General features: G+C 62.3%; 50 protein-coding genes (2 of these 50 running past the window's edge). 29 read left to right on the top strand and 21 right to left on the bottom strand.

The annotated features are described in order from the left end of the window. On the top strand, positions 1 to 70 hold the 3' portion of the coding sequence (locus J3A71_RS16145) for an HWE histidine kinase domain-containing protein (RefSeq protein ID WP_016486796.1). The gene continues 2,471 nt to the left of window position 1, outside the view; only the last 70 of its 2,541 coding nucleotides appear in the window; its start codon lies beyond the left edge, outside the window; its stop codon occupies positions 68 to 70. Positions 71 to 195: 125 nt separating this feature from the next. Here the strand turns inward: J3A71_RS16145 and J3A71_RS16150 are convergent, their stop codons facing one another. Continuing rightward, a complete protein-coding gene (locus J3A71_RS16150) occupies positions 196 to 1,839 on the bottom strand; it encodes an acetolactate synthase large subunit (protein WP_095117292.1) in 1,644 nt (547 codons plus the stop codon). A 170-nt stretch (positions 1,840 to 2,009) separates the two neighbouring features. Between J3A71_RS16150 and J3A71_RS16155 the strand changes: the two genes are divergently transcribed. Continuing rightward, complete coding sequence (locus J3A71_RS16155; protein WP_016486794.1) at positions 2,010 to 2,891, top strand: LysR family transcriptional regulator; 882 nt, start codon at positions 2,010 to 2,012, stop codon at positions 2,889 to 2,891. 138 nt (positions 2,892 to 3,029) lie between these two features. Here the strand turns inward: J3A71_RS16155 and J3A71_RS16160 are convergent, their stop codons facing one another. Together J3A71_RS16160 and J3A71_RS16165 are read right to left on the bottom strand one after the other, a co-directional pair. Beyond that, entirely contained in the window at positions 3,030 to 3,680 is a 651-nt protein-coding gene (locus J3A71_RS16160) for an alpha/beta fold hydrolase (protein ID WP_095117295.1), read from the bottom strand. A 37-nt stretch (positions 3,681 to 3,717) separates the two neighbouring features. Beyond that, on the bottom strand, positions 3,718 to 4,842 hold the full coding sequence (locus J3A71_RS16165) for an MFS transporter (RefSeq protein WP_060519948.1): 1,125 nt from the start codon (positions 4,840 to 4,842) through the stop codon (positions 3,718 to 3,720). Positions 4,843 to 5,222: 380 nt separating this feature from the next. On the opposite strand from J3A71_RS16165, the gene J3A71_RS16170 reads away from it, so the two are divergent. From J3A71_RS16170 to J3A71_RS16205, 8 genes are all read left to right on the top strand, one after another. Then, positions 5,223 to 6,188, top strand: coding sequence for an amino acid ABC transporter permease (locus J3A71_RS16170; protein WP_096426058.1), 966 nt, complete (start codon positions 5,223 to 5,225; stop codon positions 6,186 to 6,188). Positions 6,189 to 6,203: 15 nt separating this feature from the next. Then, entirely contained in the window at positions 6,204 to 6,968 is a 765-nt protein-coding gene (locus J3A71_RS16175) for an amino acid ABC transporter ATP-binding protein (protein ID WP_096426057.1), read from the top strand. Positions 6,969 to 7,028: 60 nt separating this feature from the next. After that, on the top strand, positions 7,029 to 7,868 hold the full coding sequence (locus tag J3A71_RS16180; protein ID WP_016486789.1) for an ABC transporter substrate-binding protein: 840 nt from the start codon (positions 7,029 to 7,031) through the stop codon (positions 7,866 to 7,868). A gap of 97 nt (positions 7,869 to 7,965) precedes the next feature. Beyond that, complete coding sequence (locus J3A71_RS16185) at positions 7,966 to 9,261, top strand: FAD-binding oxidoreductase (protein WP_016486788.1); 1,296 nt, start codon at positions 7,966 to 7,968, stop codon at positions 9,259 to 9,261. 20 nt (positions 9,262 to 9,281) lie between these two features. Further along, positions 9,282 to 9,752, top strand: a complete 471-nt coding sequence (locus J3A71_RS16190) for an Lrp/AsnC family transcriptional regulator (protein WP_016486787.1) — start codon at positions 9,282 to 9,284, stop codon at positions 9,750 to 9,752. A 118-nt stretch (positions 9,753 to 9,870) separates the two neighbouring features. Beyond that, positions 9,871 to 11,055, top strand: a complete 1,185-nt coding sequence (locus J3A71_RS16195; RefSeq protein ID WP_173857514.1) for an MFS transporter — start codon at positions 9,871 to 9,873, stop codon at positions 11,053 to 11,055. A 114-nt stretch (positions 11,056 to 11,169) separates the two neighbouring features. Continuing rightward, the gene (locus J3A71_RS16200) at positions 11,170 to 12,027 is read left to right on the top strand and encodes a LysR family transcriptional regulator (RefSeq protein WP_096426055.1); all 858 of its coding nucleotides are present in this window, start codon (positions 11,170 to 11,172) and stop codon (positions 12,025 to 12,027) included. A 97-nt stretch (positions 12,028 to 12,124) separates the two neighbouring features. Then, on the top strand, positions 12,125 to 13,120 hold the full coding sequence (locus tag J3A71_RS16205; RefSeq protein ID WP_096426054.1) for an aldo/keto reductase: 996 nt from the start codon (positions 12,125 to 12,127) through the stop codon (positions 13,118 to 13,120). On the opposite strand, the gene J3A71_RS16210 is transcribed toward J3A71_RS16205, so the two are convergent. Both J3A71_RS16210 and J3A71_RS16215 read right to left on the bottom strand, forming a co-directional pair. After that, positions 13,113 to 14,378, bottom strand: a complete 1,266-nt coding sequence (locus J3A71_RS16210) for an ATP-binding protein (protein ID WP_016486783.1) — start codon at positions 14,376 to 14,378, stop codon at positions 13,113 to 13,115. The genes J3A71_RS16205 and J3A71_RS16210 overlap by 8 nt on opposite strands. Next, positions 14,375 to 15,067 carry a response regulator transcription factor gene (locus tag J3A71_RS16215; RefSeq protein WP_096426053.1) on the bottom strand — a complete coding sequence of 231 codons (693 nt, stop codon included), beginning with the start codon at positions 15,065 to 15,067 and terminating at the stop codon, positions 14,375 to 14,377. Before J3A71_RS16215 ends, J3A71_RS16210 begins: the two co-directional genes overlap by 4 nt. A gap of 197 nt (positions 15,068 to 15,264) precedes the next feature. Between J3A71_RS16215 and bamA the strand changes: the two genes are divergently transcribed. From bamA to J3A71_RS16230, 3 genes are all read left to right on the top strand, one after another. After that, on the top strand, positions 15,265 to 17,628 hold the full coding sequence (gene bamA / locus J3A71_RS16220; protein WP_096426052.1) for an outer membrane protein assembly factor BamA: 2,364 nt from the start codon (positions 15,265 to 15,267) through the stop codon (positions 17,626 to 17,628). A 258-nt stretch (positions 17,629 to 17,886) separates the two neighbouring features. Further along, on the top strand, positions 17,887 to 18,270 hold the full coding sequence (locus tag J3A71_RS16225; protein WP_016486780.1) for a hypothetical protein: 384 nt from the start codon (positions 17,887 to 17,889) through the stop codon (positions 18,268 to 18,270). Between the two features lie 14 nt (positions 18,271 to 18,284). Then, positions 18,285 to 19,250, top strand: coding sequence for an endonuclease (locus J3A71_RS16230; protein ID WP_016486779.1), 966 nt, complete (start codon positions 18,285 to 18,287; stop codon positions 19,248 to 19,250). A gap of 39 nt (positions 19,251 to 19,289) precedes the next feature. On the opposite strand, the gene J3A71_RS16235 is transcribed toward J3A71_RS16230, so the two are convergent. From J3A71_RS16235 to J3A71_RS16270, 8 genes are all read right to left on the bottom strand, one after another. Further along, the gene (locus tag J3A71_RS16235; protein WP_016486778.1) at positions 19,290 to 20,264 is read right to left on the bottom strand and encodes a D-glycerate dehydrogenase; all 975 of its coding nucleotides are present in this window, start codon (positions 20,262 to 20,264) and stop codon (positions 19,290 to 19,292) included. Between the two features lies 1 nt (position 20,265). Then, entirely contained in the window at positions 20,266 to 21,567 is a 1,302-nt protein-coding gene (locus tag J3A71_RS16240) for an MFS transporter (RefSeq protein ID WP_016486777.1), read from the bottom strand. 55 nt (positions 21,568 to 21,622) lie between these two features. Further along, a complete protein-coding gene (locus tag J3A71_RS16245) occupies positions 21,623 to 22,573 on the bottom strand; it encodes a sugar kinase (protein WP_096426051.1) in 951 nt (316 codons plus the stop codon). Next, on the bottom strand, positions 22,566 to 23,345 hold the full coding sequence (locus J3A71_RS16250) for a TIM barrel protein (RefSeq protein WP_102667983.1): 780 nt from the start codon (positions 23,343 to 23,345) through the stop codon (positions 22,566 to 22,568). The genes J3A71_RS16245 and J3A71_RS16250 overlap by 8 nt, the downstream gene beginning before the upstream one ends. A 66-nt stretch (positions 23,346 to 23,411) precedes the next feature. Then, complete coding sequence (ptxS, locus tag J3A71_RS16255) at positions 23,412 to 24,431, bottom strand: transcriptional regulator PtxS (RefSeq protein ID WP_016486774.1); 1,020 nt, start codon at positions 24,429 to 24,431, stop codon at positions 23,412 to 23,414. 347 nt (positions 24,432 to 24,778) lie between these two features. Continuing rightward, positions 24,779 to 26,026, bottom strand: coding sequence for a cytochrome c (locus J3A71_RS16260; protein WP_060516313.1), 1,248 nt, complete (start codon positions 26,024 to 26,026; stop codon positions 24,779 to 24,781). A 12-nt stretch (positions 26,027 to 26,038) separates the two neighbouring features. Further along, a complete protein-coding gene (locus J3A71_RS16265) occupies positions 26,039 to 27,823 on the bottom strand; it encodes a GMC family oxidoreductase (RefSeq protein WP_016486772.1) in 1,785 nt (594 codons plus the stop codon). 3 nt (positions 27,824 to 27,826) lie between these two features. Then, positions 27,827 to 28,573: a gluconate 2-dehydrogenase subunit 3 family protein gene (locus J3A71_RS16270; protein WP_016486771.1), complete on the bottom strand. Its 747-nt coding sequence runs from the start codon at positions 28,571 to 28,573 to the stop codon at positions 27,827 to 27,829. A gap of 273 nt (positions 28,574 to 28,846) precedes the next feature. Here J3A71_RS16270 and J3A71_RS16275 point away from each other — a divergent pair, with 273 nt between their 5' ends. The 9 genes from J3A71_RS16275 (at position 28,847) to J3A71_RS16315 (ending at position 42,200) form a co-directional block, all read left to right on the top strand. Continuing rightward, positions 28,847 to 29,536, top strand: a complete 690-nt coding sequence (locus tag J3A71_RS16275) for a histidine phosphatase family protein (RefSeq protein WP_016486770.1) — start codon at positions 28,847 to 28,849, stop codon at positions 29,534 to 29,536. A 2-nt stretch (positions 29,537 to 29,538) separates the two neighbouring features. Continuing rightward, a complete protein-coding gene (locus tag J3A71_RS16280; protein WP_016486769.1) occupies positions 29,539 to 30,360 on the top strand; it encodes a phosphatase PAP2 family protein in 822 nt (273 codons plus the stop codon). Between the two features lie 241 nt (positions 30,361 to 30,601). Continuing rightward, positions 30,602 to 31,450 carry a type IVB secretion system protein IcmH/DotU gene (gene icmH, locus J3A71_RS16285; protein WP_096426049.1) on the top strand — a complete coding sequence of 283 codons (849 nt, stop codon included), beginning with the start codon at positions 30,602 to 30,604 and terminating at the stop codon, positions 31,448 to 31,450. A 13-nt stretch (positions 31,451 to 31,463) separates the two neighbouring features. Next, positions 31,464 to 33,650 carry a type VI secretion system tip protein TssI/VgrG gene (tssI, locus tag J3A71_RS16290; RefSeq protein ID WP_209953008.1) on the top strand — a complete coding sequence of 729 codons (2,187 nt, stop codon included), beginning with the start codon at positions 31,464 to 31,466 and terminating at the stop codon, positions 33,648 to 33,650. Then, positions 33,650 to 34,528, top strand: a complete 879-nt coding sequence (locus J3A71_RS16295) for a DUF4123 domain-containing protein (RefSeq protein WP_016486765.1) — start codon at positions 33,650 to 33,652, stop codon at positions 34,526 to 34,528. The genes tssI and J3A71_RS16295 overlap by 1 nt, the downstream gene beginning before the upstream one ends. Positions 34,529 to 34,539: 11 nt before the next feature. Continuing rightward, positions 34,540 to 37,209 carry a T6SS effector BTH_I2691 family protein gene (locus tag J3A71_RS16300; protein ID WP_096426047.1) on the top strand — a complete coding sequence of 890 codons (2,670 nt, stop codon included), beginning with the start codon at positions 34,540 to 34,542 and terminating at the stop codon, positions 37,207 to 37,209. Continuing rightward, complete coding sequence (locus tag J3A71_RS16305; RefSeq protein WP_096426046.1) at positions 37,209 to 38,345, top strand: DUF6708 domain-containing protein; 1,137 nt, start codon at positions 37,209 to 37,211, stop codon at positions 38,343 to 38,345. Before J3A71_RS16300 ends, J3A71_RS16305 begins: the two co-directional genes overlap by 1 nt. A gap of 34 nt (positions 38,346 to 38,379) precedes the next feature. Beyond that, a complete protein-coding gene (locus J3A71_RS16310) occupies positions 38,380 to 41,058 on the top strand; it encodes a T6SS effector BTH_I2691 family protein (protein ID WP_096426045.1) in 2,679 nt (892 codons plus the stop codon). After that, a complete protein-coding gene (locus tag J3A71_RS16315) occupies positions 41,058 to 42,200 on the top strand; it encodes a DUF6708 domain-containing protein (protein WP_096426044.1) in 1,143 nt (380 codons plus the stop codon). The genes J3A71_RS16310 and J3A71_RS16315 overlap by 1 nt, the downstream gene beginning before the upstream one ends. A 5-nt stretch (positions 42,201 to 42,205) precedes the next feature. Here the strand turns inward: J3A71_RS16315 and J3A71_RS16320 are convergent, their stop codons facing one another. The 6 genes from J3A71_RS16320 to J3A71_RS16345 form a co-directional block, all read right to left on the bottom strand. Beyond that, a complete protein-coding gene (locus tag J3A71_RS16320; protein WP_095117106.1) occupies positions 42,206 to 43,486 on the bottom strand; it encodes an OprD family porin in 1,281 nt (426 codons plus the stop codon). 43 nt (positions 43,487 to 43,529) lie between these two features. Beyond that, positions 43,530 to 44,846: an MFS transporter gene (locus J3A71_RS16325; RefSeq protein WP_016486761.1), complete on the bottom strand. Its 1,317-nt coding sequence runs from the start codon at positions 44,844 to 44,846 to the stop codon at positions 43,530 to 43,532. A 67-nt stretch (positions 44,847 to 44,913) separates the two neighbouring features. Further along, positions 44,914 to 45,438, bottom strand: a complete 525-nt coding sequence (locus J3A71_RS16330; protein WP_016486760.1) for a gamma carbonic anhydrase family protein — start codon at positions 45,436 to 45,438, stop codon at positions 44,914 to 44,916. Positions 45,439 to 45,450: 12 nt separating this feature from the next. Beyond that, positions 45,451 to 46,641, bottom strand: coding sequence for a CaiB/BaiF CoA-transferase family protein (locus J3A71_RS16335; protein ID WP_096426042.1), 1,191 nt, complete (start codon positions 46,639 to 46,641; stop codon positions 45,451 to 45,453). A 24-nt stretch (positions 46,642 to 46,665) separates the two neighbouring features. Further along, the gene (locus tag J3A71_RS16340) at positions 46,666 to 47,595 is read right to left on the bottom strand and encodes a hydroxymethylglutaryl-CoA lyase (protein ID WP_016486758.1); all 930 of its coding nucleotides are present in this window, start codon (positions 47,593 to 47,595) and stop codon (positions 46,666 to 46,668) included. A gap of 98 nt (positions 47,596 to 47,693) precedes the next feature. Next, positions 47,694 to 48,605 (bottom strand): LysR family transcriptional regulator, encoded by a 912-nt coding sequence (locus J3A71_RS16345; protein WP_096426041.1) that lies wholly within the window; start codon positions 48,603 to 48,605, stop codon positions 47,694 to 47,696. Between the two features lie 267 nt (positions 48,606 to 48,872). Here J3A71_RS16345 and J3A71_RS16350 point away from each other — a divergent pair, with 267 nt between their 5' ends. The 7 genes from J3A71_RS16350 (at position 48,873) to J3A71_RS16380 (ending at position 56,453) form a co-directional block, all read left to right on the top strand. Then, on the top strand, positions 48,873 to 50,201 hold the full coding sequence (locus J3A71_RS16350; RefSeq protein WP_096426040.1) for a hypothetical protein: 1,329 nt from the start codon (positions 48,873 to 48,875) through the stop codon (positions 50,199 to 50,201). 32 nt (positions 50,202 to 50,233) lie between these two features. Beyond that, positions 50,234 to 52,465 carry an Ig-like domain-containing protein gene (locus tag J3A71_RS16355; protein WP_096426039.1) on the top strand — a complete coding sequence of 744 codons (2,232 nt, stop codon included), beginning with the start codon at positions 50,234 to 50,236 and terminating at the stop codon, positions 52,463 to 52,465. 15 nt (positions 52,466 to 52,480) lie between these two features. Continuing rightward, positions 52,481 to 52,954 (top strand): curlin, encoded by a 474-nt coding sequence (locus J3A71_RS16360; protein WP_016486754.1) that lies wholly within the window; start codon positions 52,481 to 52,483, stop codon positions 52,952 to 52,954. Positions 52,955 to 52,970: 16 nt separating this feature from the next. After that, the gene (locus J3A71_RS16365) at positions 52,971 to 54,416 is read left to right on the top strand and encodes a curlin (protein ID WP_096426038.1); all 1,446 of its coding nucleotides are present in this window, start codon (positions 52,971 to 52,973) and stop codon (positions 54,414 to 54,416) included. 234 nt (positions 54,417 to 54,650) lie between these two features. Next, entirely contained in the window at positions 54,651 to 55,298 is a 648-nt protein-coding gene (alkB, locus tag J3A71_RS16370) for a DNA oxidative demethylase AlkB (RefSeq protein ID WP_096426037.1), read from the top strand. A 166-nt stretch (positions 55,299 to 55,464) separates the two neighbouring features. Beyond that, complete coding sequence (locus J3A71_RS16375; protein WP_016486751.1) at positions 55,465 to 55,752, top strand: hypothetical protein; 288 nt, start codon at positions 55,465 to 55,467, stop codon at positions 55,750 to 55,752. 86 nt (positions 55,753 to 55,838) lie between these two features. After that, entirely contained in the window at positions 55,839 to 56,453 is a 615-nt protein-coding gene (locus J3A71_RS16380) for a Yip1 family protein (RefSeq protein ID WP_016486750.1), read from the top strand. Positions 56,454 to 56,473: 20 nt separating this feature from the next. On the opposite strand, the gene J3A71_RS16385 is transcribed toward J3A71_RS16380, so the two are convergent. Beyond that, positions 56,474 to 56,734 carry a DUF1652 domain-containing protein gene (locus J3A71_RS16385; RefSeq protein ID WP_023047905.1) on the bottom strand — a complete coding sequence of 87 codons (261 nt, stop codon included), beginning with the start codon at positions 56,732 to 56,734 and terminating at the stop codon, positions 56,474 to 56,476. A 222-nt stretch (positions 56,735 to 56,956) separates the two neighbouring features. Then, positions 56,957 to 57,671 carry the 3' portion of a pirin family protein gene (locus J3A71_RS16390; RefSeq protein WP_060516393.1) on the bottom strand. Its footprint extends 173 nt past the window's final position, so only the last 715 of its 888 coding nucleotides appear in the window; its start codon lies beyond the right edge, outside the window; it ends in the stop codon at positions 56,957 to 56,959.

The following is a 57,671-nucleotide window of genomic DNA, read 5'->3' on the forward strand; positions in this document are numbered from 1 at the left end:
CCCCGTAGCGCGCAAGCCTTACGACGCCAACAGCATCCTGGCCAGCCTGCAGGGCCTGTTGGATCGTTGACGGAAGCGACGGAGATTGCGTGGCCAGCGAGGCCTGGAGATAACACCGGCCTTGCCGGTGCGCGGCTGAAACCGCTCTTGCAGGAGGGCAGCGCCAGCCTTGAAGCTGGCGCCGTACCTTAAGGCTTATACCGCCAGCGCACGCTCACGCAGCTCGCTGTTGAGGATGCGGTCGTTCTCGCTGTAATCGACCGGGCAGTCGATCACGTGCACGCCCGGGGTCTTGATGCAGTGTTCCAGCAGTGGCAGCAGGCCTTCGGCACTTTCCACGCGGTGACCGTTGGCACCGTAGGCTTCGGCGTATTTGACGAAGTCCGGGTTGCCGTAGTCCAGGCCAAAATCGGTGAAGCCCATGTTGGCCTGCTTCCAGCGGATCATGCCGTAGCCATCGTCACGCAGGATCACCACGGTGATGTGCATGCCCAGGCGGACTGCGGTTTCCAGCTCCTGGCTGTTCATCATGAAGCCGCCGTCACCGCACACCGAGATCACCGGGCGGTCAGGGTGCACCAGGTGTGCCGCCATGGCCGATGGCAGGCCGGCGCCCATGGTCGCCAGGGCGTTGTCCAGCAGCACGGTGTTCGGTTTGTGCGCCTTGTAGTTACGGGCGAACCAGATCTTGTAGATGCCGTTGTCCAGGGCAACGATGCCTTCGGACGGCAGTACGCGACGGATGTCGGCTACCAGGCGCTGCGGGTAGACCGGGAAGCGGTTGTCGTCAGCCCCTTCGGCGATCTGCGCTTCGTTGGCTTCACGGATGGCCAGCAGGCGGGTGAAGTCCCAGTGCGACGTGTCGTTCAGCGCTTCGCTGATCTGCCACACGGCGTTGGCGATGTCACCAATCACTTCGACCTGCGGGAAGTACACGGCATCGACTTCGGCGGAGCGGAAGTTGATGTGGATGACTTCGGTACCACCACGGACCATGAAGAACGGCGGCTTTTCGATCACGTCGTGGCCGATGTTGATGATCAGGTCGGCGGCTTCGACGGCGCGGTGAACAAAGTCACCCGACGACAGCGCAGCGTTGCCCAGGAAGCGCGGGTGGCGCTCGTCGACCACGCCTTTACCCATCTGGGTGGTGATGAACGGGATACCGGTCTTGTCGATCAGCTGCTTGAGGACCTTGGCGGTCATCTTGCGGTTGGCACCGGCGCCGATCACCAGGATCGGGTTACGGGCGTTCTGCAATTTCTCGACGGCAGCTTCGATCGCTACGTGTTCGGCCAGCGGGCGGCGGTGCAGGCTACGCGGGATCGGCAGTGCATCGGTCTGCTCGGCGGCGATGTCTTCCGGCAGTTCCAGGTGTACCGCACCCGGCTTTTCTTCTTCGGCCAGGCGGAAGGCTTCACGCATGCGGGCCGGGATGTTGTCGGCCGAGGCAAACTGGTGGGTGTACTTGGTGATGGGGTCCATCATGCCGCACACGTCAATGATCTGGAAGCGGCCCTGCTTGGACTTCTTGATCGGCTTCTGGCCGGTGATCATCATCATCGGCATGCCGCCCAGGTAGGCGTAGGCGCTGGCGGTGACCAGGTTGGTGGCGCCGGGGCCGAGGGTGGACAGGCTGACGCCGGTCTTGCCGGTCAGGCGGCCGTAGGTGGCAGCCATGAAGCCTGCAGACTGCTCATGGCGGGTCAGTACCAGCTTGATCTTCGACTTGCGCAGGGATTCGAGCAGGTCGAGGTTTTCCTCACCGGGAATGCCGAACACATACTCGACACCTTCGTTTTCCAGGCATTGCACAACGACATCGGCGGCCTTGGCCATTTGGGGTACTACCTCAAAATCTTTGTGGGATTGCAGCTTTATTTCGCTGCGTGACTGAGATGTTGCAGGATGTCTCAGTGGCGCGCATCGTAGGCCCTCTGGTTAATAATAATAAATATATTGTTATGATGCTTAGCATCACAGTTCGTTATGAATGGTAGAGCCCCTCAATGAACCTCAAGGCATTGCGCTGCTGCGTCGAGATCGTACGCCAGGGCAGCTTCACCAAGGCTGCGCAGCATTTGCACATTGCCCAGCCGGCGCTGAGCATGGCCGTCACCCGTCTGGAAGAAGAGCTGGGCGTGACCCTGTTCAACCGCACCACGCGCAAAGTCATCCTTACCGCCGAGGGCGAACAGTTCCTGCCACGCATTGCGTCGGCGTTGCGCGAGATGGATGTCGCCCGGCAAGAACTGCGCGACATGGCCGACCTGAAACGCGGCGAAGTGCGCCTGGGCATCCCGCCCATGTTCGGCCTGCACTATGTACCCGGGTTGATGAACGCCTTCCGCCAGCTGTATCCAGGCATTGCCATGACCGTATTCGAAGGCAGTGCCGAGGACATTGGCCATCGTCTGGAGCAACGGGAAATCGACCTGGCACTGCTGGAGTCCAGGCGAGTGCCGCCCGACAAGGAATCGATTCTGCTGGGCAGTGACGAGATGCTGGCGTGTATGCACCCCGACCACCCTTATGCCGGCAAAGCCTTCCTCACGGCGCAAGACCTGCGCAATACCGACATGGTCGTGTTCGACCGCACGTTCGTTCAACGTCACCTACTGGACGCCTTCTTCGCCGAACACGGGATTACTTACCAAGTGGCGTTGCAGAGCAACTTCGTCTCACTGGTGGTGCAGGCCGCGCTGGACAACATGGGCGTGGCAACCCTGCTGCGCTCGGTCCAGCAGCGCACGCCGGGTATCGTCGGGGTGCCGTTCCGGCCGGCGCAGCTGATGAGCTTCAGATTGTGTTGGCGCTCGGGGGAATACCTGTCGCTGGCCAGCAAGCGGTTCATCGACTTTGCTGCGCAGATGAATTACCTGGAGCGGTGAGGCTCGCCTGTTCCGGCCCTTTCGCGGCTAAAGCCGCTCCCACAGGTACAGCGTAAATGTTGGGCACCCGCAGTCCCTGTGGGAGCGGCTTTAGCCGCGAACACCGGCAAAGCCGGTGCCAGACCGACGCGCCAGTGCCTATGGGAGCGCAGTTTTCAACGCCAGATGGGCGATCACCTGCTCAGCCGCCCGCCCCAGGCAGCCCTTGAAAAAGTGGTTGGCACCTGCATAAACCGACACCGCCCGTTGCCCCGGGCCAGCCCATTGCAACAGGTTGGCCAGCGGCGCCATTTCATCCTGTTCGCCATGCAGCAGCAGGCAATCCGCAGGCACCGGCAATGGCTCGTAATATCGCCCGCCCGGTACATCACCCACCGGCAGCCCCAGCAACGCCACTGCCTGCAACTGCCCTTCAAGCGCACAGGCCACACGGGCGAACACATAAGCACCAAAAGAAAACCCGACCAGGGCTACCGGTAGCGCAGGCAACTCCCGTCTGAAGTGACGGATGACCGCGATGCAGTCTTGCGCTTCGCCGATACCCTCGTCGTGCGCACCTTGGGTCTGCCCTACCCCACGGAAACTCGGCCGCACCACCTGCCAACCGGCTGCGCACAGCTGCCGCGCCAGGGTCAGCGGCACGATATGGCGCGGGCTACCGCCCAGCAGCGGTTGTGGGTGACTGACCAGCACCACCCCCTTGGGCGGCCCGGCAGAGTAGTCGATCAGCAGCTCGATCTGGCCGGCCGGCCCATCGATAAGCAACGGGTTACGTGGTGCATCCGACATCGTTTTCGTCCTTGCTAGCCAAATGAGTGGCGCCTGATCACGCCGTTTGCCGCGGGAGGCCATGCACCACCAGCAACACCAGCACGACACTGGTCAATGCCAGGGCCGAGAGCGTTGCCAGTACCCCCGTCGCGCCGAAGTGCTGGAACAGATAACCGCCCACCAAGGGCGTCAGTGCCTGGCCAATCAATGATGGGCGCGACATCTTGCCCATCAGCGCAACATACTGGGCAGGCGGCATCAGGGCCAGCGGCAGCAGCCCCCTGACAATGGCGCGCAGACCATTGCCACAGCCATACAGCAGCAGGCCCAGCGCGGTCATCCCCGGCGCCACGGCCACCAGCGTCAGACCTACAGCAACCAGCACCGATGATACCAGCGCAGTCCATATCGGGTGGCGCTTGCCGGCGATGATCTGCAGCACCCGCGAGGCCACCTGGCTTGGCCCAAGCAAGGCACTCAGGCCAATGGCAGCCGCCAGCGAATGGCCCTGGCCCTGCAGGACCGCCACCAGTTGCACTGAAACGGCAGTCATGATGATCGCGCCAATGGCGAAGATTGCGGTCAGCAGCCAGTAAAGGCGGCGGTGCACGGGCTGATCTGCCACCGCCGTCATGCTCTGGGCCTTCTGCCGGGGCTGGCCTGCCGGCAACACCCAGAGGTACAGCGGCGCCACGGCAACGATCAGCACCAACGCATAAGCCATGCAGGCCGTGCGCCAGCCCAGTTGCTCGATGGCGAGGGCGAGTACCGGCCAGGTCACGGTAGTGGCAAACCCTGAAATCAGGGTGATGCCCGTAATCGCCCGTCCCGCCCGTTCGGCATACAGGGCACCGAGGGTGGCAAATAGTGCTTCGTAAAGCCCCATTGCCATCCCCGCGCCAATGATCACCCAGGCCAGCAGGAATACCTGCAGGCTGTGGCAGTTGGCAACCACCAGCAAGCCCAGCCCCACTACCGCGCCGCTGGCGGCCAGTTGCCAGCGCCCGCCATAGCGCGCCACCAGGCGGCTGCACAGCGGCGCCAACAACGCCGACACCATCAGGGCCAGCGACAGCGCCCCATACACCCAGCCGCTGTCCCAGCCGGTCTCGTGCAGGATTGGCTTGCCCATCACCGCCAGGAGGAAGAACGAACCACCCCACACCAGGATTTGCAGCAGGCCCAGCCAGAAAATACCCAAGGGCCCGGGAAAACGTACGCCAGCATTCACGACAGCAGCCTTATCCACCAAGCGGGCCGGATGTCGGCGCACGCAGGTGGCAGTCTAAAAGAGCAGGCGTATGGCTTGCCACAACATCCCGGCATTTCAGTTATGCGCGCAGTAGACAGCTTAAAAAACGGATGGAGTACATTTGTACGCACGCTTGTGGCCCGGTAGCAATCTGGTGGGCATTCACTGGCAGATGTCAGGGTGCAACCTCCGTAATTGCCAAAACAAATTTGATATTTGTTGCGATTCCACAGGTTCTTGCCTGCGCTTCGCCTCCCTACAATGACCCCACAACAACAAACGAGCCCAGCTCCGTGAGGCACGACCCCATGTACAGAGACCACATCGTCAAACCGCGTGCGACCGATAAACCGGCATTCATGGGTTTGGTCGCCGCTGTGATATTCGCCACCGCCCTGCTCTGTGGCGTGGGTGACGGTAGCCTCGCCCGGCTGATGGGCCCGATCGTACTCGACCTGCAGGCACCGCTGCTGCGTAACGCCGCAGTGGCCGGCACCTTGGCGGTGACCCTGGTACTGAACCTGTTCATCCTTGGCCGTTTTCCGTTACGGGCCCAGGTGATAACGGTCTGGTGTGAGCTGTTGCTGCTGTTCCTGCTGTTCTTCGACACCTTCGACCTGTCTTACAGTTTCATCGCCAGCAAGGTCGGCTTCATGATCACCCAAGGGGTGTTCACCACCGTCTACGTGTCCACCCTCTCCATCGCCATCGCCTTTGTTCTGGCGCTGCTGGGGGCTACTGCCCGGCTGTCGTCCAACGGTTTCGCCATCGCCATTGCCAGCTTCTACACCTCGTTCTTCCGCGGTGTGCCGCTACTGATCCAGATCTACCTGATCTACCTCGGCATCCCCCAGCTCGGCTATGTGGTGGGCGCCGTGCCGGCAGGCATCCTGGCGTTGTCGCTGTGCTACGGCGCTTACATGACGGAAATCTTCCGCGCCGGTATCAGCAGCATCCCGCGCGGGCAATGGGAAGCGTCGCGGGCGATCGGCCTGACGCCCTTCCAGGCCATGACCCGGGTGATCCTGCCGCAGTCGATGCGGCTGATCATTCCACCTACCGGCAACCAGTTCATCTCCATGCTCAAAGACAGCTCGCTGGTGTCAGTGATCGGTGTATGGGAGCTGATGTTCCTCGCCCGCACCCAGGGCCGTGCGGAGTTCCGCCACTTGGAAATGCTGATCACCGCTGCCGTCTTGTACTGGGTGCTGTCGATCCTGCTCGAAAGCGTGCAATCGCGCCTGGAAAAACGTTTCGACCGCGCCCACCGTTGATCGAGGAACCCCCTGATGAACCAGCCTTTTACCCCCGCTGCCGGCCAGGCCGCCGTGTCAATTCGCGGCTTGCAGAAATGGTACGGCGAGTTTCATGTGCTCAAGGGCATTGACCTGGAGATCGCCAGCGGCGAAATCGTGGTGGTCTGTGGGCCTTCCGGCTCGGGCAAATCCACGTTGATCCGGTGCCTGAACCTGCTGGAAGACTTCCAGAAAGGTCAGGTGCAAATCGCCGGCAACCCACTGAACCGTGATGCGGCAAGCGTCGCCGCCATCCGTCGCCAGGTGGGCATGGTGTTCCAGCAGTTCAACCTGTTCCCGCACCTGACCGTGCTGGAAAACCTGATGCTCGGCCCGCGCCTGGTCAGCAAGCTCAGCGCGCCAGAGGCCCGCGCCCTGGCGCTGGAGTATCTGGACCGGGTGCGTATCGCCAGCCAGGCCGACAAGTTCCCCGGGCAGCTTTCCGGGGGCCAGCAACAACGTGTGGCCATTGCTCGTGCGCTGTGCATGAAGCCGCGCATCATGCTGTTCGACGAACCGACCTCGGCGTTGGACCCGGAAATGGTCAAAGAGGTGCTCGACGTAATGGGCGAGCTGGCCAAGGACGGCATCACCATGCTTTGCGTTACCCACGAAATGGGCTTCGCCCGCCGGGTGGCCGACCGCATCATCTTCATGGACCAAGGCCAGGTAATCGAACAAGGCCGGCCCGACGCGTTCTTCGACAACCCTGGCCATGCGCGCGCCAGGGAGTTTCTCTCGCAAATCCTCAGCCACTGAGCCTGTGTCTACCGCTGTGCCAATACCACAACAACAATTGCATGCCCGGAGACTTTCCGTATGAACCCAGTCGCTCGCTTGTTTGCCCTTACCGCCGTTGCCGGCTGCCTGACCTTGATGACAGGCGCCGCGTGGGCCGGCGCCACGCTCGATCGTATCCACCAGAGCAAGGTCATGAAAGTGGCCACAGCCGCCAACTGGCCACCGCAGTCATTTCTTGGCGAGGACAACACCCTCAAGGGCTTCGACATTGATGTGGCCAACGAGATTGGCAAGCGCCTGGGCGCCAAGGTGGCGTTTGTCACCCCGGAATACGGCATCATCACCGCGGGGCGCTGGGCAAGCCGCTGGGACCTGTCAGTCGGCTCGATGACCCCCACCACCGAGCGGGGGCGGGTGCTCGACTTTCCGGCCATTTACTACTACACCCCGTATGTGTTCGCGGTGCACAAGGACGCCGCCGGCGCCAGCGCGGCCGACCTCAATGGCAAGACCATCGGCGTTGAAGCTGGCACCACGTCCGAGGACTATATCAACCGTCGGCTGAAAATCGACGCCGCGGACGTGCCCGCGTTCAGCTACAGCGTGGAGCCGGGCAACGTGCAAACCTACGGCGACAGCATGGGCCCGCTGGACGACCTGCGCATAGGCAACGGCACCCGCCTGGATGCCACCCTGTCTGCACTGCCAACCATCATGGGCGCGATCAAGGCCGGTTACCCGGTTGCCCCGGTGCAGGGCAAGCCCGCCTACTACGAGCCCCTGGCCATCGCCACCGACAAGGGCGACGACGCCTTCAACGCTGAACTGGCCAAGGCCATCGACGACATGAAGGCCGACGGCACGCTGAAACAGCTGTCGGAAAAATGGTACGGCGCCGACCTTACACAAGTGCAGTAACGCCATTACCCGCAAGCCTGCGCCCTTGACTTGAAGGGCGTACGGCCCCCCCATGCCCGCAAAACCTGCAGCGCCCCGTAAAAGGATGACCCAGCCGATGGCCAGCTACAGCAACAACTACTATACCGGGACCATGCGCCCTGCCCCCCAGCGAGCCGGGTTGACCGGTGAGACCCGGGCAGATGCATGCGTGATTGGCGGCGGCCTGGCAGGCCTGAGCGTGGCCCGCGAGCTGCTGGCGCGTGGGCGCTCGGTGGTGTTGCTGGAGGCGGCACGGGTGGCCTGGGGCGCCTCTGGGCGCAATGGCGGCTTTGTGTTGCAGGGGTGGTCCGAGGGGCTGTCGGCGATCGAGCGGCGTTGCGGCAAGCAGACCGCCGCCGCCTTGTTCCGGCTATCGCTGGAGGGCGTCGATATCGTCCGCGACACCATCGCCCGCCACCAGTTGCCAGGCTGCGCCGCCACCACCGGCAAGCTGAGCGTGGTGCGCTACGACGACGCCGACAACCTGCAGCGCACCCGCGACCGTATGGCCCGCGACTTCGATTTCAACCTGGAATACCTGGATACACAGGCACTGCGCAGCCGTCTGAACACCGACCGCTACTTCCAGGGGTTGCGGGACAGCCATGGTTTTCACTTCCACCCACTGAACTACTGCCTGGGCCTGGCCGAGCTGGTCGAGCTGGCCGGTGGTCGCATCCACGAACAGTCGCCGATGCTGCGGGTAGAGCGCAGAGCCGGCAGTCATCGCGTGATCACCGCCGACGGCGCGGTGACCTGTGCCGATGTGGTGTACTGCTGCGGTGGCTACGGCGGCCCGGAGTTCGGCCAGCTGCGCCGGGCGTTCCTGCCGATTGCCACTTATGTGGTGCTGACCGAACACCTGGGTGAGCGCCTGCGTGACGTAGTACGTACCACGGACGCAGTCGGCGACAACCGCCGCGCCTCCGACTACTACCGCATCGTCGAGGGTGACCGCCTGCTGTGGGGCGGCCATATCACCACGCGCAACCTGCAGGACGAACAGCGCCTGGGTCAGTTGCTGACCCGTGACATCCTCAGCGTGTATCCACAGTTGCAGGGTTTGAAAATCGCCAAGGCCTGGTCCGGGCTGATGGGTTACGCCCGCCACAAAATGCCGCACATCGGCCCCCTCGGTCCAGGGCTGTGGGCTTGTACTTCATTTGGGGGCCATGGTATGAACACCGCACCTGTGGGCGCCCGGGTTGTCAGCGAAGCAATCTGTGGCGAAACCGACCGCTACCGCCTGTTCGACGCCTATGGCCTGGAATGGAATGGCGGGCCGTTCGGACCTGCTGCGGCGCAAACGGTGTATGCCGGGCTGAAGCTGATGGACAGGTTCCAGGAAGCCCGCGCGCAGTACCACAACTAGAACAAACACCAGGAACCACCATGGACGCCCTCCCACCCGGCGCGCTGTTCAAACTGACTGAGAAGGACCGGCAATTGCTCGGGCTGCTGCAGGCCAACGCCCGTGAGCCCACCGCCTCGCTGGCGCGCAAGCTGGGCGTGTCTCGCTCGGCGGTACAGGAGCGCATCAACCGCCTGGAAAACGCCGGGGTGATCACCGGCTACAGTGTGCGCATCGACCAAGACAAGCTGCAGCAGGTGATCAACTGCTTCACCATGACCTCGTGCAGCAACAAGAGCTACACCGATGTGATGACCACCCTGCGCAAAATGGACGCGGTGCAGGCGGTGTATGCGGTGTCGGGCGAGATGGACTTCATTATCCACCTGACCACCCATACGCTGGGCGAGCTCAATGCCGAGCTGACCCGCATCAACATGATCAAGGGGGTTACGCACACGGCTTCGCACATTGTCATGGAAACCAAGTTCAGCAAGAAGCTGACCGTTTAAACGCTCCCCAGCCAGGCCGCCGATGCCCCCACAAGCTGCTCAGGTTCCTCGACGTTGCCGGCAAATATTGACTATGATCCCGCCTTGAACGTTTCAGCATGTTTCAAAAGGGATACAGATGTCAGTTCCGCAAATACCCCCTCTCCCCGGTAAAGGCACCGTCGCGAAGATGGAAGCCGCCATGGCGCTGGGCAGCTTTGCCATCGGCACCGGCGAATTCGCCATCATGGGCCTGATGCCCGACATTGCCAACAACCTGCAATTGAGTGAGCCCCAGGTGGGGCATGCCATCAGTGCCTACGCACTGGGGGTGATGGTTGGCGCCCCGACACTCGCGATTCTGGGTGCGCGGCTGCTGCGCAAGCACATGTTGCTGCTGCTGATGGCACTGTACGCCCTTGGCAACCTGGCTACCGCTTTCGCCCCTTCGTTCAGCAGCCTGGTTGCCTTCCGCTTTATCAGCGGCCTGCCCCACGGCGCCTACTTCGGCATTGCCGCAGTGGTGGCATCCAGCATGGTGGCCAAGGACCACCGAGCGGGTGCCGTTGCACGGGTGATGATGGGCCTGACCTTGGCCATGCTGCTGGGCAACCCGCTAGCCACGTATCTGGGCCAGTACTTTGGCTGGCGTTCAGCGTTCGTGCTGGTTGGCGCCATCGCGCTGTGCACCATCGCCCTGGTATGGCGCTTTGTGCCCCAGCGCCACGACGAAGTGCGCAGCGACCCACGCAAGGAACTGCAAGCCTTCACCCTCCCGCAGGTGTGGATGGCGCTGGCCATCGCGTCGATCGGCTTTGCCGGCATGTTTACGGTATTCAGCTACCTGGCGCCGACCATGCTGCAGGTGACCCAGGTATCGCCACAGTGGATTCCGTTCGGCCTTGCGGCGTTCGGGGTGGGCGGCATCGTCGGCAACATTGCCGGCGGCAAACTGTTCGACCGCCTGCAGTTCCGCGCCGTGGGGCTGGTGCTGGTGTGGTCGATCGCCGTGCTGCTGTTCTTCACCATTGCCGCCCAGGCACTGTGGAGCCTGCTGTTGGGCATCGGCCTGGTGGGTACCATGATCGCACTGGCAGCGCCATTGCAGATCCGCCTGATGGACATTGCCCATGAAGCGCCTAGCCTGGCAGCTGCGTCGAACCATGCAGCGTTCAACCTGGCCAATGCGCTGGGGCCATGGCTGGGTGGCATGGCGATTACTGCGGGCCTGGGCTGGACCAGCACTGGCTATATCGGCGCGGCAACTGCGCTGGTTGGGCTGGGCATCTATCTGGTGGCACGACGCATGAAAGGCGGCCACTGAGGCCAGCCACGTGGGGCTGCAAAGCAGCCCCAAAATCTCCAACCCGCCGCAATCTACAGTGCCCCCCGAAACCGCTACCCTACCCCCTTCACACAAGCCACTGCCGAGCCCTTCATGTTCGATTGGGAAGACCTGCGTCATTTCTCTGCCTTCACCTCGGCCGGTTCGCTGTCCGCCGCCGCCAAGGCCTTGGGCGTCGACCACGCCACCGTGGCCCGGCGCATCGCTTCGCTCGAAGCCTCGCTCAAGCTCAAGCTGGTTGACCGGCGCCCCCGCGCCTATGTGCTCACCGACGAAGGCCGACGCGTTGCCGAACTTGCCGAGCAAATGACCCTGTCCTCCTTCGCCCTAGAACATTTCGCCAGCGCCGGCCAACAGGCGGTGGAAGGCGAGGTGGTGCTGTCGGCACCACCGGCACTGCTCGGCAGCATCGTCGCCCGACGCCTGGGCGAGCTGTACCAGCGCTACCCACGGTTGCGCCTGAAGCTGGTGGGCAGCAAATCAAAGGCATCCCTGGCCCGCCGCGAAGCTGACATCAGCATCACCCTGGCCAGGCCGACAGAACCGACCCTGGTGGCCAGCCTTCTGGGCCACCTGGACTACCGGTTGTACGCCTCGCCCGGCTACTTGGCCAGTGCAGCGGCACGACGCTACATCGGTTACGACGAATCCCAGGCCAACTCACCGCAACAGCAATGGCTGAACCGCCAGGCCGGCCAGCAGCCGTTCGCACTGCACAGCAATGACCTGCGCATCCAGGCGCAGGCCTGTGCCGGCGGCATCGGCATCGGCATCGCCTGCCTGCCGGCGTTCATGGCGCAGGAGCACGGCCTGAAGGACGCCGGCAGCGCCGAGCAGACCATGAGCATCGAAATCTGGCAGGCAGTCCATGAAGACGTGCGCGCCACCCCACGGATCAAGGCCGTTACCGACTTCCTTCAGCAACAGGTGCGGCCACTGCTACGCTTGTGAATTTTTGCGTAATGCACGTGCACTAATGCGGAATTTTCGCGCAGGCGGGCCAGCGTTAGTCTCCCCCCATCACTAACGCCCCCCGAAGGAGAAAACGATGCAATACGTAAAGCTGGGTAACACCGGGCTGGACATTTCCAGGCTGTGTCTGGGCTGCATGACCTTCGGCGAACCCGACGCCGGCACGCATCCCTGGACCTTGGGCGAAGCCGCCAGCCGCACCATCATTCGCCATGCCGTAGAGCAAGGCATCAACTTCTTCGACACTGCCAACAGCTATTCTGCCGGCACCTCGGAAATCATCGTCGGGAAACTGTTGAAGGCATTCACCCGCCGGGAAGAAACCGTGATTGCCACCAAGGTGTTCTTCCCTGCCAACATGTGGGAAGGCGCCAGCCGGCCCAATGAGCAAGGCTTGTCGCGCAAGGCGATCATGGCCAGCATCGACGCCAGCCTCACCCGCCTGGGTACCGACTACGTCGACCTGTACCAGATCCACCGCTGGGACTACCACACCCCCATCGAGGAGACCATGGAAGCCCTGCATGACGTGGTCAAGGCCGGCAAGGCACGCTACATCGGTGCTTCATCGATGTACGCCTGGCAGTTCGCCAAGGCACAGCAGGTGGCGGCCAGCAACGGCTGGAGCCGTTTTGTGTCGATGCAGAACTACCTCAACCTGATCTACCGCGAGGAAGAGCGCGAGATGATCCCGCTGTGCCTGGACCAAGGGGTGGGGCTGATGCCCTGGAGCCCGATGGCCCGCGGGCGCCTGACCCGGCCGCACGGGCAGCAGACAGCACGCACCCGCACCGATGTATCCGGCCAGTCGTTCTATGAAAAGACCGAGGTGGAAGACGGCCGAGTGATCGATGTCGTCGAACAGATCGCTGGCGAACGGGGTGTGCCGATGGCCCAGGTTGCGCTGGCCTGGGTACTGGGCAAGACCGGCGTTAGCGCCCCTATCGTCGGGGCCTCGAAGCCCGCCCATCTGGACGATGCACTGGGCGCGTTGTCACTGCAGCTGAGCGAGACCGAGGTGGCGCGCTTGCAGGCCCCTTACGTTCCCCACGCCGTGACCGGCTTCAAGTAGGGCGGTTTTGCGGCAGCTCGATGCGCACGCGCAGGCCGCCGCTGGTTGCGGCCAGCGCGGTAATGCTGCCGCCATGCAGGACAATGGCCCGCTGGGCAATCGCCAGGCCCAGGCCAAAGCCATCGTCGCTACTGTCGGTGCCGCGGTCGAACGGCTCGAAGATACGCTTCAGACGGGCCGGGTCTACCCCCGGACCGTGGTCGCTGACACTGACCTGAAGCCATTGCCCGCCCGGCGCCAACACAGCGCTCACCAACACTTCTGTGCCGGCGGCGGTATAGCGAACAGCGTTGCGGATGATGTTCTCGAACGCCCGGTACAGCAGCTCTTCATGCCCCAGGATGAGAAACGCCCCTTGGGCTTGCAACGTTACCTGGCACCGCTTCATGCCCGCTTCAAAACGGGCGTCTTCAACGATCTGCGCCAGCAACTCTGTCACATCTACACTGGCAAAGGCGCCGTCGCCCTGCCGAGCCTGGGCGCGGGCCAGGGTCAGCAGTTGCTCGATCAGGTCGTCCATGCGCCGTGATTCGCGCTCCACCCGCTGCAGCATGTCGTGTCGGTCAGGCTGCTGACGCATCAGGCCGATGGCGGCATGCATGCGGGTCAGCGGAGAACGCAGTTCGTGGGAAATATCGTGCAGCAGGTTCTGCTGCGCCTGTACCAGGGCCTTGAGCTGGCCGGCCATGCGGTCGCAGTCCCCGGCCAGTTCGACGATCTCGTCGCGCCGTTTGCCCAACCTGGGTTTTACACGCACATCGAACCTGCCTTGGGCCACCTGCCCCATGGCTTCACGCAACCAGGCCAATGGGCGAGTCAGGTAAAGGCTGCACAGAAAGGCAAACAACGCACTCATCAGCGTGCCGGTCACCAACGGGCCCATGCCACGCGGGCGCGGCGGCTCGCCAAGCGCCGTAGCCACCGACGCACGCAACACCAACGGGCGGCCTTCTCGGTCGCTCAACGCCTGCTCGAAACGCGACACCGGCACCGCCCTGCCCGCCAGCAGCTGGCCTTGGCTGTCATATAGGCCCACTTGCACATCCGGCGGCTGCGGTAACACCTCCAGCAGTTGTCGACCGGCCTGCTCGCCGTAACGCTGCAGTAACTGCAGTTCTGTGGCCAGCAGCGAACGCAGCGCCGGGGTATCACCGCGCCAGTCATTGAGCATGAAGGCCCCCGCCCCCACCAGGAAGGTCAGGCAGTTGGCCAGCCAGAACGCCAGGAACAGCTTCCAGAACAGACGCCGACGCATCATTCGACAATCAGCATGTAGCCCATGCCACGCACGCTCTGGATCCAGCTGCTGCCATCGGCCCGCGGGCCGAGCTTTTGCCGAATGCTGCTGACGTGCACGTCGATGCGCCGGTCATATCGGGTCAACGGCCGCCCCAGGGCATTGAGGGACAGGTCCTGCTTGCTGACCAACTGACCAGCCTGGCGAGCCAACGCTTCGAGCAGGCTGAATTCCGAGCCCGTCAGCTCCAGCGTGGCTTGGCCCCAATGCGCTTCACGACGTCCTGGCCACAGCTTCAATGCGCCCGTGCGCACCTGTTCGGGCGCACTGCCCTCGCCTGTCGGTTGCGGCTGCACCCGGCGCAGTATCGCCCGCAGGCGTGCAACCAGTTCACCCGGGGAGCTGGGCTTGGGAACATAGTCATCAGCCCCAAGCTCAAGGCCGGTAATACGGTCGATATTGTCGCCACGCGCGGTCAGCAGCAGCACCGGCACCTGACTGCGCGCACGCACGCGCCGCAGCACTTCGATGCCAGAAATACCCGGCAGCATCACGTCCAGCACCACCACCTGGAAGTGACCGGACAATGCCTGGGTCTCGCCCTCTTCACCCGTGGCCACCGCCGTGGCCTGGAAGCCTTCGCGTGCCAGGTACAAAGAGAGCATTTCAGTCAGTTCGCGGTCGTCGTCGACCAGCAGCACAGGGATCATCGGGGCCAGACATCGCAATTTCAGGGGCTGTAATGATCGCCCCGCCGGCCAGTACTGTCACCGCCGGCTGGTCGGACTTTACACATCTTTACCCTTGGCTAACCGCGCCGTACACAGCCCGCCCGTATCCTCGTCGCCCGCTGCCAGCGGGTTGCCCGCGCTTGCTCCCCTTCGAATCCGCTTGTCTGGAACCCCTGATGAACTACCCGCGCCTGTTGCTCTCCATCCTGTTGCTGAAAGCCTCGCTGGCCCATGCCTCCGCTTTCAGGATCGCCGACATCCGCGTCAACGGCCTGCAGCGGGTGTCCGCTGGCAGTGTTTTCGGTGCCTTGCCGCTGAACGTCGGCGACCAGGCCGATGATCGCCGCCTGGTGGACTCGACCCGTTCCCTGTTCAAGACCGGCTTCTTTCAGGACATCCAGCTGAACCGCGATGGCAATGTGCTGATCATCAACGTGGTGGAGCGCCCGTCGGTGTCGAGCATCGAGATCGAAGGCAACAAGGCCATCAGCACCGACGACCTGATGAAGGGCCTGAAGCAATCGGGCCTGGCCGAAGGCGAGATCTTCCAGCGCGCCACCCTCGAAGGTGTGCGTAACGAGCTGCAGCGCCAGTACGTGGCCCAAGGCCGCTACTCGGCCGAGGTTGACGCCGAAGTGGTGCCGCAGCCGCGCAACCGTGTGGCACTGAAGATCAAGATCAACGAAGGCACCGTTGCTGCCATCCAGCACATCAACATCGTTGGCAACAACGTGTTCGATGATGAAACCCTGGGCCAGCTGTTCGAGCTGAAGACCACCAACTGGCTGTCGTTCTTCAAGAACGACGACAAGTATGCCCGCGAAAAACTGTCCGGTGACCTGGAGCGCCTGCGTTCCTACTACCTGGACCGCGGCTACATCAACATGGACATCGCCTCCACCCAGGTGTCCATCACGCCGGACAAGAAACACGTCTACATCACCGTCAACATCAACGAAGGCGAGAAATACACCGTTCGCGACGTGAAGCTGTCCGGTGACCTGAAAGTGCCAGAAGACCAGGTCAAGTCGCTGTTGCTGGTGCAGCCGGGCCAGGTGTTCTCGCGCAAGGTGATGACCACCACGTCCGAGCTGATCACCCGCCGCCTGGGTAACGAAGGCTACACCTTCGCCAACGTCAACGGCGTGCCGCAGCCCAACGACCAGGACCACACGGTCGACATCATGTTCGTGGTCGACCCGGGCAAGCGTGCCTACGTCAACCGCATCAACTACCGCGGCAACACCAAGACCGAAGACGAAGTGCTGCGCCGCGAAATGCGCCAGATGGAAGGTGGCTGGGCTTCGACCTACCTGATCGACCAGTCCAAGACCCGTCTGGAGCGCCTGGGCTTCTTCAAGGAAGTCAACGTCGAGACCCCGCCAGTACCAGGTACTGACGACCAGGTCGACGTCAACTACAGCGTCGAAGAGCAAGCCTCCGGCTCGATCACCGCCAGCGTCGGTTTCGCCCAGAGCGCCGGCCTGATCCTCGGGGGTTCGATCAGCCAGAGCAACTTCCTCGGTACCGGTAACAAGGTGTCCATCGGTCTGACCCGCTCGGAATACCAGACCCGCTACAACTTCGGCTTCGTGGACCCCTACTTCACTGCCGACGGTGTCAGCCTGGGCTACAACCTGTTCTACAACAGCACCGACTACAGCGACTACTACGACGATGGCGTTTCGTACTACGCGATCAATAGCTACGGCGCCGGGGTAAGCTTTGGCTACCCGATCAACGAAACCTCGCGCCTGACCTACGGCCTGACCCTGCAGCACGACGACATTTCGCCAGGCACCTACAGCGCCGACGAGATCTACGACTTCATCGCCCGTGAGGGCAAGCGTTTCAACAACCTCAAGGCGTCGATCGGCTGGTCCGAGTCGACCCTGAACAAAGGCGTGCTGGCCACCCGTGGTCACTCCCAGAGCCTGACACTGATGGCCACCACCCCTGGCAGCGACCTGTCATTCTACAAACTGGATTACAACGGCCAGACCTTCCTGCCGGTAACCAACAACACCTCGCTGCGCCTGCACACCACCCTGGGCTACGGCAATGGCTACGGATCCACCGACGGCTTGCCGTTCTATGAGAGCTACACCGCCGGTGGCCAAGGCTCGGTGCGCGGGTTCAAGGATGGCACCCTCGGCCCGCGCAACACCCCGGCCACCGGTACCTACGCCAGCGCCGGCCAGGCTTACTATTCCGACCGCGACACCGATGTGCTGGGGGGCAATATCCTGATTAGCGGCGGCGCCGAATACATCTTCCCGCTGCCGTTCGTGAAGGACCAGAGCCAGCTGCGCAGCTCGTTGTTCGTCGACGCCGGTAACGTGTATGCCGACACCTGTTACCTGTCGACCACCCAGGGCTGCGGCAGCGTCGACCTGGCGCAGATGGCCGTGTCGCTAGGGGTTGGCGTGACCTGGTACAGCCCCATGGGGCCACTGAGCTTCAGCCTGGCGGCGCCGTTGAAAAAACCGGATAACGCCGAGACCCAGATCTTCCAGTTTTCGCTGGGGCAGACGTTCTGAGCCCTTTCTTACGGTGGGAGGGCTCTTGTGGGAGCGGCCTTGTGTCGCGAAAGGGGTGCGGAGCGCCCCCAGGTTTTCAGCTGCACCGCCAACATTGCCGGGGCCGCTTCGCGGCCCTTTCGCGACACAAGGCCGCTCCCACAAACAGCCGCGCACGCCAGGGTTAAGCATTACCCGCTTTTACCCCCGCTTAACCCAAGTTGACAGTCACCTTGCCTAAGCTGGCCAACACTCGAACCCGGCCAGCAGGACACACCCATGCTTCCCTTCACCCCTTGCTTCCCCAACACGCTGCGGCACGATGAAGTACCGCTTGCACTGCTCGACCTGGTCCAGCAACGCCTGGCCACGCTGCTCGGCCCCCGCTTCACGGTGGTACTTGGCGGCAGCGGCAATGGCGCGGGGGTCAGTCATTACCACCTGGCGATCCAGCATAACCAGAGCGGCGTTTCGCTTGAGGACTACGGCGACGTCGGTGCCGGTTTCATCGAGCGCCTGTTGCGCATGGGCGCCCAGGTCAGGGACATGCTCGACTCGGCCACGTTCAGCCGTATGGCAGGGGACGCCCCGGGCCGACCGCTGGTATGGCTCAGCGAGCTGGCCAGCCACGGGGAAAGCATTACAATGCGCGCCCCAATCTGAAATATGTTTTTCTCATGAAATCACTGCTTTACGCCTTAACCTTAGTGTTTTCCTTCACCTTGCCTGCCTTGGCCAACCCCCCGGCGACGTTTACCGAGGCCAAGGTGGTAGCCAAGCAGAAGGTGTACCTGGACCAGGCCAGCAGTGCCATGGGTGACCTGTACTGCGGTTGCAAATGGACCTGGGTGGGCAAGTCGGGTGGGCGCATCGATGCCGCTTCGTGCGGTTACCAGACGCGCAAGCAGCAAAACCGTGCCGAACGCACCGAGTGGGAACACATCGTGCCCGCCTATACGTTCGGCAACCAGCGCCAGTGCTGGAAGAACGGCGGCCGCGAGCATTGCGTGGACAACGACCCAGTGTTCCGCGCCATGGAGGCCGACCTGTTCAACCTCTACCCGGCCGTGGGCGAGGTCAACGGCGACCGCAGCAACTTCAACTACGGCATGGTCGCTGGCAATGCCGGCGAGTATGGCCAGTGCACCACCAAGGTCGATTTCGTCCAGCGTGCCGCCGAACCGCGCGATGAAGTCAAAGGCCTGGTGGCTCGCACCACGTTCTACATGTTCGACCGTTACCAGCTGAGTATGTCGCGCCAGCAGCAACAACTGCTGATGGCCTGGGACAAACAGCACCCGGTATCGGCCTGGGAGAAAGAGCGCGACCGGCGCATCGCCGCCATCATGGGGCATGCCAACCCGTTCGTGAGCGGCGAGCGCAAGTGGACGGCCGACTACAAGCCGGTTGGCAGTGGCGTGGTACAGGCGGTGCCGGCGAAAGCCGCCAAGCCAGAGCCCAAGCCGAGCCTGGCCAGTGTCCAGTCAGTCGGGGCCGTGCTTGGCAACCGCAACAGCCACGTATATCACCTGTCTGTAGGCTGCCCGGGCTACAACCAGGTCGCAGCCAAGAACCAGGTGACCTTCGCTAACGAGGGTGAGGCGCAGGCAGCGGGCTATCGCAAGGCAGGTAACTGCCGATAGACCTGTATTGTACGGGGGCCGCATAGCGGCCCCTTGTTCTCACGTTCTGCACACCTCATTCACCAAATTTGCCGGCCGCTCACCGGCCAGCGCGCTCAGCAGGTTGTCTACCGCGCAACGCGCCATGGCCTGGCGGGTTTCCTCGGTCGCGGAGCCGATATGCGGTGTCGCTACCACGTTATCGAGCTGCAACAGCGGAGAGTCTACTGATAGCGGCTCCTGCACAAACACATCCAGCCCCGCGCCACGTATGCGCCTGGCCCGCAACGCTTCGACCAGCGCCTGCTCATCCACCACGCGCCCCCGTGAGATGTTCACCAGGATCGCCTCAGCCTTCATCAACGCCAGCTCTCGTGCACCGATCAGGCCTTCGGTACTGACGCTCAGCGGCACGGTCAGGCAAACGAAATCTGCCTGCTGCAACAACTCATCCAGGCTGCACTGGCGTGCCGCATGGCGCGCCTCCACCTCCGGTTTGGCACGTTGGCTGTGATACAGCACACGCATGCCGAAGCCGGCTGCCGCGCGCCGGGCCAAAGCCTCGCCGATGCGGCCCATGCCGACGATGCCCAGCGTCTTGCCGTGCACATCACTGCCAAAATGCCCCGGCCCCAGGTTGGCCTGCCAATGGCCGTCACGCACCCAGTTCGCCAGCTCCACCACCCGCCTGGCGGTAGCAAGCATCAAGGCAAAGCCGGTGTCGGCAGTGGTTTCGGTCAGCACGTCAGGTGTGTTGGTCAGCATCACGCCACGCCGGCTGAGTTCGGCAACATCGTAGTTGTCCACGCCCACCGAAACGCTGGACACCACTTCCAGCTGCGGCGCCAAGTCAAGCAGGCTGGCATCCAGGCGCAGGCTGGCCCCCAACAACCCATGCGCCCCCGGCAACGCGTCGCGCAGCCGGGCCAGGCCATCTGGCTGTGTGGTGTCCACCCAGGTCACCTCAACGTGGTTTTGCAGGCGTGCCATCAAGTCGTCGGACAGGCGTTTGTAAAGGACGATTCGCTTCTTCATTTCAGGTTTCCTGAGGGTTCATGGCCAGCCTCGCGCTGTCGCGCTTGGCCCGGCCGGACGTCTGGGGGGTATTGAGTGCAGCTGTCAGCGCCACAGCTGCCAGCAGCGCGCCGCACATGAACAGGTAAGAGGCGCCGGGCCCGCCGGTAGCGCCATTGAGGTAGCCCACCAACCACGAACCGCCGAACGAGCCCAACGCGCCCATGCTGTTGATCAGCGCCATGGCCCCGCCTGCGACGTTTGCCGGCAGAATCTCCGGCACGATTGCGAAGAACGGGCCATAGGGCGCGTACATGCAGGCGCCTGCGACCACCAGCAACGCGTACGACAGCCAGAAATGTTCGCTGCCCAACGCGTACGAGCCATAGAACGCCACAGCGGCAACCAGCAGCGGCGGCCAGACGAAGCGCTTGCGCTTTTGCAGGCGGTCGGACGCCCAGGACACGCCCACCATCGCCAGTACCGCCGCCAGGTAAGGCACCGAGGCCAGCCAGCCGGCCTGCACGATATCGACGTTGGCCGCCTGCTTCAGAATCGACGGCAGCCACAGCACGAAGCCGTACACGCCAATGCTCCAGCAGAAGTACTGCAGCGCCAGAATGATCACCTGTCGCGAGCGGAACGCCTCGCGATAGTTCTTTACCGGCTTGATGCCCTGTTGCTCAGCGGCCAGGGCCTGCGCCAGGTCGGCCTTTTCCTGAGCGCTCAGCCACTTCACCTGGGCTGGGCGGTCATCCACCAGGCGCCACCAGAAGAATGCCCAGATCACCGCAGGCAGGCCTTCGATGATGAACATCCAGCGCCAGTCGTAATGCTTGATCAGGTATCCCGACACCACCGACATCCACAGGATGGTCACCGGGTTGCCGAGCATCAGGAAGGTGTTGGCGCGCGAGCGCTCGGCGCGGGTGAACCAATGGCACAGGTACACCAGCATTGCCGGCATGACGGCGGCCTCCACCACCCCGAGCAGAAAACGGATACCGATCAGCATGTAGACGTTGCTGACCATGCCGGTGAGCGTGGCAAGGCCGCCCCACAGGATCAGGCAGACGAAGATCAGCTTCTTCACGCTGCGCTTTTCGGCGTAAATGGCGCCGGGTACCTGGAAGAAGAAGTAACCGAGAAAGAACAGCGCGCCCAGCAGGGAAGACAACACGGGTGTGATGTGCAGGTCTTCGGCCATGCCAGAGGCAGCGGCGAAGCCATAATTGGCGCGGTCCAGGTACGCCAGGCTGTAGGTGACGAACACGATCGGGATGATATACCACCAGCGGCGAGGTGCCAGGCTTTGGCTTTGCATGGTTTTGTTTCTCCTGAGCTTGTTGTTTTTGTCGCAACAGGTCTTTCGGGGCGGCTCACGCGCTTCTGCGCAGGTCGTGGGCCTCCAGTTCATGGCGCTGCGGCAGCCCTTCCATGTCGCCGCGTGACTGCACGGCACGGCTGCCGCACCAGTTGCCGCGCGCGACCGCCTCTTCCACCGCACGTCCCTCAAGCAACGCGCTGAGCACGCCGACAGCAAAGGCATCACCCGCACCGACGGTGTCCAGCACACGGCTGACCGCCACCGGTGCTACCTGCCCTTCGCCCTTGGCGCTGCGGTAGTAGGCGCCGGCGTCGCCCAGCTTGATCACCACCAGTTCCACCCCTTGGTCGAGGTAGAACCCAGCGATGTCCGCCGGGGTGTGCTGGCCAGTCAGCAACCGCCCCTCCTCCAGGCCCGGTAAAACCCAATCTGCCTTGGCGGCCAGGGCATTGATTTCGCGCACCATGCTGCTTTGATCGGGCCAAAGCGAGGGGCGCAAGTTAGGGTCGAACGAGATGCTGCGCCCGGCTGCGCGCATGGCCTCCAGCAGCGCGTGGGAAAGCGCCCGGCAGCCTTCCGACAGCGCCGGCGGGATGCCGGTGGCGTGCAGATGGCGTGCCTGCAGCAAGCCCGGGCCTAGCGATGTGGGCGACAGCTTGCTGGCTGCCGAACCACGGCGAAAGTACTCCACTGCCGGGTCGCTGCCATCATCGCAGCGGGCCTTGAGCTGAAAACCCGTCGGGTAGCAGGCATCCACCTCGACACCGGAACAGTCCAGGCCTTCGCTGCGCAAGCTGTCGAGCACAAAACGGCCCAGTGAATCGTTACCGACGCGGCTCAGCCAGCGCACCTTGAAACCCAGCCTCGCCAAGCCGATGGCCACGTTACTGTCTGCACCTGCGATGCGTTTGCCGAACTGGCCGACACTGGCCAGGTCGCCTGTCTGCTCGGCAACGAACATGGCCATGGTTTCGCCGAAGCACAGCACATCATGCTCATGCATGGGCCACCTCCTCGCCGGCGCTCAGTGCAGCCAGGCTACGCACTTGTGCCCGGGTGAGCGCCAACAGGTCTTCACCAACCAGAGGGTACTCGACGGCGCGCACCACGCCGGGCGCGAACTCGGCCATCAGCGCTGCCCACGCCTGTAGGTCCGCCGCTTCGGGCGGTGTGGCAACCAGACGGCCATCGGCCCGGCGCTGCACAGCCTTGCAATGTACATAGCGCACCCAACGGCCGAGTTGCCGAGCGGCTTGCCGCGCAGGCTCGTCCTGCCACTGCCAGTTGCCGATGTCGAAAGTCATGCCCAGGCGCAGCCCTAGCGTGTCGGCCCGCAGAAAGAACTGCAGCAGCGGCTCGATCCTGCCACCCTGTGCAGTCTGATCGTTTTCCACCAGCAGCAGCGGCCCATGAGCAGGCAGCAGCGCCGCCAGAGCCATTACATCGCAGTGCTCATCGAAATGCCCCAGCGATACCTTCAGCGCCACCGCGCCAAGTGCCCGAGCGGTCTCCAGCTTCTGCACCAGTCGCCGATCGGGCACGCCTTGCGCGGTCCACAATTCAAGGGGGCTCGAGTACAAGCATTCCAGGCCCAGTGCGGCAACGACTGCACCGAGTGCGGTCGCGTCCGGTGCGCTGGCAAACAATTCTTCGCGCAACTCCACTCGGCTGACGCCAGCGGCTGCCAGCATGTCCAGGAACTGCTCCTGGCCACGTTGCCGCACAAAGTCGGCGCCGTAGCTTGAGAGGCTGATGGAAACGGGGTTCGGGTGCATTGTTTTTATCCTTATGAAACCGGTTTCATTTTTAGTCGGCAGCCGCAGGCGCAAGCCTGCCGTTGCTTACTGGGGTTGGGTTGAGCCGCGGATGATCAGGTTGGCCTTGAAGTCGATGCGGCGGGCGGCGCCGCTGTCGCCGCGCAAGCGATCGAGCAGGCTTTCGAATGCCGCCACACCAATACGCTCGGTGGGTTGGGCCAGTGCCGTGATGCCTTTGCCGACCAAGGGGTACCAGTCGAGGTCGTCGAGGGCAATCAGCCCGACGTCGGCAAACAGATTGCACCCAGCCTCCTGCAGGGCGCGGGTCACTGCCAAGGTGGCAACGCCGTTGAAGGTGAACACTGCTTGCGGGCCATGGCCACGGCCGGCAAGAAACGCAGCCAGTTGGTCCGGCAACCCGGCGTTGATTTCCAGCACCTGCTGACGCATGCCGGGCCGGCGACTGACCGACGCCCCGAATGCCTGCACCCGCTCCAGGCGCGAGCTGGTGCCATCAAGGGGTTCGCTGACCGCCAGGATATCGCGGTAACCTTGGGCCTGCAGGTGGTCGAGGGCCTGCTCGACCGCGTCGGCATTGTCCAGGCCCACCAGGTCGACATTCAGCTCAGGCAATTGGCGGTCGACCAGCACCATGGGGATGTCACGCTGCAGGTTGAGCAATTCGCCGGGGTGATGGCCGAGCGTGTTCACGATCAACCCTTCGACGTTGTAGCTCTGCAGGGCCACCAGGTGGTGACGCTCCTGCTCGTCGTCGCGGTTGGTGTTGCACACCACCAGGCTGTAACCGTGCTGACGGCAGGCGGTTTCCACGCCATGCATCACGGCCACTGAATAGGGGTTGAGAATATCCGCCACCAGCATGCCGATCAGTCGCGTCTGACCGCGCTTCAGGCCGCGGGCCATCTGGTTGGGGCGGTAACCAAGACGTTCGATGACCTCTTCCAGGCGCTTGGCCGTGGCTTCGGCCAGCAATTGGCGATCGCCACCGATGTAACGGGAGACGGTGGCTTTGGAAACACCAGCGACACGCGCCACTTCGCTGATGGTGACCCGTTCGCGGGCATGGGCAGGCGCGTCGGTCATGGGCTGTCCTTATGATTATTGTGATAGCGATGAAACCGGTTTCAATACAGCAAAACTACGGCAGTTCGTCAACCTGCCGTTGGTCAGGAACCGTCTGATTATCTTGAGTTATTATCTGAACAATATCTTATAGGTTCCTGATAAATATGGACTAGATGATAGCTCTGTGGGCGCGGGCATGCCCTCGAAAAATCCAACGCGGTGGCTGGCACGGGCTTCGCCCGTGTTCGCGGGACAAGCCCGCTCCCACAGTGATCGCATCAAGCTTTGAGATATTGAGCAAGGCAGGGGCTCCCACAGAGCGCCTGCCAACGCAATCAGCCGTTTACAGCTCTGTGAGGACGCAGTCAGCGAAGCGACTTCACATCACCGGCCGTAACAGCGCTACCCTGATTACCCCAACTGCTGCGGATGAAGTTCACCACCTCTGCAACCTCCTGGTCGCTGAGGCGCCAGCCGAATGCCGGCATGGTGAAGTTCGAGGGCGCGGTGTGCGTCGCCGGCACCGTCCCCCCCGCCAGCACCACGTGAATCAGCGACGTGGCATCTGCAGTCTGTACCACCGGGTTGCCAGCCAACGCGGGGAACACGCGGGTGTAGCCTTGGCCATCGGTACGGTGGCAGGCCGCGCAGTTGTCGATGTACACCGCCGCCCCGGGTTTGCTGTCGTCGCCCTTCCACAGCGCATCCGCCACCTGCTTGTCGTAGACGTGCGGCTGGTCATTCGGGTTACTCGGCGGCAGGGTCTTCAGGTAGCGGGCGATTGCGGTAAGGTCGGCGTCACTCATATGCTGCATGCTGTGCTCAACCACATCGCTCATGCCGCCGAACACGGCGCTGCGATCACTGCGCCCAGTCTTCAGAAACTGCACCAGTTGCGCCTCGCTCCAGCTGCCCAGGCCATCCTTGTGGTCGCCACGCAGATTTTTCGCAACCCAGCCTTCCAGCGGTGCGCTGCCGGCCAGGAACTGATCGCCATCTGCAGGGCTCAGCGCCTTTTCCTGCATGGTCAGCGCACGTGGGGTATGGCAGGCGCCACAATGCCCAAGGCCTTCGACCAGGTAGGCTCCACGGTTCACCACAGGGTCAGCTGCTGCCGATGCCTGCCAAGGCTTGGCCTCTGGCGCGAACAGGCCGCGCCAGATTGCCAATGGCCAACGCATGCTCAGCGGCCAGGGAATGTCAGTGGCCTTGTTCGTTTGTTCGACCGGCTCCACGCCTTTCATGAAGTAGGCGTACAGCGCCTGCATGTCCTGCTCGCTGACCCGTGCGTACGACGGATAAGGCATGGCCGGGTACAAGGTGCTGCCATCCTTGCCGATACCCTTGCGCACAGCCTGGTCGAAGTCGTCGAAACTGTACTGGCCAATGCCGCTGGCCGCCGGGGTAATGTTGGTGGAGTACACCGTGCCTATGGGTGTTTCCATCGGCAGGCCTCCGGCAAAGGGCTTTCCGCCCTTGGCGGTGTGGCAGGCCACGCAGTCACCGGCGCGGGCCAGGTACTCGCCCTGGCGCACCTGTGCATCGTCATTAGCCAAGGCCTGCGCGGCCGCGGAGGCACCCAGCAACAGGGTTGCGATCAACATTGTCTTCATGCTCATCGCTCCTCAAGCCTGGACCAGCGGGCCAGGGTTTTTCAGGTACTGCTCGCGAATGGCACGTGCAGACCAATAGGTCAGCGCGGCCACCAGCCCGGTCGGGTTGTAACCCAGGCCCTGCGGGAACGCCGAAGCCCCCGGTACGAACACGTTATGCACGTCCCAGCTTTGCAGATACCGGTTCAGGGCGCTGGTTTTGGGGTCGGTGCCCATGATCGCACCGCCGTTCAGGTGGGTGGTCTGGTAACTGGCGGTGTTGAAGTGATCCTTGACCTGCTTGCCCAGCACCGCAATGGCCTTGGGGTTCATCGCCTGAGCGATCTTGCTCAGTTTGTCGACCATGAACTGGTTCATCTTGATGTCGTTTTCCTGCCAGTCGAAGGTCATGCGCAACAGCGGCTGGCCGTAGGCGTCGCGGTAGGTGGGGTCCAGGTCCAGGTAATTGGCACGGTAGGACTGGTGCGCACCGTGGGCGTCCATCGACACCTGGTGGGTGTAGTAGTCGGCTGTGGCCTTCTTCCAGGCACTGCCCCAGGCAGGCGTGCCCGGCGGGTTGGAAGTGCCGGCAATCGGCCGGCTGCCAGCCTGGTTCACCCACATCGGCGAGCCGCCGACAAAGCCGTGGGGGCCATGGTCGAAGTTGTCGGCATTGAAATCGTCAATGGCTATGCCGTTGCCACCCGCGCCGATGAAGTTGTTGGTGTAGGTGTTTTTGTCGAAGAACGCCTTGACCGTGCCCATGTTCTGGTAGGCAAAGTTACGCCCGACCACACCTTCATTCTTGACGGGGTCGTAAGGCTTGCCGATGCCGGAAAGCAGCATCAGGCGCACGTTGTTGAACTGGAACGCCGCCAGGATCACCAGCTCCGCCGGTTGCTCCACCTCGCGCCCCTGGGCATCGATGTAGGTCACCCCGGTGGCTTTGCGCTTGCTGTCGTCCAGGTTTACCCGCAGCACATGGGCGTTGGGCCGCAGCTCGAAGTTGGGCACCTGGCGCAGCGCCGGCAGAATGTTCACGTTGGGCGAGGCCTTGGAGTACATGTAGCACACGTAACCGCTGCAGAAACCACAGAAGTTGCATGGCCCCATCTGTGCCCCGTATGGGTTGGTGTAAGGCCCGGAGGTGTTTGCCGATGGCAGGTTGTAGGGTTTGTAGCCCAAGCTGGTGGCAGCTTTTTCGAACAGCCTGGCCGACACCACGTTCTTCTGCGCGGGCAGCGGGAAGGGGTTGGAGCGGTCCGGCGCATAGGGGTTACCACCCTTCCCTTCACCGACCACCTGGCCGTTGACGGTCCACGCCTGGCCTGAAGTGCCGAAGACCTTTTCGGCGAAGTCGAAATACGGTTCCAGCTCTTCGTAACTGACGCCGAAGTCCTGGATGGTCATGCCCTCAGGGATGAACTTGCGCCCGTAGCGCTCTTCGTAGTGGCTGCGCAAGCGCAACTCCACCGGGTCGACCCGGAAGTGCACGCCCGACCAGTGCAGGCCCGCGCCGCCCACGCCCTTGCCCGGCAGGAAAGCACCGAGCTGGCGATTGGGCAGCGCGACGTCATTCACGTTGTGGCGGACAGTGACGGTTTCTTTCGACACATCCACGAACAGCTTCTTGCGCACGCTGTAGGTCAGCTCATCGATCACTTGCGGGTAGCTGCCTTCCGGGTAGGTATCCTGCATCGGCCCCCGCTCCAGGGCCACCACGTGCAACCCGGCCTCGGTCAGTTCCTTGGCCATGATCGCGCCAGCCCAGCCAAAGCCAACGATGACCGCATCCACTTTGTTCAACACAGTCGCCATGCCTCAGGCCCTCTCGCCACGGATCGATACAGCCGGGAACGGGTAAGGCTCGTTGCGTTCGACCCAGTCCATGAAATCGGCGCGGGCGCCGGGGAAGCCGATCTGGGTCCAGCCGACCATGCCTTTGTTGCCACCATGGATCGGGTCGCAAAAGAACCCTTCACGGGTGTTCTGCACCAGCAGGCTGAAAAACACCTTGGCCGGGACCGTGTCGAATACCAGCTCTCCTGCCTCGACTTTGCCAAGAATACGGTCGCGGGTAGCGCTGTCTTGTTCAGCAAAAACCTGCCCACCATTGGCTTTGCACCAGCCGTCCACGGCAGCAATGCCCAGACGGTAGATTTGTTGCGGGCTGAGCTGTAGTTGATAGCCCAGTTCGGGCGCAGCGTCGGCGTTGAACGGGCCTTGCATGTACCACTGCGCGCCAGTGGCGTAGGGGGTGTTCATCTGCCGGTCGATAAACTCGGCGGCGCCGGCTTCGAGTGCGCCGGGGCCAAGCTCATCGGCCGGGATGATGCGCGACACCGCAGCTTGTACAAAGGCCCATTCTTCGGCGCTGAAGAACGTCGGTTGATAGTGGCCCGCAGGCGGCGTGGCCGGCACTTGTGGTGGCTGATGCGGTTGCGGGGCCGCAAGCAGCTGGCTGGCGCCCACGCCAAGCCCTGTGCTGGCCACGGTCACGACTGGGATCAGGGTCAAGGTCTTGCGCAGAAAATCCCTGCGCGGGTTGTCTGGGGCATGCTCAGGCATTGCGAATCCTCATCGGCTGTGCGGCGGCCTTGATTAGCGCCATCTGCTTTTCTGTGGGAGGTGATCTTGATAGGCCATCAAGAAGACAGCCGAATAATCTAGCGCGTTCAGAAATATTATGAAACCGGTTTCATACTTGACATATCGTCACGTTAGCCACCCGCATGGCTGAAGGGTCAAGGCTTTTTTCACATCTGTCTCACCCTCTACCGACATCCCGCTACCTACAGTGCCGACGCTCTCTTATGGAGCGAGCTGACTGGAGTGGCAAATATGCTGCAAAGTGTTATCGACCCATCACCCGCCTCACGCCATGCGCAGGTACACCGATTGCCTTGGGGCAAGGCGTTATTCGCAGTCTTGTGCGTACTGTCAATTCTGGGTGTTGCAGCAGCCTGGGCGCATACCCGCACGGCCATCGCTGACCTCGGCACCGCCCATCACCTGCAGCACAGCGGGCTCGAAGCCGCCTGGGCGAAAGGCTCGGTGATCGTGGTGCTGCGCCATGCCGAACGCTGCGACCGCTCCAGCAGTGCTTGCCTGGGTGACCCCAGCGGTATCACGGTCGCGGGCAGCCATGTTGCCGCCGATGTAGGCCACGGCCTGCAGCATCTTGGTCTGGGCGCAGCCGATGTGTGGGCCAGCCCGGAGGTGCGGACCCGGCAGACCGCACAGGCCATGTTTGGTAAGACCATTGCCACGAAAGGCTGGCTTAATCAATGTGACGGCCACTTCGCCGAAAACGCCCTTGCCCTCAAGCGAAACGGCCACAACCTCGTGCTGGTCAGCCACAGCGGCTGCATGGAACGGCTGGAGCAGGCGCTCGAAGTACCTGCCAGCACGACCTCGAACAGCTATGCCAGTGCCCTGTTCATCACCCAGGGCAACGATGGCAAGGCGAAACTGCTGGGCCAGATAGCAGCCAGTGAATGGCGCAAACTCGTTGATGCCAAGGAGCTCTGAACATGCCACCCTCTCGCACCACTTTTTACCGCAATAACCTGCTGCTGCCGCTGTTGCTGGCTGCCATCGTGTTCATTGCATTCGACCTCACAGAGCTCGATCGCTGGATCAGCAACCTGCTGCTCGACCCGACCACCGGCCAGTTCCCGCTGCTGCACAACCAGTGGTTCGAGAAAGCCACCCACAAATGGCCGCGCATCCTGCCGGACTGGACCGGTGAGCTCGCCGTCATCGGCAGCGTGCTGTCGTTCATCTGGCCGCGTCTGGCCAACCGACCTCAACTGGGCCTGACCCGGATGCTGGAAAAGGCCCGTATCGCACCGGTGCTGCGCTTTACCACCCAACATCGCCGCGACCTGCTATTCGTGGTGGTGGCATTCGCACTGAGCACCACCGTGATTCATTACCTTAAAAGCCATACCAGCGTGTATTGCCCTGTGGAAACCACCCTGTATGGCGGCCCGCAGGCCCGGGTCGAGTGGTTCGAAAACTTCTCGTTATGGAGCAAGGCCGGTGATGGCCGCTGCTGGCCGGGGGGCCATGCCTCCAGCGGGTTTACTTTGTTGGCGCTATATTTCGTGGCCCTGCGCCACCGCTGGGCGCATGCGCGCAAGTTGCTGGTGGCAATTCTGCTGATCGGGTTCGTGTACGGAACTACCCGCGTGCTGCAGGGCTGGCACTATATGTCTCATACGTTCTGGGCCGGGATCTTTGTCTGGCTTACAACTTGGGCAACGGCATTGTTCTTCTACGGGCGCGTCGCGTTGCAGACGCCTGAAAACAGCCCTGCCATACGTGTCACTGCTGCGCCGCAGCCCGCTTAGCAGAGGCTTACAAGCCCCCAAAATTAACAATAACTTATACAAACTTGTCGACCCATTCTCTGCTGATAATAATTTCAAAATAACTTGAAGCGAAGCTTCCTACAGCTATTTAGGAAGTTTCAATCTCCCATAGAAATTGATTCCTCGTTAGTCTTCAGGCTTTCGCGAATTGCTTGCGCCCGGTCACAGGGAAGTTCGCAGGCATTGCGTGAATTGACCTGCTAATTGACGAGGATTAAGGATGTCCAGACGGTCCGATGGCACTGAAAACCCGGTGCCGCTCAAGAAAAAGCCAGTCCTGCTTGAGGATATGGAGCAAAGCCAAGAGCCCCGTCCCGGCGCTGATCCTCAAGTCGCAATGGCGCTACCCGGCTACCCCGCCGACCCGGAGTTCCAGCTGCGTGGCGGCTTCGAAAACCTGATGCTCGACGCGGCGAGCCCGCTGTTCGGTCTGGTCATTCGCCTGCGTACGCTGGATGACCTGCCCAACATCGCCTATGTGCACAAGACCGTGCAAAACCAGGTCAGCAACATCCGCGAAGAAATCCAGCAGCACGGCTACCCCATCGTGCACCAGGAAGTCTATTCCTATGCCCTGTGCCTGTATCTGGACGAGGCCGTGATGAGCCGCCCCTGGGGCAACAATTCGTGCTGGAGCCACGAGCCGCTGCTCAGCATCTTCCACGACGAAACCCAGGGCGGCGAAAAGATCTTCGTGCTGCTCGAACGGGTCATGCAGGCGCCCAAGGAATTCCAGGATGTCCTGGAGTTCCTGTACTACTGCTTCTGCCTGGGCCTGCGGGGCAAGCACGCCCTCGACCCCAAGTGCGAAGACATCATCAACGCCTTGATCTCGCGCATGCACACGGTCATCCGCGAACTGCGTGGCCCCCTGCCGCAAGAGGTGTGCGACCCCTACACCAACGTCGTTCATTGCCCCCACCGCCCGCGACGCTGGGAGTGGCCCTGGTGGAGCCCGCTGGTGATCTCGGCCGTCGCCATGGTCTGCGCTTACAGCTACTACAGCTACCGCCTTGACCTGCTCACCGCCGAAGTCCTGGAATCGCTCGACGCGATTCTGCAGCAGTAGCAGGGGACGCCACATGCCTAGCCAATCCGATTTGCGCTTTACCTTCCAGCCGCTGGTGGGCCGGAGTGAATTCGAAGTGGTGTCGTTCGAGCTGGACGAAGCCATCAGCACGCCTTTCCAGCTGAAGCTGGAACTGGTCAGTTTTGAAGACGATGTCGACTTCGGTCAGTTGCTCGACAAGCCGGTGCTGTTCACGATCTGGCACGGCGAGCGCCCGCTGCGCTACGTGCACGGCCTGGTCAGCACCTTCAGCCAGGGTGAAACGGGCTTCCATCGCACCCGTTATCGCGCCCTGGTCGAACCCGTGCTGGCCCGCGCCGGGCTGCGCTCGAACTGGCGCATCTTCCAGCAGAAAACCGTGCCGCAGATTCTCGAGATCATGCTCAAGCGCCAGGGTATCACCGGCTACGAGCTGAGAAGCATCGACAAGCACGAGGTGCGCGAGTTCTGCGTGCAGGCCGGTGAAACCGACCTCGACTTCATCGCCCGCCTGGCCGCCGAAGAGGGTTTCATCTACCGCTTCGAGCACACGCCAAAACTGCACAAGCTGCTCATCACCGACCGGCTGCTGGGGCTGGGGCAGCTCAGCCAGGGCGCCATCAAGCCCGATGACGATGACGAGGACGAAGGCTTTTTCGAGCCGGACGACACCGACCCCAACCAGGTGCTGTACCACGCCAACAGCGGCGGCGATCAGGCCAGGCCGTGCCTGCGCCGCCTGCGTTACAGCGAGCAGGTACGTACCGCGCGCCAGGTGCAGCGCGACTACACCTTCACCCACCCGGCCTACCGCCAGGAGCAGCGTGCCGAGGGCAGCGACCTCAGGCACCAGTCCACCACGTACGAGCGCTTCGACTACCCCGGTCGCTACAAGCGCGAGGCCGTCGGCGCCCCCTTCACCGCCACCCGCATCACAGCCTGGCGCCATGACGCCCACCTGGCCGAGGTCGAAGGCGACGATGTGCGCCTGCAACCGGGGCTGAGCTTCACCCTGATCGGGCACCCGCGCGAAGACCTGAACAGGCATTGGCGGGTAAGCCGCGTGCACCACGAAGGCACCCAGTTCACCAGCCTTCAGGAGGAAGCTGCAGGTGCCCGGCAAGGTACCCGCTACTGCCAGGAGGCTGTGCTGGTGCCCGGCAGAACCGAATGGCGCCCGGCGCCGTTGCCCAAGCCGCGCATCGACGGCCCGCAGATGGCAACGGTGGTGGGGCCCAGGGGCGAGGAGATCTACTGCGACCCATGGGGCCGGGTGAAAGTCAGCTTCCCCTGGGACCGGGAAAGCCAGGACAACGAGTTCAGTTCCTGCTGGGTACGCGTGTCGCAAGGCTGGGCCGGCGGCAGCTGGGGTTCGATGGCCATTCCGCGCATTGGCCAGGACGTGATCATCCAGTACGTCGACGCCGACCCGGACCAGCCGATGATCACCGGGCGCACCTACTGTGGCAATCAGCTGCCGCCGTATGACCTGCCCAAGCACAAGACGCGGATGACCATCAAGAGCCAGACCCATAAGGGCGATGGTTTTAACGAACTGCGTTTCGAGGATGAACTGGGCAAGGAGGAAGTGTTCATCCATGCCCAGCGAGACCAGAACAACATCGTCAAGCACGACGAAACCACGCGGGTGGGCAACGACCGCACGGAACGCGTGGAACGGGACGAGACAATCTCTATTGGGCAGGACCGTCGCGAAGAAGTAGCCCGTGACGAGTCCGTCGGCATTGGCCAGAACCGGGTACATGAAATCGCCAACGACGACAGCCTGAGCATTGGTCGCACCCACACGATCACCACAGGCAAGGATCGAATCGAACAGGTAGGCAACCACCGCCAGGACATCACCAAGGCCAACCACACGGTAGAAATCGGCGGCCATCTGGAACAGGTCGTGGCCGGTCACCACAACCTGAAAACGGGTGAAGCTATCCGGCACACCACCAAGGTCTATGACATTCAGGTCAGCGAAAGCCTGACGATCAGGAGCCCGGCGGGCCTGCTTCGAATCGATGGCGCCGGTATCACGCTGGACGGCCTTGCGCTGTCCTTCAAAAGGCCGGTCAACCAGCAAGCTACGGGTAGCAATCGCATCACTTCAACTTCTGGTGTACCTGAGCCCGGCGAACCTATTTGCCTCAGCTGCCTGCTGAAAGCGATCGCCGACGGCCACAACATGATTCGCATGGAAGGAGCAAGCTGATGCCCAGCCCATTTGTCAGAGCGATGGTCGAGGTGCTGCGAGTATCCGACCGTTACCGCCTGAGCGCGATCGTGGAAATGGCCAATCTGGCTCCCGAGGTGCAGGAAAGACTGACCGGGTACTACGCCGACCGCTGCTGGCCACTGCTGCAGCAAGCCCAGTTCACCAACCTGCGCACAGCAGGCCCCTGGTTGTTTGGTTCGCGCCCGGGCTCGGATGTCTCGGCCCAGTATGATTTTCAATGGCAACTCGAGCAGGGTGCAGCGGGCGCAGTATGCGGCTGGATAGTCAGCGCCCTACCCCCCGACCGGCTTGCGCGGCATTTAAGCCGCGCCAACATCGTCACGGGTGCTGACGGCCATTCGTACCTCCTGCGCTTTCACACCGCTGCAGCCTTGCAAGTGCTGGATACGCACCGTGAACTGCCCGGTGTAAGCGAATGGCTGGCGCCCATCCACCACTGGTGGTCGCCCGTCGCGCACCCGAACAAGCGGGTGTGGCTGCAGATATCCGGTGGTGATCAGCCCCAATCCACGCACTTCCCGCCCATCACGCTGAACGAAGCGTGTTGGGCCGAATTGGCAGGTGACCCACTGAGCTATCAGCTTGCCGAGTTGCTCAAAGGCGAGCCGTCCTGCACTGCCCTGGCTGCCGCTTGCCACGGCACGCGGGTTGGCTTGATCCAGCACTACCTGGATCAGGCACGCGAGCAAGGCCTGGACCGTGAGGACGATCTGATCAGCTATGTGCTCATGTTGGCTCGCGGTGGGGAACAACTCAGTAACTCACCGGCCTGGCAGGAGGCGATTGCCGCCACCCGCGAGCAACAGACATCCCTGATGGACAATGTGCAGCGATGCCTGCGCACCAAGGACTGAGGCAAATAACCATGGACTCTCTGAGCGAAACCCTCGAGCTGTGCAGGCGTATCACCACCGGCTACCGCCCCGCCCTGCGCAACAGCCCGGTCGCCAACTGCACCCGCCGCTTCGAACTGTTACCCCTGCGCTACGCCGCCATCGGCGGCAACCCGGCACAACGTGCCCGCCTGCCGAAACTACCGGGCTATCTCAGCCCCTTTCAGGACGTCGGCGAGTTGACCCACTCCAGCTACGCCATCCGCCCCCTGCGCGAGGGCTTTCTCTACCTGCTGATCAAACGCCACAGCGCCCCTGCCTACGAGTGGCACAGCCAGTACCGCGTCGCGCCCAATGGCTCACTGCTGTACATCAGCGCCGACTCACCGTGGGCGCCCGCCCCCCTCACTGGCAATCTGGATGACATCATCCGCAGCTTCGGCTGGACCATCACCCTGTACGACCTCGACGACATCCAGGAGCTGCGCCCATTGTTCAGCCCCTCCCCGCTGACCCCGCGCATGCTCGACAATTACCGCCTGCTTGACGACGAATACCGCAGCAGCCTGCCTGCGATCGATATCGCCCGCTTCATCCAGCCCTCCGACGCCCCACCCCAGCCCCACGTGCTCAAGCATGACCAGCTGAATTGGGTGGCTGACTTCAAGGCACAGCACGATACAGACCTGCAGGCGCTGCTGGACCTGCAGCCGTTCAACAATGACCAGATCGTCTCGCCGCACGCCTCACGGCAAGCGCTGGCGCCGCTAATAAACCAGACCAAGCCCCGGGGCGCCGCCATCGTCATCGAAGACGCCCTCGGCATTACCCAGGAGCTCAACGCCTGGCGCAACGCCGCTGTCGAGGATGTGAAGACCAAGTGGCTGGAACGCACCGTGGAACCCGGCGTGGACAACGAGCGCAAGCTGCTGGTCGCGCAGTCGTTCCTGGAGATCGAAAAGCTCTACCCGCAGATGGTGGCCGAGCAGATCGTCAAGCGCGAAGTCATGGCCGAGAAAGTACGTAACCAGCCTCACCTGCATGCGGAGATCTACGCCTTTTCCGAACGGGCCAGGCAGCAAGCCGACGCCCATGACGAACGCATGAAGCCGCACATGGCGCAGTTCGAGCGCGATGTCCGCGCCAAAGTCCAGGCCCGTCACGAGGCTGGCGAGTTCAGCAAGAAGTTCGACCAGAAATACGGCCACCTGGTCGACCGTCATGCCATGCATGATCAGCTCGAAGCCTTTGAGCAGGCCATGCAACACGCCCAGCAAGCGGCAGAAGACCGCGCCAAGGACCATGCCCGTTGGGTAGTCAGCGAACGGTTGCTGCAAGCGCTGGACCGCTACGACAACGCAGACCTCATTAGCGGCCTGGCCTTTGCCGAGCAGACCGGCCAGTGCGTGATCGGCATGGAGTTGAGTGAATGGGGCACGAAGGTGCTGGACCACTGGTGGCGTAGCGACGTGGCCGACCGGGCAAACCTGGCAATACGCGGCATCAGCTACAACCAGGATGACATCCGAGAGGAGCTTGCGGCGCTGCGGGCAGCAGCTAAGGCCGGACCACCGGCAGAGTCGTCGTTCGAACTGCGTGAATCGCTCGCCCGGCAGGCACACATCGCTGCGAATGCGTTCGGGCGTATCAACTCGCTGTACGAGGAATTGCAGAAGAGCAACAACACCGCCAGCATCGGCCTGCATGCGTGGTATGTGGCGCTAGGGCGACAGGTACTCCGAACCGGCGCCCCCAACAGTGCAGACCGAGCGCTGCATCACGGTCTGCGCTTAACGTTGTTTGCATCGGTGCACGAGACGGCAGTCGACATTCGTCTGAGCGACGCTGCGCGCAGCGGGCAACCCATTGACCCACAACGCAGCGGTGGCCAGATTGCGCGCTATCTGGATCATGCCTGGGCTGAAGGCTTGATGCAGGCTGACGGTCAGAAGAGTGACTTCTATAAAGTGCGTGCCGCCGGTCTGGTCTGCCTGCTGGAAGGCATGCTGATGGCCTTCAAGGCTCGCGAGCTGCCTGACAGTGATGGACGTATCAAGACTGAACTCATGGCGGCCGCGATGACCACGGCAGCGGCGGGCTTCGAGATTGGGGCCAGCTATGTGGACCAGGTGGTAACCCGATACGGCGCCAGAAGTGCGACTGGCAGAGGTGCTGTGGCGACCTTGGGAAGGTTGAAGCTTTGGGGGGCTGGATTGGCCGGTACTGGAGGGCTGGTATTGGCGTGGTGGGATTTCGCCGATGCCGATAAACATATCCGTGAAGCCCAAAATAAAGAATCAAGCGCGCGAAACATAAGGCTAGCCTCCGCGTACAGAGCTCGAGGCGCCGCGACCATAGCTCTTGCTCTGGCTGAGGGCGGAACAGCAATTGCTATGGCAAAACCTTTTTTTGATCATCTATCCCATAGCGCCAAGACTAAATTTGCAAGAATGTTGGCATCCTCTATGGGTGAGCTTGCAAAAAAACTGGGAACCCAAGCTGCGCGCGTTCTGCTCGCACGCCTGGTAGTCGGAGCTTTTTGGATAGGTCTCGTCCTGACGGTCGTAATTTACCTCCTTGAAGAGGATGCATTGGAGAAGTGGTGTAGGCGCTGCTGTTTCCGAATCGGAAAAACAGCAAAGCCTTATGAAGAACACGAAGAATTGAAAGCGCTTCATTCGGCTTTCAGCGAGGTCTTGTAGTGTATCTAGTCGAATGGGGTTTCTGGCAGATGGCAATCGAGTCTGAGGCTACCCGTAAGGCGTACGTTGCGAAAATGACGCCAGCAGACCAACGCGCAATGCGGGACTTTTATGAAGGTGACTTGGAAGAGGGAGTCCATTTTCGGAAGGTGAGCGAAAACCCTCGCGCACGCAGCCCTGTTTACTCCTTCAATGAAAATTTCCTTGAGATGCGTTGCGGCGGATCGGAGGAAAAACGTGGCTTGATCACAATCATGACGCTGGGAGGACTAGGGCCAATCCTATATAGCGGCGTCACAATCACCCTGGGATCCGTTTATCTTTACCTTTTCACCAGTAGAGATCCTGCTGTCATCGACATCATCATAATGATGCTGATGTCTGTCATGGACGGTGCTATTGTTTATTTTTATCTAAAATACGGCCTTCGCTTAACGCGGTTGGAAATGCTTACTAGCCGTCACCTACTCATTCGCTTCAATCGAGTAACCCAACAAGTTCACCTACATCGACCGAAATACTGCGGCGGCATCGTCACTTTCCCGTGGAAAACAACCGGAAGCACAGCCATCGACCCAGAAGATGACTCACTCAGCTTGGGCATGCGACTAGGGCTAGTCTGGCACCCCAGCCGCACCGGCCTTCCCCACATGGAAATGGCCCTACTCGGCAAGCAAGGCCAAGGCGGCAGCGAACTGCGTGACGAGTGGGAATTCATCCGCCGCTACATGGAAGAAGGCCCCCACGCCGTCCCCCGCCCCCGCCTGAGCACACAACTACCATCACCCATCCAGGCATTCAGCGCCCAGTTCGAGGGGCTTGGGCGTTTCTTCCGCAAAAGCAGCTGGCTGTTCAAAGTCATATTGCTGATGGTCTGGCCCGCTTTCGTCATCGTTGGCACCGGCCACTGGCTCAGCCTGCTGCTGTGCTGGCGACCGCGTTGGCCGAAAGTAATCCGCGAGGCCGGCTTGCCCGGCAAGCCCGTCCCACCCGTGACCACCCTCAGCGACTACCCACCCGCAATCCAGGAGCGCCTGCTCGCCAATGCCTACCGCTGGCAGCTCAAACCCGGCAAACGGCCTGAAAAAAAGCCACGCAAACCACGTACGCCCAGAAGGCCCAAGGAAGCCGAGTAATGCCATATATCAGCCTTGCAACTGGAGCGTATCCATGGACTCTCTGAGTGAAACCCTCGAACTGTGTCGGCGCATCACCACCGGCTACCGCCCCGCCCTGCGCAACAGCCCCGTCGCCAACTGCACCCGCCGCTTCGAACTGCTGCCCCTGCGCTACGCCGCCATCGGCGGCAACCCGGCACAACGTGCCCGCCTGCCGAAACTACCGGGCTATCTCAGCCCCTTTCAGGACGTCGGCGAGTTGACCCACTCCAGCTACGCCATCCGCCCCCTGCGCGAGGGCTTTCTCTACCTGCTGATCAAACGCCACAGCGCCCCTGCCTACGAGTGGCACAGCCAGTACCGCGTCGCGCCCAATGGCTCACTGCTGTACATCAGCGCCGACTCACCGTGGGCGCCCGCCCCCCTCACTGGCAATCTGGATGACATCATCCGCAGCTTCGGCTGGACCATCACCCTGTACGACCTCGACGACATCCAGGAGCTGCGCCCATTGTTCAGCCCCTCCCCGCTGACCCCGCGCATGCTCGACAATTACCGCCTGCTTGACGACGAATACCGCAGCAGCCTGCCTGCGATCGATATCGCCCGTTTCATCCAGCCCTCCGACGCCCCACCCCAGCCCCACGTGCTCAAGCATGACCAGCTGAATTGGGTGGCTGACTTCAAGGCACAGCACGATACAGACCTGCAGGCGCTGCTGGACCTGCAGCCGTTCAACAATGACCAGATCGTCTCGCCGCACGCCTCACGGCAAGCGCTGGCGCCGCTAATGAACCAGAGCAAACCCCGGGGCGCCGCCATCGTCATCGAAGACGCCCTCGGCATTACCCAGGAGCTCAACGCCTGGCGCAACGCCGCTGTCGAGGATGTGAAGACCAAGTGGCTGGAACGCACCGTGGAACCCGGCGTGGACAACGAGCGCAAGCTGCTGGTCGCGCAGTCGTTCCTGGAGATCGAAAAGCTCTACCCGCAGATGATGGCCGAGCAGATCGTCAAGCGCGAAGTCATGGCTGAAAACATACGCAACCAACCCTACGTGCACGCGGAGATCTACGCGTTTTCCGAACGGGCCAGGCAGCAGGCCGATGCCCATGATGAACGCATGAAGCCTCACCTGGCGCAGTTCGAGCGCGACGTCCGTGCCAAGGTCCAGGCCCGTCAGGAGGCTGGCGAGTTCAGCAAGAAGTTCGACCAGAAATACGGCCACCTGGTCGACCGTCAGGCCATGCACGATCAGCTCGAAGCCTTTGAGCAGGCCATGCAACAAGCCCAGCAAGCGGCAGAAGACCGCGCCAAGGACCATGCCCGCTGGGTAGTCAGCGAACGTTTGCTGCAAGCGCTGGACCGTTACGATAACGCCGACCTGATCAACGGCCTGGCCTTTGCCGAGCAGACCGGCCAGTGCGTGATCGGCATGGAGTTGAGTGAATGGGGCACCAAGGTGCTGGACCACTGGTGGCGCAGCGACGTGGCCGACCGGGGCAACCTGGCGATACGCGGCATCAGCTATAACCAGGACGACCTCCAAGAGGAGCTTGCGGCGCTGCTGGAAACAGCCAAGGCCGAACCACCCGCAGAATCAAACTTCACGCTGGCCGAAGGCCTTGCCAAACGCGCCCATGCCGCAGCGAATGCCTTTGCACGCATCAACACGCTGTATGAAGAACTGCAGAAGCGGAACAGCAGCGTCAGCATCGGCCTGTATGGATGGTACGTCGCGCTGGGGCGACAGGTACTGAGAACCGGGGCACCGAGCAGCCCAGACCGAGCGATGCACCATGGCCTGCGCCTGGCGTTGTTTGCTTCGGTACATGAAACGGCTGTCGAAATACGCGTGAGTGAAGCTGCACGAAGTGGGCAGCCAATCAATCCGCAACGCACCGGTGGCCAGATTGCACGGTACCTGGATCAAGCCTGGGCCGAAGGGCTAATGCAGGCTGATAACAAGCAAAGTGATTTCTATAAAGTTCGTGCTGCGGGCCTGATATGCCTCATCGAAGGCATGCTGATGGCCTTCAAAGCCCGCGAGCTGCCTGACAGTGATGCGCGGGTGAAGACCGAACTCTTGGCGGCCGCGATGACCACGGCTGCTGCGGGTTTTGAAATTGGGGCCAGCTATGTAGACCAAGTGGTCACCCGATACGGCGCTAACAGTGTGACTGGGAAAGGGGCGGCCGCAACATTGGGAAGGTTGAAGCTATGGGGGGCGGGATTGGCTGGTATCGGAGGTTCACTACTGGCGTGGTGGGATTTCACAGATTCGGTTGAGCACTTCAAAAGCAGCCAGAGTGGCGCTACCAAGCAGGCTCAAAAAAACTCGAGACTCTTGGCTGCTACGTATTTTGTAAGAGGAATGGCGACAATAACCCTTTCGCTAGCAGAGTTAGGAACAGCAGTCGCGATTGCAAAGCCTCTCTTCGAATACCTTTCTCATAATGCCAAAACCAAGCTGGCTAGGATGGTATCCACGTCCTTGAGAGAGCTTGCAAAAAAGCTCGGAACGCAAGCCGCTCGGCTATTACTTGCCCGCCTCATTCTTGGCGCTTTCTGGATCGGCCTGGTCCTGACAGTGATAATTTACATATTTGAAGACGACGCTTTGGAAAAGTGGTGCAAACGCAGCAGTTTCCGCCTTGCAAAGAACTCAAAACCGCTTGAAGAACAGGAAGAACTAAAGACCCTGCACACCGCATTCAGCGAGGTATTGTGATGTATCTGATCGAATGGGGTTTTTGGCAAATGGCTACTGAATCCGAAGCTGCGCGAAAAGCATATGAAGCAGAACTGACACCGAATGAGAAGCGTCAAGATTTGTATGAGGGCGAGCTGGATGAAGAAATGCACTTTCAGCCCGTTAGTGAAAACCCACGCGCAAGAGGCCCTGTATTCGCTTTTAACGACATCTTCTTAGACATTCGCTGTGGTGGCTCAGAAGAAAAGCGCGGCCTTATTACGCTCGCAACGCTCGGAGCCATCGCCCCGGCCGTTGCTGTGGGACTTTACATCACCACCGGGTTTATTTGGATGGACATCACCGACCCTGAGGGTCGCTCTGTAATCACTATTCTTACAACGCTTATAATGCTCTCAGTCACCTCGACCTTAGTGTATCTTTATTCAAAGTATGGAATTCACTTAACCCGACTAGAAATGCTGACTAGCCGTCACCTACTCATTCGCTTCAATCGAGCAACCCAACAAGTTCACCTACATCGACCGAAATACTGCGGCGGCATCGTCACTTTCCCCTGGAAAACAACCGGAAGCACAGCCATCGACCCAGAAGATGACTCACTCAGCTTGGGCATGCGACTAGGGCTAGTCTGGCACCCCAGCCGCACCGGCCTTCCCCACATGGAAATGGCCCTACTCGGCAAGCAAGGCCAAGGCGGCAGCGAACTGCGTGATGAGTGGGAATTCATCCGCCGCTACATGGAAGAAGGCCCGCACGCCGTCCCCCGCCCCCGCCTGAGCACACAACTCCCCTCACCCATCCAGGCATTCAGCGCCCAGTTCGAGGGGCTCGGGCGTTTCTTCCGCAAAAGCAGCTGGTTGTTCAAAGTTATCCTGCTGTTCGTGTGGCCCGCTTTCGTCATCGTTGGCACCGGCCACTGGCTCAGCCTGCTGCTGTGCTGGCGACCGCGCTGGCCGAAAGTAATCCGCGAGGCCGGCATGCCCGGCAAGCCCGTACCACCCGTGACCACCCTGAGCGACTACCCACCCGCAATCCAGGAGCGCCTGCTCGCCAATGCCTACCGCTGGCAGCTCAAACCCGGCAAACGGCCTGAGAAAAAGCCACGTAAACCACGCAAGTCCAAAGCGGGAGAGAAACCGGCCAACCCCACAGAGTGATTGCGTCAGAACTCGAACGTGTACCCCACAATCACCCGGTTCTCATCCGCTGCATCGGCAAAATTCGAGCGCATGCTCGCATTGCGCCAACGCAGCGACACATTCCGGAGCGCCCCCGATTGCACCACGTAGGTGACGTCCGTGGTCCGCTCCCACTCCCGCCCTTCTCCGTCGCCAGCCGCCAGCGCCCTGCCCTTGACGCTGGCAATGCGCTGCGGGTCGACCTGGTCGCCCTTCACATAACGCACGTTGAACGTGAGCCCAGGGATGCCCACTGCAGCAAAGTTGTAGTCATAGCGCAGCATCCACGCCCGTTCGTTGGCCAGGGCAAAGGTGCTGACCTGCTGTTCGCTGAACAGGTAAGTATCGGTGCCACCCACGTAGGCGTATGCCGTATCGCCACGCACTTTCTGATACCCCCCGCTGAATGTATGGCCCTGCACGCTGTACCCGAAGTTGGTACTGAGGGTCTGGTTGTCGACTTCGCCCAGCAACGCCCGGCCCTGCTCCTGTGCATTGAACCAGCGCCACTCGGTGAACACATCCCCCGACCCGAGACGGGTCTTGAACTTGAACCCGGCAAAATCCCGCCGGAACAGGTCTTCGAGCGCGCTGGTGTGAACGCTCAGGGTCAGGTTGTCCAGCGGCTGGTAATCGACACCGGCGTAGCGCAGACGATCACTGGTGACCGTCGACGAATAGGCCCCTTGCTGCGCCATGGCGGTCAGGTCCTCGTAGTCGGTGGAGTCACGCAGTTTGGTGGCATCCACCTGCAGCAAGGTGAGCGTAAACCGGTTCAAGTCCTTGCTCACCAGTTGCGCACCGTTGAACCACTGGGGGAACAAGCGGCTGTTGTTGGACGCCAGCAACGGCAGTTGTGGGCTCAGGCCACCCACTTTCAACTCACTCTGCGCCAGCCTGGCCTTGAAGGTAGCCACGGCCTTTGTGTAGTCGTCCGCGGCGCGTTTGTCGCTACCCCGCGGCAACAGGCCGGAACCACTACGGTCGGGGGTAGAGTCCAGCTTGAGGCCCAGCATGCCGGCTGCGTCCAGGCCAAAGCCGACCTGGCCGTCGGTGTAGCCAGACTGCAAGCGCAGCATGAACCCCTGGGCCCATTCACCGCGTCGCGATTGCGCGGCGCTGTCACCGTGAAAGTCGCGGTCGAAATAAAAATTACGCAGTTCCAGGCTACCGCTGGCGCCATCGATGAAGCCGGCCTGCGCGTTTTGACAGGCGCAGCAAAGCGCCCCGAGCATCAGCGATACTCGCCGGGAAGTAATGATCATGGGTGTGCCTTGTTCTTGTTGTTGTTCGAAGACTCAGCGCCAATCAGGTTCGGGGGTTGCGCACGTAGCGCATCACCACCAGGCAAGCGATCAGGATCAGCGGGGCGATGGACAACATGCCCATGGAGTTGCTACCGGTGAGATCATTGATCTTGCCCACCATCACCGGTGCGACGATGCCACTTAGCTGCCCGACCGAGTTGATTGCAGCAGTGCCGGTGGCAATTGCCAAGCCCGAGAAGGTCGATTGGGGGATGGTCCAGAAGATCGGGATGGCAATGAAGGTACCCGCGGTGGCCAGCACCAGCGCGGCCATCATCGCCAGCGACGAGTCGGCGTACAGGCACGCCAGCAAGTAACCGATAGCTGCCGCCAGCAGGCAGTACACCAGGTAGCGCTTGCGCTCGCCGGTACGGTCAGAGCGACGGGTCAGCAACACCATGCCCATGCAGGCCACCGCGTAAGGCAATGCCGACAGCACACCGACCCACAGCATGTCCTGCACACCTGACGACTTGATCAGGTGCGGCATCCAGAAGTTAAGGCCATAGGACGCAGTTTTGATCACGTAATAGATGAACGCCATGATCGCCACTTCGCGGGTCAGCAATACTCGCCAGATCGAGCCGAGGATGGGTTTTGCGGCACGTTTGTCCTGGGCCAGGTTCTCCGCCAGCAGGTCCTTCTCCTCGCGGCTCAGCCATTTCGCTGCCTCGATGTCACGGTCCAGCTTCCACAGCACCAGCAGGCCCAGCAGCACACACGGCAGCCCGGACATCAGGAACAACCAGTGCCATCCCGCGAGCCCCAGCACGCCGTCCATGGTCCCCAGCAAAAAGCCCGCCGCCGGGCCGCCCACCGCACCGGCCAGCGGCACCGCCAAAAACCACAGGCCATTCATCTTCGCCAGGTGCTTGCGGGGGAACCAGCATGCCAGGTAGAACAGGATCGCCGGGCCGAAACCGGCCTCCATCACGCCGATCAGAAAGCGCAGGAAATACAAAGTGTACTGGGTATAGGCAAACACCAGCGCCGCCGTTGCAAGGCCCCACGACACCATGATCCGGCAGATCCACGCCGGTGCCCCGTAGCGCTTAAGGCCAAGACTGCTGGGCACTTCGAACAGCACATAGCCGACGAAGAACATGCTAGCGGCCAGGCCATAGGCGGCATCGCTGAGGCCCAGCTCTTGCTGCATCTGGGCCTTGGCGAAACTGATGTTGATGCGGTCGAAGTACGAGAACAGGAAGCAGATGATGGCCAGCGGCATGATGCGCCAGGCCACACGGCGGTACAGCAGCAGTTCATTGATGTGACTGTCGTTGCGCTCGCGCGCCAGTTCGCCGGTCATGGCAACCATGGTGGATCTCCATTCTTGTAATTATTGGAGAGCAGCGACGCATCGAGGGGCGCCGCCAGCAGGTTTTTCAGCGGATGCGGATCAGTTTCTCCTTGAAGCTCTGGCCTTTTTCGACGTACTCGGCGGCGTTGCGCTGCATGCTGGCGATGGCCTCGGCCGACAGCTCGCGCACCACCTTGGCAGGTGCACCCAGGATCAGCGAGTTATCGGGGAATACCTTGCCCTCGGTGACAATGGCACCGGCACCGACCAGGCAGTTGTTGCCGATGACCGCGCCATTGAGCACCACCGCCTGGATGCCGATCAGGGCACCATCGCCAATGGTGCAGCCATGCAACATCGCCTGATGGCCGATGGTCACGCCCTGCCCCACCGTCAACGCAAAGCCGGGGTCGGCATGCAGCACCGCACCTTCCTGCACGTTGCTGCGCTGGCCGATACGGATCGGTTCGTTGTCGCCCCGCAGTACGGCCTGCGGCCATACGCTGACCCCTTGCTCGAGGGTTACGTCGCCGATCACGGTGGCGTCCTCGGCAACAAAAGTTTCCGGGTGCAGGTTGGGCGCCAGGGTGTCGTATTGGTAAATCGCCATCTCAAACCCTCCTCAAGCTGCGTCGTCGATTTTTAGCACGCCGGCCGCGCACAGCTCGGCAATGTGCTCATCGCTGTAACCCAGTTCGCGCATCACCTGGCGGGTGTGCTCGCCAATCCGCGCTATCGCCCGGCGTGGCTGCAGGCGCTGGCCGTCCAGCGACAGCGGTAGCAACGGCATCGGTGTGTGGCTGCCGTCTTCAAGTTGCAGCTCTGCCATACCGCCGCTCTGTTGCAGGTGCGGGTCGTCGAATAATTCTTCCGGGCGGCGGATGGGCGCAAAGGGTATGCCGTTGGCCTCCAGTTGCAGGGCCAATTGCCCGGCGTCGAGTGACGCGAACACCTCGGCCAGGTGCGCCAGCAGCCGTGGCCGTTGCAACACACGGTCGTTGTTACTGGCCAGTGTCGGGTCATCAAGCAAGGTGGTCTGCCCCAGCACCTGGCACAGCGCGTGCCATTGCCCTTCACCGGTGGCGGCAACGAACATCTGCTCGCCACCGGCGAAGGTGAACACGTCATAGATGGCCCAGGCACTGATGCGATTGGGCATCGGCGCTGCTGCCTCGCCGGTGACCACGTACTGCTGCATGTGCTGGGCTGCCAGCAGCACGCAGTTCTCGTAGAGGGCACTTTGCACCTCTCGGCCGCTGCCGGTGGTGTGGCGCTCGTTGAGGGCCGCCAGCACGCCAATGGCGCCGAACATGCCGCCCATGATGTCGTTCACCGAGCTGCCCGCACGCAATGGGCGGCCCACTGGCCCTGTCATGTAGGCCAGGCCGGCCATCATCTGCACCACCTCGTCCAACGCCAGGCGGTTGTCATAGGGCCCGCTGAGAAAGCCTTTGTGCGAGGCGTAGATCAGCCGTGGGTTGCGCTGGCGCAGCGCGGGGTAGTCCAGGCCCAGCGTATGCATGCGACCGGGTTTGAAGTTTTCGATGAACACGTCGGCCGTATCGATCAGTTGCAGGACGGCCTCGCGGCCCTCGGGGGTTTCGACATTCACGGCGATGCATTGCTTGTTGCGGTTGAAGGTGCGAAAGAAACCCGCCCCCGCGCCCAGCAGACGGCGCGTGCCGTCGCCGCGCACGGGTTCGATCTTGATCACTTCGGCGCCAAGGTCACCGAGGATCATGCCGCAGGTCGGGCCCATGACCATATGCGAAATTTCGACGACGCGGATGCCGTCCAAGGGAAGTCTGGACATCGTGGTATTCCTCGTTCAGGCGGGTCAGGCGGGGTCGGTGGCGTCAGCAAAGTTCAGCGGTAGCCCGGCGCGGGCGATGCAGCCGTAAAGGGGCTCGCCCGGCAGCGCCTCGCTCAGCACATGGCGCGACTCGATCAGTGCAGGCAAATTGATCCCGGTGTCGTAGCCCATGCTCTGCAGCATGAACACCAGGTCTTCGGTGACGGTATTGCCGGAAGCACCAGGGGCGAACGGGCAGCCCCCCAAACCTGCCAGGGAGGCGTCAAGCTCGCGGATGCCCTGCTGCACCGCGACGAGGCTGTTGGCCAGGGCCAGGCCACGGGTGTCATGAAAATGCGCGGCCTTGAGGCGCTCACCGGCAATCGCCCGCACGGCCTGAAGCACCACCGCCACCTGGCCCGGGTTGGCGTAGCCAGTGGTGTCACCCAGCGAGACAAGGTCGCAACCGGCTTCGATCACATGGTGAGTCAGTGCACACAGGTCGGCCAGCGGGACATCGCCCTGACGCGTGCAGCCAAAGGCAACCGACATGCCGGCAATGATCTGCACATCATGCAGGGCCATTTCAGTACGCAGCTGGCACATGCGCCCCAGTTCTTCGACCATTTGCATGGGCGTGCGGCGCACGTTGGCCAGGCTGTGCGCCATGCTGACCGATACCGGCGCGACGATGCGATGGGCGCCAGACTCAAGTGCGTCCCTGGCGCCGCGCAGGTTCGGGGCCAACACCGTCACCTGCAGGTCGGGGTATGTGAGGGCGTGGGCCACCACTTCGCGGGCATCGGCCATTTGCGGCAGCAAGCGTGCCGGTACGAAGGAAGCGACCTCCATGTGGCGCACGCCGGCGGCGTACGCGGCGTCGACCCAGCGGCGTTTGGCGGCCGTTGGCATGGTCGTCTGCAGGCTCTGCAGGCCATCGCGCAGGCCGACTTCGTTGATTGTTATTGTTGTCATCTCGGTCTCTCTGGCTGAAGCGTTGCGCCAGACTAAGAGCTGGATGACGAGCAGAAAAGACGTGTTTCACGGGCTGATCCATCGTCAGCCACGATGGATCAGCCCGCCACCTGCCAGGGCGGTGCCCGCAGCAGCAGGTGGTCAAGCAGGCGCCGTGCCGACAGCGAGAGCGTGTGACGGGCGCGCATGCAAATGACGAATTCGCCAAGCGCCCAGTCGTCAGTCAGCGGAATGACCCGCAGGTCGAACAACGCCGCATAGCGGGCCACGGCTTCTTGCGGGAACACCGCCAGGCCAAGGCCGAACTGCACCAGCCGGTAGGCCGCGTCGAACGACGATACATACGAACGAAAGCACAACTCTTTGCCCGCCTGTGCGGCGCTTTTACGCATGAAGGCGTTCAAGGTAGCGAAGGCCGAAAGACCCAGGTGGTCGTAACTCAGGGTTTCCTCGAAGGCAATCTGGCTGCGGCCGGCCAACGGGTGATCAGCAGCAACGATCACGGCCAGGTGATCCTGCCGGTACGGTACGAACTCCAGGTCACCCGACGCCATGGATTTGCGGCAGATGCCGAGGTCTGCATTGCCCTCGGCCACGCCACGAACGACATCGGGGCTGAAGCGCTCTTCGATATCGGCCTGGATCAGTGGGTTTTGCAGCATGAACGCCGACAGTTCCTCGGGCAGAAACTCCATGATCGACGATACATTGGCCAGCACCCGCACATGGCCGCGCGCGCCTTCGGCGTACTCGCTCAGCTCGCTGTCCAGGCGCTCCATGGCGCGGGTCATTTCCCGCGCATGGCGCAGCAGCGCCAGCCCCGCCGGGGTAGGCTCAACGCCGCGCTTGCTGCGTCTGAGCAAGATAGTGCCAAAGCGTACCTCGATGTCAGAAATACGTTTGCTGACGGCGGAGGGCGCCATGAATGCACGCTCGCCAGCGCGGGCGATGGTGCCTTCTTCGCAGACGACGATGAACAGGCTCAGGGAAAGGTGGTCGAGGGGTTGCATCGCTTGACTCGGCAGGGGAAAGGGACCGCCGGTGCAATGTAGCAAAAACCACATTTGCTGCGAAAACTGGGTTTGAATCACTTGCCCCAATCCCCAACCTTGGGGCAACGCAGCCCATTACCAGCCGCCTCCAGAATACGTCACGAAAAGGCTCGCCCCCTTGCTCCACAAGGCCCGCACCGCAAAATTCAAGTATTGGCACAGCTCTTGCCGATCTCCTCCCAGACGCCCCAAGTCCATGGGCCCGTTTGCAGGAGGAATTGACTCATGCACCGACCGATACCCCACCCGCTGGCAGTGGCGATTTTCGCCGGCATGCTCCAGCTCCCGGCGCAGGCTGCCTTGAATGCTGTCGATCCAGGCGCATACGTTCCCGCCAACGGCGGCTTCCCCGCCTGGTACCAGGACAGCCACGGTCATACCCTCGACCTGTGCCTGACCAAGGCGGTCAGCTCCAGGGTTGCCGGCGCGCCCGGCGCACCGTCGTACATGTGCACGCTGCTGCCCACACCCGGCGTGTTCGACGATACCCAACCCATCGCCTTTCCCACCAACTTCCCTGACGAAGCATTCTGGTTCACCGCCGACGCTGCCATCGTCGACGCCGCCCGTGGCATCGACCTCAGCTACGGCACGGCGATCGAAGCGGCATTTGCCGCCGAAGAACCGGTTGAGGGTGACCAGGTCAGCTTCGCCCGGGTGCGAATCCGGGTCGATGTACCCACCGCCGGCACCTACGTGGTCACCCACCCCTACGGCGTGGAAGTGTTCGATGTGCCTGCCGCCGGCCGCCGGGCGATCAACATGACCCGCGACATCGGCATCGCCGGCGCAGGCGACTTCACCGGCGCGCTGAAGGGCGACGTCGGGCCTTTCCTGCGCAGTGTCAACGGCCCCTACACCGAAGGAAATGAACGCTTCATCGGTGACCCGAACCTTGAGGAACGGGTAACCGGCAGCCCGTTCAACACCAACTTCGTGCGCATCGAAGGCCCTGGCGGCATCGACCTGCGCACTGAACTGTTCGCCATTTCGGGCAAGCTTTCAGAAGTGGCCCTGCCAACCCCACTGATGCCACAGCGCAGCACCTACTCCCGGCACACCGAAAACGGCGACTTGCGCGCCCAGCAAGACATCTTCGTGATGGCCCCGCCGCCGCCAGCCAGCGTCACCCTGACCAGCCAAACGCCCAACCTGAACCTCACCGAGGCCAACGGCACTGGCGCCTGGTACGCCCAGTCGGCCCTGAACCCGGCGGCCGGCACCCTCGTGACACTGACCGCCGACAACAGCGTGTCGATCCCCACCAGCAGCCTGACCACCACCAACATGCCGCTGACCGACCTGGTCACCATCACTCAGGCCCAGTACCGCCTGTCCACCGGCGAGCTGACCCTGGTGGCCAGCACCAGCGACGAAACCACCCCGCCCGTGCTCACCGCACAAACCGGCAACGGCACGTTGATCGGCAACCTGGGCGGCACCGGCGCCGTGAAGACGTTGAGCATGACCCTGTCGCCCATCCCACCGGCCAAGGTGCAAGTCACCAGTGCCAATGGGGGTAGCGACACCGAAGACGTGGTGCTGGTGCCATGAACAGACAAAGGCTCAGCCTTCAAGGAGGCCGCATGAACACTTGGTCGCGCCGTGCGCTGTTCGCCGCCGGTTTTTCCCTCACCGTTACCAGCGCCGCCTTTGCCGCGTTGTCTGATGTCGACCCGGGGCCCTACACCTTCGCCACTGGCGGCTACCCGATGTGGTACAAGGACAGCCTCAACCAGTCCCTGGAACTGTGCCAGTCACGCGCGACCAGTACCCGGGTGCCCGGCACACCGGCCGCACCGTCCTACATGTGCACCCTGCTACCAGAGCCCGGCATCTACGACGATGCATTGCCGCTGGTGTTCCCCGACAACTGGCCGCCAGAAATGTTCTGGTTCCTGGCCGAAGCCACCATCCCTGCCGTTGGTAACAGCGGCTACGAACTGGATGCCTACGTTGCCGGCCTGGAAGCAGCCTTTGCTGCCGAGAACCCGGTAGACGGCGACCAGCAGAGCTTCGCCCGTATCCGTATCCGTGTCTCGGTACCCCGTGCCGGTGTATACACCATCACACACCCCTACGGTGTCGAGACCGTGAACGTCACCACGCCCGGTCGTCGAGCGATCAACATCACCCGCGACATCGGCATTGGGGCACCGGGCAACTTCACAGGGGCGCTCAATGGCGCTCTCGGGCCATGGCTGCGCGGGGTGGGCGGGCCTTACACCGAAGTCAATCCGGACACCGGCGCCACCGAAACCTTCATCGGCGACCCTAACCGGCCGGAAGCCGTGGCCGGCAGCCCGTTCAACACCAACTTCATCCGCATCGACGGCCCCCCCGGTCGCATCGAGACCGCGCTGTTCACGGTCTCGGGCAAGGTGCTGGACCCACGCGCGCAAACCCCGGTCACCCTGGAGCGCGCCACCTACTCACGCAATGGCAGCGGTACCCGTGTGGAAGTGTTCGCCAAAGCGCCGAAAGAGGCCAGCCTGTGCATGCGCAATGGCCTGGCACTGGTCGGCACGCCGCCATCGCCCTGCCAGTTCACCCTGACGGCAGACAACAACGGCCTGTTCTTCCACCAACAGCTTGGCCAGACTGCACCGCCTGCGGTGGTAGTGGTCACGGCCAGCAACAGTGCCGGCGGCACCCAGCCGACCGCGTTGTCGAGCAAGCTGACCGACGTGGTCAAGGTCAGTACCGCGCGATATGACTGGGCCAACAAGCGCCTGCTGATCGAGGCCAGGTCCAGTGATGAGGTAGCGATCCCCGACATGCTCGCCCAGGGTTACGGCCGCCTGTCGAAATCGGGCACGCTGCAAAGCATCACGATCAACGACGTGGCGCAACCGCCAGCCACCGTGACAGTCAAATCTGCCCATGGTGGTGCTGACGTAGAACCGGTGCTCGTGGTCGGCAACGCCCCCGTCGAGGCGGCCAACCAGCCACCGCTGGCCCAGGCTGACATCGGAAGCACCAGTGTCGGTATCCCGCTTACCCTCAACCTGCTGCTGAACGACAGTGATCCGGACGGCAACGTGCCACTGACCATCAGTGACCTCACCCAACCCGGTACCGGCCTTGGCGGCGTCGTGCTCAACGGTACCACCTCGGTTACCTACACCCCGCCAGACGGGGCTACGCAACCGCTGGTGGCCACCTTCAGCTACCGGGCGGTGGATTCCAAAGGCCTGAAGTCGGAACCGGCCACGGTCACGATCAACGTTGCGCCTAACCGGGCACCGACCGCCAACCCGGAAACCGTCGCCACCCTGGGCGTGCCATTGACCATCAACGTGCTGGCCAACGACACCGATCCAGAGGGCAACGTGCCGCTGGCCGTTGCTGCCGTCACCCAACCGGCTGCCGGCCGGGGCACGGTCAGCACCGACGGCACCACCGTCACCTACACCCCACCGGCCACGGTCACTGCAGCCTTCACCGCCACCTTCACCTACCAGGCACGTGACTCGCTGGGGGCGCTATCCACCCCGGGTACGGTCACCGTCAACGTGTCGCCACGGCCTGCCGCCGAAACCTTCGCAGTCACGGCAGCCACCGTCACGGCGCGCTCCAACAACCGGTACAACTGGGACATCAGCGGTACCTCATCGGTAACCACGGGCAACGTTGTCACCGTCCGGGTCACCACTACCACCGGAGTGCAAACGCTGGGTACCACCACGGTACCCGTGACCGGCCGCTGGCGACTGGCAGTGAGCAACAGCACCACGATCATCCCGACCGCCGCGCCGACGGCAACCATCAACACCAGCCCGGGTACCACCCGCACCGTCAACGTGGTTGTGCAGTAAAGGCGGGGAAACGCCATGAAGCGCCTGTATCCACTGCTGTTCAGCCTGGCCCTGGCGGGCCAGGCCAGCTGGGCCGATGACCTGATGGACAACGCCGACCTTGCACCCGGCAATGACCTCGGTGAACCGGTGATCATCCGCCTGCTACCGGTCGGCGCCGGTCAGGCTGCAGTGATCGAGCAGCAAGGGTCAGGCAACCGCGCCGCCCTCGACCAGAACGGTCAGGCCCTGCTGGGCCGCATCGTCCAGGCCGGCGGTGCGCAGGAAGCGTACATCTTGCAGGAAGGCAGTGACCTGATGGCAACCATCAGCCAACAGGGAAAGGGCAACAGTGCGTCGATCCGACAGAGCGGCAGCAGCAACAGCGCAGCCATCGAGCAGATCGGCAACGACAACAGCGCCAGCATCGTGCAGTCCGGTTCGGGCCTCAGCAGCTCCGTGAGCCAGACCGGCAATGGCCAACATGTGCAGATCACACAATACCGATAGACCTGGAGGCACCACCATGTACAAGCTCGCCCCTTTAAGTGCCGCTATCGTCCTGGCCCTCGCAGGTCAGGCCATGGCTGCTGACAGCACCTCATCGCAGACTCAGGACGGCAAGGACAACATCGCCGCGGTCAGCCAGACCCAGGCATCCTTCGCTTCGGCCACGCAGAACCAGACCGGTAAAGGTCACAACCACCTGGCGGTGCAAACCGAGAGCACCAGCGATATCCAGCAGAGCGCCACCGGCCAGTACAACGCCGGCTACGCCGAGCAACTGTTCGAGAACGGCAGCCAGATTACCCAAACTGCCGGGGGCAGCTACAACGATGCCTTCGCTAGCCAGTCGGTAGGGATGAACAACGAATCGCTGCAAACCCAGCAAGGCGTCGGTAACAAATCCACCGTGTGGCAGGACACCCAGGAAGGCAGCAAAGCCACCAGCTGGCAATCCGGCCAGCGCAACGAGGCCTTCCTTGAGCAGACCTTCGGTGGCAGCAACAACCGCAGTACCGTCAACCAGACCGGCCAGGACAACTATGCAGCCGCCGAGCACATGAACCATGTCGATGGCGACATCCAGGTCTACCAGGATGGCCACGACAACTGGGCCTACGGCGACCAGCGTGAGGGCACCGGTGGCACCATTGGCATTGGCCAGTACGGTGGCGGCAACTCGGTGGAAGTGTGGCAGGACACCCAGGTCGGTAGCCAGGCTTCCGTGGTCCAGACCGGGCAGACGAACGAGGGCTATATCGACCAGAGCTTCGGCACCGGCAACAAGGTCAGCCTGACGCAGCAAGGCAATGCCAACGCCAGTTGGTCGGACCAGTTCGAAACCAATAACGCGACCGCCACCATCACCCAGACCGGCAACAACAACCTGCATTTCACCTACCAGAATGGTGAAAACCTCAACCTGACCATCAACACCAAAGGCAATGGCAACAGCATCACCGCCAGCAACTGGAAAGGCGCCAAGATGGGTGGCCAGTTCGGCACCAACCAAAGTGCCACCATCAACCAGACCGGCAACGGCAACGGCGTCAACCTGACCCAAAAAGGCGCTGACCAGGTGGCCACGCTGACCCAGACGGGCAAAGGCAACCAGATGCAGACCAAGCAGGACGACGTCAACAATGAGCTGTATTTCGAGCAGAACGGCACCGACAACATCCTGATCGCCGACCAGCGCGGTACCGACAACTATGCCTACGGCAACAGCCAGGGCACCGGCAACACCATTACCCTGGACCAATCCGGCTACAGCAACCAGAGCTACACCAACCAGCTGTACGGCAGCGGCAACGAAGCCACCATCAAACAGACTGACAGCATCAACGTCGCCTACGTGACCCAGGGAGGCCAGGGCAACAAGGCGTTCGTCGACCAGAGTGGTATCGCCCAAACCGCCACCATCACTCAGCTGGGCAGTGCAAACCTGGCCACCGTGACCCAAAAGTAACCCGCTCCCCCTTGAACCGCGGTGCTCCTCTCCCTGGTGCCGCGGTTCCTTTTTCGCTCACACCCTCTGCCCGGTATATGCATTCCCTGCAGGATCAGCCTTGTGCTGCGAAAGGGCCTGCAGGACTGGCACATCGTTGGGAGGCATACCGGCCTCTTCGCCGCACAAGGATGCTCCTGCGGGGATTGCAATTGCAGGGATACAATATCCACTCCCTCGAACCTGTGCGGTGCCATGATCCAGTCCGACCTAGACCTGTTCGGCCCCCAGCCACAACGCCTGGCCAGCCATACCGTGCTTTTGCCCGGCTTCGCCCTGGCCGAAACCGAGCCGCTGCTCGATGCGCTGCGCCCGGTGCTGCGTGCAGCGCCCTTCCGGCACATGCACACGCCCGGTGGCCTACGCATGGCTGTAGACCTGACCAACTGCGGCACCTTGGGTTGGGTGAGTGATGAACAGGGTTACCGCTATAGCCCCAACGATCCGCTCAGTGGCAAGCCGTGGCCTGCACTGCCCCCGGTTCTGCTCGCGCTCGCCGCCCGCGCTGCGGCGCTGGCCGGCTTCGAGGGCTTCGTGCCGGATGCCTGCCTGGTCAACCATTACCTGCCAGGCACACGCTTGAGCCTGCACCAGGACCGCGACGAACGGGACTTCGGGCAGCCGATCGTGTCTGTGTCGCTGGGCCTGCCGGCAGTGTTCCTGTTCGGCGGCCTGCAGCGCGCCGACAAGCCCCGTCGCATCCCCCTGAGCCACGGCGATGTGTTGGTCTGGGGCGGCGAGGACCGCTTGCGCTTTCATGGCGTGCTGCCCATCAAACCCGGCGTGCATCCGCGCATGGGCGAGCGGCGGATCAACCTGACATTGCGCAAGGCGGGGCCCTGAACAGGCCCCGCTTCTACCACCCGGCGCAAAACAAGATGAATTCACATGAAACATGTTGAACATCCAGGCCAGGCAAGCTTCAAATATCAAGCCGCCTTCCTTGCCTGGAGCCTGCCATGTCGAACCCACTTAGCCCCTCAAACCGTTGCCACGGAGCCACTTACCGATGAAGATGCCTGGCCGTGCCCCCAACGCCTCGCTGCAGCTCGATTACGTACGCGACACCCTTTTCGGCCCAGTGGCGCAGAGCGTGGAATGCCAGTGCCAGCTGGCCGATCTCAACCTTCAAGGTCGAGCGGGGCTGCGTCTGCATATCTGCCCGCCGCTGCCTGACAAGGTCGACCGTGCCCACAGTGTGGCCTTCGTCTGGGATGGGCGCAGTTATCATGGGGTGGTTCGCGACAAAGGCAAGTGCGGCGATGGCGGCCTCAACCTGCTGCTCGAGCTACAGTAAGCCGATCAACGGCAGCTAAACCAGCTGAACCGGCCGACCGCGGCGTCTCTCCATAGCAAAAGGGCCTCTGCCCGCCGGAGAATGCCATGAACAGTCCATTGCTCAAGCTCTTCACCCACCCCGCCGACGCCTGGCTGGATATTCGTCGGGCCGAAGAAGACCACCCACAGCAATACCTGCCGCGGCTGCTGGCCTTGGCACTGATACCCGCCGTGTGCCTGTTCATTGGCACGACCACCTTCGGCTGGAGCCTGGCGGCCGAGGAGCGGGTACGCCTTGGCATGGGTAGCGCCGCGCAACTGGCGGGGCTGCTGTATGCCACCACCGTTGTGGGCGTGATGCTGATGGGGGTGATGATCCGCTGGATGTCACGAGGGTTCGACGCACATCCAAGCCTGAGCCAGTGCATCGGTTTTGCCGCCTACTGCGCCACGCCGTGGTTCTTCGCCGGGGTAGTCGGGCTGCTGCCGATTCGCTGGTTGGCCTTCGTCGCGCTAATGGCCGCTTCGGCCTATGCAAGCGTCTTGCTGTATGGCGGTTTGCAGACATTCCTGCGGCTTAAAAAGGAACAGGCAATGCTGTTCGCGACATGCGTGTGGGGCGTGGGGCTTCTGGTTTTGGTAACCCTGCTCGTGGCGATGGTTCTGTTCTGGTTCAACGGCCTGATGCCAGAATACGTGCGCCCGGCCAACCTGGGCTGACCGGGGCAAACCAGGTGCACTCAAGCATGCGACCTGAGTGGCGCCGGGTGGCTGTTGCGCAGCGCATGCAACTGCCCCACGAGGTGGACCAGGTCACGGCAACTGTTAAGGTTGTGCAACGGAACCCCACTGAGGGTCACGCTCTTTTCGAGACTCTGGCCCTGACCCAGGCGGATGGTCAGGTTGGCGCCGTCCGGGCAGCTGACTTCACAGCGGTCGGGCAGGCATGCCTGCTCGATCATCTGCCGCATCTCCAGCATCGAAACTCCAATCAACGACATGGTACGACCCTCTCTGTGCGATGGCCTGTTGTGAGTGAGTACGCCTTTATCGGGCGGGGCGCCAATTGATATTGCCCATGCCCTGGCAGGCGTCCATGCGCCGGGGCAATGATGATGCGGGGAATCCCTTAGCACCTTAGTGGAAGATTGCGCTCGCGGGCCGAGGGTTCGAATGCAAAGCCTGACTTAACGACGAGCGGTGCCGGTATCACTAGCCACGGTTCAATGGCCGGCCCCTTCCCGTTCATCCTGCATCTGCCCAAACCGCCCGGCATGGAAATCGTCGAACGACTCGGCAATCTCCGCCTGGCTGTTCATCACGAATGGACCGTAACCGACGATCGGCTCGTCAATCGGCTCGCCGCTGAGCACCAGCACACTGGTGCCCTCCAGAGCCTGCACGGTGACATCCTCCCCGTCCCGGTCCAGCAGTACCAGGCTGGACGGGCCAGCGTCGCGCTCGCCATTGATGCGCACGTTACCGCGTAACACCACCAGCGCCGCGTTGCGACCGACAGCAACCGGCAGCTGCAAGGCCGTGCCGGCATTGAGCCGCAGGTCCCACACATCCATCGCGGTAAAGGTCCGCGCCGGCCCTGGGTGCCCCTTGTAGTCGCCGGCAATCACCCGCAAGCTACCGGCGTCGCCCTCCAGCGCTACCACCGGGATGTCGCTGGCCAACAGCGTCTGGTAGCCGGCCGCTGCACGTTTGTCACGCGCGGGCAGGTTGACCCACAACTGGACCATTTCCAGGGTACCGCCACTGCGGGCAAAGCCCGGGGAATGGAACTCCTCATGGATGATGCCATTGGCGGCGGTCATCCACTGCACATCACCTGGCCCGATCAGGCCGCCAGCACCCGTGGAGTCACGGTGTTCCAGCTCGCCCTGATAGACGATGGTCACGGTCTCGAAGCCGCGGTGCGGGTGCTGGCCA

Origin of the sequence: Pseudomonas sp. PvP089, assembly GCF_017875165.1 — a bacterium.
GTDB lineage: Bacteria > Pseudomonadota > Gammaproteobacteria > Pseudomonadales > Pseudomonadaceae > Aquipseudomonas > Aquipseudomonas fortuita.

Excerpts from the sequence above, each read along its gene's own strand:
- J3A71_RS16150 (WP_095117292.1), bottom strand. The coding sequence starts at position 1,839 with ATGGCCAAGGCCGCCGATGTCGTTGTGCAATGCCTGGAAAACGAAGGT.
- J3A71_RS16155 (WP_016486794.1), top strand. The coding sequence starts at position 2,010 with ATGAACCTCAAGGCATTGCGCTGCTGCGTCGAGATCGTACGCCAGGGC.
- J3A71_RS16160 (WP_095117295.1), bottom strand. The coding sequence starts at position 3,680 with ATGTCGGATGCACCACGTAACCCGTTGCTTATCGATGGGCCGGCCGGC.
- J3A71_RS16170 (WP_096426058.1), top strand. The coding sequence starts at position 5,223 with ATGTACAGAGACCACATCGTCAAACCGCGTGCGACCGATAAACCGGCA.
- J3A71_RS16175 (WP_096426057.1), top strand. The coding sequence starts at position 6,204 with ATGAACCAGCCTTTTACCCCCGCTGCCGGCCAGGCCGCCGTGTCAATT.
- J3A71_RS16180 (WP_016486789.1), top strand. The coding sequence starts at position 7,029 with ATGAACCCAGTCGCTCGCTTGTTTGCCCTTACCGCCGTTGCCGGCTGC.
- J3A71_RS16185 (WP_016486788.1), top strand. The coding sequence starts at position 7,966 with ATGGCCAGCTACAGCAACAACTACTATACCGGGACCATGCGCCCTGCC.
- J3A71_RS16190 (WP_016486787.1), top strand. The coding sequence starts at position 9,282 with ATGGACGCCCTCCCACCCGGCGCGCTGTTCAAACTGACTGAGAAGGAC.
- J3A71_RS16195 (WP_173857514.1), top strand. The coding sequence starts at position 9,871 with ATGTCAGTTCCGCAAATACCCCCTCTCCCCGGTAAAGGCACCGTCGCG.
- J3A71_RS16200 (WP_096426055.1), top strand. The coding sequence starts at position 11,170 with ATGTTCGATTGGGAAGACCTGCGTCATTTCTCTGCCTTCACCTCGGCC.
- J3A71_RS16205 (WP_096426054.1), top strand. The coding sequence starts at position 12,125 with ATGCAATACGTAAAGCTGGGTAACACCGGGCTGGACATTTCCAGGCTG.
- J3A71_RS16210 (WP_016486783.1), bottom strand. The coding sequence starts at position 14,378 with ATGATGCGTCGGCGTCTGTTCTGGAAGCTGTTCCTGGCGTTCTGGCTG.
- J3A71_RS16215 (WP_096426053.1), bottom strand. The coding sequence starts at position 15,067 with ATGATCCCTGTGCTGCTGGTCGACGACGACCGCGAACTGACTGAAATG.
- bamA (WP_096426052.1), top strand. The coding sequence starts at position 15,265 with ATGAACTACCCGCGCCTGTTGCTCTCCATCCTGTTGCTGAAAGCCTCG.
- J3A71_RS16225 (WP_016486780.1), top strand. The coding sequence starts at position 17,887 with ATGCTTCCCTTCACCCCTTGCTTCCCCAACACGCTGCGGCACGATGAA.
- J3A71_RS16230 (WP_016486779.1), top strand. The coding sequence starts at position 18,285 with ATGAAATCACTGCTTTACGCCTTAACCTTAGTGTTTTCCTTCACCTTG.
- J3A71_RS16235 (WP_016486778.1), bottom strand. The coding sequence starts at position 20,264 with ATGAAGAAGCGAATCGTCCTTTACAAACGCCTGTCCGACGACTTGATG.
- J3A71_RS16240 (WP_016486777.1), bottom strand. The coding sequence starts at position 21,567 with ATGCAAAGCCAAAGCCTGGCACCTCGCCGCTGGTGGTATATCATCCCG.
- J3A71_RS16245 (WP_096426051.1), bottom strand. The coding sequence starts at position 22,573 with ATGCATGAGCATGATGTGCTGTGCTTCGGCGAAACCATGGCCATGTTC.
- J3A71_RS16250 (WP_102667983.1), bottom strand. The coding sequence starts at position 23,345 with ATGCACCCGAACCCCGTTTCCATCAGCCTCTCAAGCTACGGCGCCGAC.
- ptxS (WP_016486774.1), bottom strand. The coding sequence starts at position 24,431 with ATGACCGACGCGCCTGCCCATGCCCGCGAACGGGTCACCATCAGCGAA.
- J3A71_RS16260 (WP_060516313.1), bottom strand. The coding sequence starts at position 26,026 with ATGAAGACAATGTTGATCGCAACCCTGTTGCTGGGTGCCTCCGCGGCC.
- J3A71_RS16265 (WP_016486772.1), bottom strand. The coding sequence starts at position 27,823 with ATGGCGACTGTGTTGAACAAAGTGGATGCGGTCATCGTTGGCTTTGGC.
- J3A71_RS16270 (WP_016486771.1), bottom strand. The coding sequence starts at position 28,573 with ATGCCTGAGCATGCCCCAGACAACCCGCGCAGGGATTTTCTGCGCAAG.
- J3A71_RS16275 (WP_016486770.1), top strand. The coding sequence starts at position 28,847 with ATGCTGCAAAGTGTTATCGACCCATCACCCGCCTCACGCCATGCGCAG.
- J3A71_RS16280 (WP_016486769.1), top strand. The coding sequence starts at position 29,539 with ATGCCACCCTCTCGCACCACTTTTTACCGCAATAACCTGCTGCTGCCG.
- icmH (WP_096426049.1), top strand. The coding sequence starts at position 30,602 with ATGTCCAGACGGTCCGATGGCACTGAAAACCCGGTGCCGCTCAAGAAA.
- tssI (WP_209953008.1), top strand. The coding sequence starts at position 31,464 with ATGCCTAGCCAATCCGATTTGCGCTTTACCTTCCAGCCGCTGGTGGGC.
- J3A71_RS16295 (WP_016486765.1), top strand. The coding sequence starts at position 33,650 with ATGCCCAGCCCATTTGTCAGAGCGATGGTCGAGGTGCTGCGAGTATCC.
- J3A71_RS16300 (WP_096426047.1), top strand. The coding sequence starts at position 34,540 with ATGGACTCTCTGAGCGAAACCCTCGAGCTGTGCAGGCGTATCACCACC.
- J3A71_RS16310 (WP_096426045.1), top strand. The coding sequence starts at position 38,380 with ATGGACTCTCTGAGTGAAACCCTCGAACTGTGTCGGCGCATCACCACC.
- J3A71_RS16315 (WP_096426044.1), top strand. The coding sequence starts at position 41,058 with ATGTATCTGATCGAATGGGGTTTTTGGCAAATGGCTACTGAATCCGAA.
- J3A71_RS16320 (WP_095117106.1), bottom strand. The coding sequence starts at position 43,486 with ATGATCATTACTTCCCGGCGAGTATCGCTGATGCTCGGGGCGCTTTGC.
- J3A71_RS16325 (WP_016486761.1), bottom strand. The coding sequence starts at position 44,846 with ATGGTTGCCATGACCGGCGAACTGGCGCGCGAGCGCAACGACAGTCAC.
- J3A71_RS16330 (WP_016486760.1), bottom strand. The coding sequence starts at position 45,438 with ATGGCGATTTACCAATACGACACCCTGGCGCCCAACCTGCACCCGGAA.
- J3A71_RS16335 (WP_096426042.1), bottom strand. The coding sequence starts at position 46,641 with ATGTCCAGACTTCCCTTGGACGGCATCCGCGTCGTCGAAATTTCGCAT.
- J3A71_RS16340 (WP_016486758.1), bottom strand. The coding sequence starts at position 47,595 with ATGACAACAATAACAATCAACGAAGTCGGCCTGCGCGATGGCCTGCAG.
- J3A71_RS16345 (WP_096426041.1), bottom strand. The coding sequence starts at position 48,605 with ATGCAACCCCTCGACCACCTTTCCCTGAGCCTGTTCATCGTCGTCTGC.
- J3A71_RS16350 (WP_096426040.1), top strand. The coding sequence starts at position 48,873 with ATGCACCGACCGATACCCCACCCGCTGGCAGTGGCGATTTTCGCCGGC.
- J3A71_RS16355 (WP_096426039.1), top strand. The coding sequence starts at position 50,234 with ATGAACACTTGGTCGCGCCGTGCGCTGTTCGCCGCCGGTTTTTCCCTC.
- J3A71_RS16360 (WP_016486754.1), top strand. The coding sequence starts at position 52,481 with ATGAAGCGCCTGTATCCACTGCTGTTCAGCCTGGCCCTGGCGGGCCAG.
- J3A71_RS16365 (WP_096426038.1), top strand. The coding sequence starts at position 52,971 with ATGTACAAGCTCGCCCCTTTAAGTGCCGCTATCGTCCTGGCCCTCGCA.
- alkB (WP_096426037.1), top strand. The coding sequence starts at position 54,651 with ATGATCCAGTCCGACCTAGACCTGTTCGGCCCCCAGCCACAACGCCTG.
- J3A71_RS16375 (WP_016486751.1), top strand. The coding sequence starts at position 55,465 with ATGAAGATGCCTGGCCGTGCCCCCAACGCCTCGCTGCAGCTCGATTAC.
- J3A71_RS16380 (WP_016486750.1), top strand. The coding sequence starts at position 55,839 with ATGAACAGTCCATTGCTCAAGCTCTTCACCCACCCCGCCGACGCCTGG.
- J3A71_RS16385 (WP_023047905.1), bottom strand. The coding sequence starts at position 56,734 with ATGTCGTTGATTGGAGTTTCGATGCTGGAGATGCGGCAGATGATCGAG.